Source organism: Geobacillus sp. B4113_201601, assembly GCF_001587475.1.
Taxonomy (GTDB): Bacteria; Bacillota; Bacilli; order Bacillales; family Anoxybacillaceae; genus Geobacillus; species Geobacillus icigianus.
In genome coordinates, this window is the sequence record NZ_LQYX01000121.1 from 139,244 (window position 1) to 196,257 (window position 57,014).

Sequence of the window (57,014 nt, forward strand, 5' to 3'; positions counted from 1 at the left end):
GCAGGCCAAAGACCAGCTGAAGTCAGGTGGTACCGTGTTCGCCACGTTCTGGTGGTGAAACGGTATGGGGCCGTGGTGCTGTTCGCCTGCGTATACAGCATCACGGAATCTCAACAAGACCTCTCTTCCGGCCTGGAGCTTCTTCGGTCTCGGAAAGGGCACAGCATCGTCGAGTTCATCTACGATGCCGCGAAGCAAGAGATTCCCATTGATGTGATCAAAAAACAGCTCCATGTCGCCTAAGGGGTACCCTGTTTGTCTCTTAGGGCATGGAAATTATTGTAATGAAAAATGCTCATCTACAGTATTTAAAATTATCATTTGTGATATCACCATAGATTGGAATGCTCTCTAAAATATTAATACCATACTCTTTCATCTTCTTAATTTTTAGTGGGTTGTTAGTTAATAAACTCACCGGCTTTTTCCTTAGATATTTTAATACAGTAGCGACTTCTTTATAATCTCCTGTAGATGAGCAAATTCGCTAACATAAATTTACAAACAAATAAAAAAGGAGACATGAACCCGATTCCTTGGTTAGAATCGATGTACCACCAACTACCCACAAGGAGGTTCATGCCTCATGGTTACTACGCCCACCGCTGGACGATCGAATGCGTTTTCCGACAGGCCAAAGACCAGCTGAAGCCAGGTGGTACCGTGTTCGCCACGTTCTGGTGGTGAAACGGTATGGGGCCGTGGTGCTGTTCGCCTGCGTATCCAGCATCGCGGAATCTCAACAAGACATCTCTTCCGGACTGGAGCTTCTTCGCTCTCGGAAAGGACACAGCGTCGTATTGCGCTTCAAAAAAAGCAATGGTACGGCGGATGGAAACTGCACCTTCAATTGACCGATCAAGGTTTGCCAATGGGATATGTGGTGACGGAAGCCTCCTGCCGCGATCGAATCGCAGCCGAAAGCGTGATAATCCAAATTCCTCATCCCTATCACCTCGGGGACAAGGGGTTCATTAGACGCGACTGGCAAAAAAGGCTATACGAAGCATACCCAATGGCGCTTTGGACTCCGTCTCGAAAAAACCAGAACCATCACCCGTCCGGGGCATGGGAGAAGTGGATCCAACCAAAACGTAAAAATGATCGGACGGTGTTCTTGGTTCTGGTTGACCAATACCGGATTACAGAGATTCGAGCGAATTCCATGATCGGATTTGACGTAGCGCTCGACGGCATATGGTTAGCCTATTCACTGGCCACACTCGGGCTAGTTGAGTTCTAATGCTCAACAGCACCACGGGTAAAGTGATAATTTACGATTATCCTTTAACAGAATAGAAAGCATATATACCTAAAGCCATCAATACTAAAAATAGTGATATTACTGAAAGGAGTATAACCATCCATTTTTTTTCAACATTACTCCCCCCAAAAATAGGTTCATCACCGCAACACGCACTTGATAAATGATACACTTGTCTGAACAAGTATATGCCAAAATATTAGTTTGTTAGTTTTTGGAAGCATAAGCTTTTGGTAAAGAAGCAAAAAATATTATTTAGTGTAAAAATATCCGCTCTCTACTCCGTTTTTATTCCCAACAACACCAATATATACATTCCCTAACTGCCCAAGACCTATTGAGCCCAAGCCAATTTTATAGTAAAACATAGCATCTCCATAATATTTTTTATTGCTAACATATCCACTTTCCCACACTTTATCAGTAACAACAGCAGGATTATAATTATGACTGACATAAGCCTTTGTATAAATCACTGAAGTTACTCCATCACTATTGTAATAGTATTTACCTTCAATAACATATTCCGTAACAGGAATCCCAAGAACCCACATTGTCCCTGTATTAGTAACAATCCTATATGCACTACTTGAAGACAGAGAAGAAGCGGTTACATTCATCGAATCAGATGATAATTCAATTTCACTAACCGCAGTTTTAGCCACTTTGGTCCACTTTACTATTTTCCCTACTTAACCTTATTATACCTAAAACTCCTTGTTTCTTGTAAACAAAAAATTCAGGTAATTGCAAAAAAATACATAGGCTTGCCTGCTCCATCAATTTATCTTTCAGTCGAGTGGGAAGGGGGCGGGGCGACTGAACGGCAGAAAGCGCGTACCGCAAGCGGGAGCTCTATCCCGTAAATGCGAGAATGTGGGCGTGATGGACCAAATATCCACCAGCGCTGCCGTCAAGCAGCGATTGTCCCCACCCCCCGATTCATACGCGCCGTAAACGGTTTTGTTCGTCGCATTGGCGTGGAAGACGCGAAGAGAAGGCCTTCTTTCTTGTCGATCTGCACGAGGCAAGACGAAAGGGCTTGATGGAGATTCGCCTCATACCGTCGATCCCAATGACGCGCGATGGCATCGTCGTTGAACCAAGACGGCTCCAGCCCTGGCCGAATCCGCTTCGGCCAATCGATGTCATGCGCCCATTGTTCCCCATGAACAAGCGCTTGCCGGGGTCGCTCAAGATATCCAGAATGATTAGTTTGACGATATCGCTGGCTCGAGTTTGGCATTGTGGAGCCACGGGAACGAGATGATCCATCAACTGAGGAAGGTTAAGATCTTTGAACAGGATACTTATTCTAAATGACAACCACCATAAATGGCACGGATTTGAATGCTCATGGTGTAGAAACTTCTTTGCTTTCCTTGGATGTGAAGGATCCATTCGACAATGGAAACAAAAAATCCTCCCAATTTTTGTCGCAAGGGTGCGAAATGTGAGGTTTGAAGTGCCAAAGAGTGCGGAGCAGCTGATCATGGTGATTCGTCATGACTGGCTGCCGGGCTCCATTGTCGTACAGGTGAAATAACGCGCGGGAACGAATAGAGCCCGCCGCTCCCCGTAGCGGCGGGATGGTTTATGCTACGAATCGACGCCGGGGCCCGAACGTTGAAAAAAGTCTCAGCCGAGATGTGGCGGATTTACTCGCGCAACCGCTTCTCGGAATCGTTTCTCAAGTAGAAACATTACCATATCAAGACAATCATGGCTATAGGGACATTCTTTGTTTACGGCTGTTTCGCCGCGTGTTCTTTTTGCCGCTGTTTCATGGCGCGGACGAGCTCTTCGTCCGGTGTGACGTAGAGCGTTTGTTCGTTTTCGTAAATGACAAACCCTGGCTTGGCGCCGCTCGGTTTTTTCACGTAGCGGACGCGCGTGTAATCGACCGGCACGGAGCCGGAGTGGCGGGCTTTGCTGAAGTAGGCGGCCAGGTTCGCCGCTTCCAAGAGCGTCCCGTCAGACGGCTGCTTGCTCCGGATGACGACGTGCGAGCCGGGAATGTTTTTCACATGCAGCCAAACCTCGTCCTTATGGGCGAGTTTGGTCGTGAGATAGTCGTTTTGTTTATTGTTTTTGCCGACCACTATTTCCGTGCCGTCGCTGGCGATGTAGCGGTCCAGCTCGGGCACGGTTGGTTTGCGCTTTTTCGCTCCTTTCGCCGTGCGCGGGCGCAAGTAGCCTTGTTCAATGAGCTCGTCGCGGATTTCCTCGACATCTTTCGGCGAGGCGGTTTCGAGCTGGCTTAAAATCGTGTCGCAATAGGCGATGTCTTCTTTCGTCCGCTCGATTTGTTCTTGCACGACGGCGAGCGAGTTTTTCGCTTTTTGGTATTTTTGGAAGTACTGTTGCGCGTTCTCCGACGGCGATTTTTGCGGGTCGAGCGGAATCGTGACCGTGCCGCCGTTTTCATCATAGTAGTTGGTGACTTCGATTTCCGTCATGCCGCGCTTGATGGCGTACAAATGGGCGGTGAGCAGCTCCCCGTACAGTCGGTAAACGTCGGCTTTTTTGGCTTCTTCGAGCGTCTGTTCGAGCTTGAGGAGCTTTTTTTCGTTTTTCGCTTTTTCGTTCGCCATGAGCCGCTCGATGTCATGCGCTTGCTGCTTGACGCGGTCGCGCTCGGCTTTGCCGAAGTAAAAGCGGTCGAGCAGCTCGCTGGCGCTCGCAAACGGTTGGCCTTCGATTTTTATGTGCGTAAGCGGCAACACGTAAAACCATTCTTTTTCCCCGTTCGTGTACATCATCGGGGCAAAGCGGCGGTGCCGGACGTCATCGATGAGCGCGAGGAAGCTTTTCGGCAGCGTCGCCCGGTTGGCGAGCCCGGCGCGGAAGACGACCTCGTTGGCGAACAGCGGTGAAAGGCCGCTGAAGGCGGAAACGAGCTGATGGGCGAGCTTGCCGGCGTGAAAATCCAGTTTTTTCAGCACCGTTTCTTCCGTCGCCTCAAGCGGGTTCAGCTTGCCGTGCGTCGGCGGGGCGACGTACGGGTGCCCCGGGAGCACCGTCCGGTAGCGGTTGACGGACGGCGGCAAATGTTTCAAGCTGTCGATGATCGTGTTGGTCGATGCCTCAACGAGGATGATGTTGCTATGGCGACCCATCACTTCGATGATGAGCCGCTTTGTTTGCACGTCGCCGAGTTCGTCGCGTCCCTTTGTGTCGATCGTGATGATGCGGTCAAAATCGACTTGGCGGACCGTTTCGATGATGCTTCCTTCCAACTGTTTGCGCAGCCGCATGCAAAACATCGGCGGCTCGGGCGGGTTGTCGTACGTTTCGTTTGTCAAATGGACGCGTGCGTACGTCGGATGCGCCGACAGCATCACTTTATGGTTACGGCCGCGGGCGCGCACGAGCATGACGATCTCATGCGCCGACGGCTGGTGAATTTTTGTGATCCGCCCGCCCGCAAGCGCCTCTTCGAGTTCCCCGACAATAACGTACGTAAACACTCCGTCAAACGACATGGAAAACACCTTTCTATTTGTTTCGTTACTACTTCGATCTTACCATAGATCCGCTCTGTTGAACATTTTTGCGAACATTTCGGGGGATGAAGGGCGATGTTCATCCAAACGGTTATATAAAAAGGAAATGCGCGGCAAAGCGATTTCAGTCGTTTGTTTATGCCGCCCAATCGATCATTTTTTTGGACAGGAGTGAATAAGCATAGAAAAGCGGAAACAGTGCGCTGAAAAGACGGAGAGATGGAGGGGAGACTAATGCAGTGGCATACGCTCGCGGCCAGCGATGTCGCGCACGAAACGAAGACGAACGTCAAGACCGGGCTTACCGCAGCCGAGGCGGAAAAGCGGCTGCGGCAGTTCGGGTACAATGAGCTGGCGGAAGGGAAGAAGGAGTCAGCCATCGTCGTCTTTTTTCGCCAGTTTCAAGATTTTATGGTGTTGGTGCTGCTGTTGGCAACGGTGATTTCGGCGCTTTTGGGCGAGTACGTCGATGCGGTGGCGATTGTCGTCATCGTGATCATGAACGCCATCCTCGGGTTTATTCAAGAGCGGCGGGCGGAAAAGTCGCTCGCTGCTTTAAAACGGTTGTCGGCGCCGCAAGCGGTGGTGCTGCGCGGCGGGGAGTGGGTGAAAGTCCCGGCGCGCGAGCTTGTTGTCGGCGATGTGGTGCGGCTGGCAAGCGGCGACCGGGTCGGGGCCGACGTCCGTTTGATTGAGGCGGCCGGCTTGGAAATTGAGGAGTCGGCGCTGACGGGCGAATCGGTGCCGGTGGCCAAATCGGCTGCCCCTCTGCGCACCGCCCAGGCGTCGTTAGGTGATTTGCACAATATGGCGTTTATGGGGACGCTGGTGACAAGAGGGAATGGGATCGGGATTGTCATCGCCACGGGGATGAAAACGGCGATGGGGCAAATCGCGACGATGCTTGAAGAGGCGGATGCGGGAGCAACCCCGCTTCAGCGCCGGCTCGAGCAGCTTGGGAAAATTTTGCTGGTCGTCGCCTTAGCGCTGACGGCCATGGTGGTGGCCGTCGGGGTCGCTCAAGGACACGACGTATATGAAATGTTTTTGGCCGGCGTATCGCTCGCTGTTGCCGCTATTCCGGAAGGGTTGCCGGCCATTGTGACGGTCGTCTTGGCGCTTGGCGTGCAGCGGATGATCAAACGAAACGCCATCGTCCGCAAGCTTCCGGCGGTGGAAACGCTCGGCTGCGCTTCGGTCATTTGTTCCGACAAAACGGGGACGATGACGGAAAACATGATGACTGTCACGCAAGTATGGGCAGGCGGACGGACATTTGCGGTCAGCGGCGTTGGCTTTGACATGGCCGGCGAGTTTTCCGAACGGGGCCGGGCGGTGGATCCAACCCGCGTTCCCGAGATCGCCCGCCTATTGACGATGGCGGTGCTTTGCAATCGTTCGGAGTTGAAAGAGGAAAACGGGCGGCGCTATGTCGACGGCGATCCGACCGAAGGGGCGCTGCTCGTCGCGGCGGCGAAAGCGGGATTGACGAAAGGGACGGTTTGGCGCGAGTATACGGTCGAGCAGGAGTTTCCGTTTGATTCGGAGCGAAAAATGATGACGGTGATCGTTCGCGACCGAAACGGCCGCCGATTGGTCGTGACAAAAGGGGCGCCCGATGTGCTGCTTGAGCGGGCGGACCGCCTTGAATGGAACGGCCGCGAACAGGTGCTGACGCCGGCTTGGAAAGAGACGATTGAGAAGGCGATTCGGCAGATGGCGTCTTCCGCCTTGCGCACGATTGCCGTCGCGTACCGGCCGCTTGCGGAGACAGAACGGATCGGGTCGGAGAAGGAGGCGGAAACAAAGCTGCGGTTCCTCGGCGTCGCCGGCATGATCGATCCGCCGCGGCCTGAGGTGAAGCAAGCGGTGGCGCGCTGCAAAGAAGCGGGCATGAAAACGGTGATGATCACCGGTGACCACGTGTTGACCGCCACCGCCATCGCCAAACAGCTGGGCGTGCTCCCGCCCGGCGGCCAAGTGATGGACGGGGCGACGCTTTCGAAGTTATCGGTCGATGAGTTGGAACGCGCCGTCGATGACATTTACGTGTTCGCCCGCGTTGCTCCGGAGCATAAGCTGAAAATCGTCAACGCTCTCAAACGGCGCGGCCATATCGTCGCGATGACCGGGGACGGGGTAAACGATGCGCCTGCGCTGAAAGCAGCCGATATTGGCGTCGCCATGGGCCGATCGGGGACAGAAGTGGCGAAAGAGGCGGCGTCGCTCGTTTTGTTGGATGACAACTTTGCGACGATTGAGGCTGCGATTGAAGAAGGGCGCAACATTTACGAAAACATTCGCAAGTTTATCCGTTACTTGCTCGCCTCGAACGTCGGGGAAATTCTTGTCATGTTGTTTGCGATGTTGCTGGCGTTGCCGCTGCCGCTCGTGCCGATTCAAATTTTGTGGGTCAATCTTGTCACCGACGGTTTACCAGCGATGGCGCTCGGGCTCGACCGGCCGGAAGAAAACGTGATGAAGCGGCCGCCGCGCCGCCCCGATGAAGGGGTGTTCGCGCGTGGGCTCGGCTGGAAAATCATAAGCCGCGGCGTTTTGATCGGCGCGGTGACGTTGGCCGCGTTTTTGACGGCCTATGAACGGAGCGGCGAGGATCTCGTTTACGCCCAGACGGCGGCGTTTGCGACGTTGGTGCTGGCGCAGCTCATCCATGTGTTTGACTGCCGCTGCGATCGTTCGATTTTTGACCGCAGTCCATTCGGGAACATGTATCTTGTCGCAGCGGTGGCCGTGTCGCTTGCCTTGCTGTTGGTTGTCATCTACTATCCGCCGCTCGCTGCGGTGTTCCATACGAAGCCGCTCGCCGCGGTCGATTGGCTGCTCATCGTCGGTCTGTCCGCCTTGCCGACATTTTTGTTTGCTGGCTCGTTTCGGGCGAGAAAATAAAACGTGATTATGGTATAATGAAAAAGGTGATAGAGGCAAGCTCTATGACCTTTTCTTTTTCATCATGACAGCAACGGATGTGATGGCATGGTTTACAGCATGACAGGTTTTGGGGCGAGCACGAAAAAAACAGACCGTTTGACGGTGGCGGTGGAAATGAAATCCGTCAACCATCGGTTTTGCGAAATTTCCATCCGCCTCCCTAGACAATGGCTCGTGTTTGAGGATAAAATAAAAAAAGCAATTTCATCGTACGTGCGGCGCGGAAAAGTGGAAGTGTTCGTCACGATCGCCGGCGACGGGCTGGTCAAGCGGCGCATACATATCGATTGGGAGCTGCTTTCGCAGTATCGCGCCGGCTGCGAAGAGGCAGCAAGGCGGTTCGCTCTAGACGGCGGCGTGACGGCAGCCGATCTGTTTCGGTTGGACGGAGTCGTGGAAGTGATGGAAGAGGAAAGCGGCAATGAAGAGGTTGAGCCGCTGCTGTTGGCAGCGGTCGATGAGGCGGCCAAGGCGCTTGCCGCTATGCGCCGGCGCGAAGGGGAGGCGCTCGCTGCCGATTTGCGGGAGCGTTTCCGAGAAATTGAAGCGAGCGTTGTCGCCATTGAGCAGCGCGCGCCGCTTGTCGCTGAACAATATCGCGAGCGGCTTGAGCGCCGCCTGCGCGAATGGGCGCCTGCTCCGATCGATGAAGCGCGCTTGCTCGCCGAAGTGGCGCTGTTTGCCGAAAAGGCGGATATTCATGAGGAGTTGAAACGCATTCGCAGCCATTTGGCGCAAATGGCGGACGCCTTAGAAATGGACGAACCGGTTGGGCGGAAGCTCGATTTTTTGGTGCAGGAGCTGAACCGGGAAGTGAACACGATCGGCGCCAAGGCGAACGACAGCTTCATTGCCGCGCAAGCCGTCGAAATCAAAAGCGCGCTGGAGAAAATGCGCGAGCAAGTGCAGAACATCGAATAACCGTTTAAACGGGCTTGCCGGCGGCAACAATAGGAAAGATGGCAGGTGGGCGTGTCATGGTCAAATTTATTAATATCGGGTATGGAAACATGGTGTCGGCCGCCCGCATCATTACGATTGTCAGCCCCGATTCGGCGCCGATTAAGCGGATCATTCAGGATGCGCGGGAAAACGGCAAGCTCGTTGACGCGACGCATGGGCGGAGGACGCGCGCCGTCATCATCATGGACAGCGATCACGTCATTTTGTCGTCCGTGCAGCCGGAAACGGTGGCGAATCGTTTATACGGAAGCGATGATTTTTCCGAGGAAGGGCAGGGTTTGGGACGTTGAAAAACGAACGGGGACTATTGATCGTCATGTCAGGGCCGTCCGGCGTCGGCAAAGGAACGGTGCGCAAAGCGCTGTTTTCGCGGCCGGACATCAGTCTTCATTATTCGGTGTCGGTCACGACGCGTAAGCCGCGCGAAGGCGAAGTGGAAGGGGTCGACTACTTCTTCCGCACGCGCGAGCAGTTTGAACAAATGATCCGCGAAAACAAGCTGCTCGAGTGGGCGGAATACGTCGGCAACTACTATGGCACGCCGATCGACTACGTGGAGAAAACGCTCGCCGAAGGGAAAGACGTGTTTTTGGAGATCGAAGTGCAAGGGGCGATGAAAGTGCGGCGGGCGTTTCCGGAAGCGCTCTTCATTTTCCTCGCGCCGCCAAGCCTCAAGGAGCTTGAGAAGCGGATCGTCGGGCGCGGCACCGAATCGAAAGAGCTGATTGAAAACCGGCTGCGGGCGGCGAGGGAGGAGCTAGAAATGATGGACGAGTATGACTACGTCGTGGAGAACGATGAAGTGGAGCTCGCCTGCGACCGGATCAAGGCGATCGTCATCGCCGAGCATTGTCGGCGTGAGCGCGTCGCCAAACGCTATAAACGAATGTTGGAGGTGGAATGACGATGTTGTACCCTTCCATCGATTTGCTGATGCAAAAAGTCGATTCAAAGTATAAGCTCGTCACCGTGGTGGCCAAGCGGGCGCGCGAGCTTCAAGACGGCGCGGAGCTGACGGTGAAAAAGCCGGTGTCGAAAAAATTCGTCGGCCAAGCGCTTGAAGAGATCGCCAGCGACAAGGTCGAATTAGTGGAAGAAAAATAACAACCTAGCTGTTAGGTTGTTATTTTTTTAAGATGGAGAGGTGGCCGAGATGATTAGGGGAAAACATATTTTGTTATGCGTCACCGGAGGGGTCGCGGCCTATAAGGCGGCGGTGCTCACCAGCCAGCTCACCCAGCGCGGCGCCGAAGTGAAAGTGATCATGACCGAAGGGGCGTGCCAATTCATTACGCCGCTGACGTTTCAAGCATTGTCGCGTCAAGAAGTGTATGTCGACACGTTCACGGAAAACAATCCGGCCGTTATCGCTCATATCGATTTGGCCGATTGGGCCGACCTCGTTCTCGTCGCTCCGGCGACGGCCAATACGATCGCCAAGCTGGCTGCCGGCCTCGCTGACAATATGGTGACGACGACGATTTTGGCGACGAAAGCGCCCGTCTGGATCGCTCCGGCGATGAACGTCCATATGTACGAGCATCCGGCCGTCCAAGCCAACATCGAGCGGCTCTACCAATTCGGCTACCGGTTTATCGAGCCGTCGGAAGGCTATTTGGCGTGCGGCTATATCGGCAAAGGGCGGCTGGAGGAGCCGGAGAAAATCATCGCCCATATCGAGCGGTTTTTCGCTGATGATCCGCCGCTGTTTCGCGGTCGGCGCATCCTTGTCACCGCTGGGCCGACAAGGGAGCGGCTTGATCCGGTCCGCTATTTTTCCAATTATTCGAGCGGCAAAATGGGCTATGCCATCGCTGAAGCGGCGGCTCGCTTTGGCGCCTCGGTGACGCTTGTTTCAGGTCCGACGGCGCTTTCTGCGCCGGATGGCGTCGAGACGGTGATGGTCGAATCGGCGGAAGAAATGTATGAAGCCGTGTCGTCCCGCTTTGCCGATACGGACATTGTGATCAAAGCGGCGGCGGTCGCCGATTATCGGCCCAAATATGTGGCGGCCTCCAAAATCAAAAAGCAGCCAGGGGACTATGTGGTCGAGATGGAGCGGACCGTGGACATCTTGAAAGCGCTTGGTGAGCGAAAAACAAGCCAGATTTTAGTCGGTTTCGCCGCCGAGACGGACCATCTTGAACAGTACGCGCGAAAAAAGCTGGAAGAAAAGCGGCTTGACTTGGTCGTCGCCAACGATGTCACCGAAGAGGGAGCGGGGTTTGCCGGCGATACGAACATCGTCACCATTTTCCGCCGTGACGGCGCCGTCCGCCGGTTGCCTCTACTGTCCAAGCGTGAGGCGGCGGTGGAAATTTTAAAAGAAATTCATGCCTATATCGAGGGGATTCAATGAAAGTGGCATCGGTCATTGTCGACGTTCCGACACGGCAGACGGACCGTCCGTTTGACTACTTGATTCCTGAACGCTGGCGCGGCGTGATTCAGCCGGGCATGCGGGTGACGGTGCCGTTTGGGGCGCGGCGATTGCAAGGGTTTGTTGTGGACGTAAAAGATCATTCTGAGATCGAGTCATTGAAGGCGATTGAAGAGGTGCTTGATGTCGTGCCGGTGTTAAACGGCGAGCTGCTTGATCTTGGCCGCCATTTGACGGAAACGACGCTTTGTTTTGCCATCTCCGCCTATCAGGCGATGCTGCCGGCGGCGATGCGAGCGAAATATGAGAAGGTGCTCCGTTTGGCAGAAGAGGAGAGACGGGGCGAGCTTCCCGATGAGTTGAAGTCGCTGGTTGCCGGAAGGACGGAAGTGGCGTGGAACGAGGTTGAGGCCGCCGGTTTATGGCGCGCGGCGCAAAAAGCGGTGCAACAAGGCGTGCTCGAAGCCGTTTACAACGTGAAAGACAAAGCGGGGAAGAAAACGGTGAAGTCCGCCGCTCTTGCCGTTTCGGCCGAACAGGCGGAACAGGCGCTTCATTCGCTGCCGGCGCGGCAAAAGGAAGTGGTGTCGTTTTTGCTCAAGCGGGGGGAAGCGGTCCCCATTGCCAAACTGCAAGCAACACTCGGCATTTCCTCTGCCCCGCTGAAGGCGCTTGTGGAGAAAGGATTGGCTGTTGTTCGCGATGTCGAAGTGTATCGCGATCCGTATGCGCATCGCACGTTTCAGCCGAGCGAGCCGCTGGCGCTCACCCCAGCGCAGGCGCAAGCGTTGGTGAAGATCACCGCTTCAGTGCGCGCCGGGGAACATCGCACGTTTTTGCTTTACGGCGTCACCGGCAGCGGAAAGACGGAAGTGTATATGCAGGCGATCGAGGAAGTGTTGCGCCAAGGAAAAGAGGCGATCGTGCTCGTGCCGGAAATTTCGCTGACGCCGCAAATGGTTGAGCGCTTCAAAAGCCGGTTCGGCCCGAAAGTAGCGGTGCTTCACAGCGGCTTGTCGGTCGGCGAAAAATATGACGAATGGCGGAAAATTCATCGCAAAGAGGTGCAGCTTGTCGTCGGCGCGCGCTCGGCGGTGTTCGCCCCGTTTGAAAACTTAGGGATGATCATTATCGATGAGGAGCATGAGACGAGCTACAAGCAAGAGGAGATGCCGCGCTACCATGCCCGCGATGTCGCCATTTACCGCGCTCGCCGCCACGGCTGTCCGGTCGTGCTCGGCAGCGCCACCCCGTCGCTCGAGACGTTCGCTCGCGCCGCCAAAGGAGTGTATGAGCTGCTCGAACTGCCGGAGCGGGTGGCCGACCGCGCTTTGCCGGACGTTCATGTGGTCGATATGCGCGAGGAGCTGCGCAGCGGCAATCGCTCGATGTTTTCGCGCCGGCTGCTTGATGAGTTGCGCCTTCGGCTGGATCGTGGGGAGCAGGCGGTATTGTTTTTAAACCGGCGCGGCTATTCGACGTTTGTCATGTGCCGCAGCTGCGGCTATGTCGTCCGTTGTCCGCATTGCGACATTTCGCTGACGTATCATCGCGCCGGAGAGCGGATGAAATGCCATTATTGCGGCCATGAAGAGCCGCTTGTCCCTCGCTGTCCGTCGTGCGGAGGGGAGCATCTCCGCTTTTTCGGCACCGGCACGCAAAAGGTGGAAGAAGAGTTGGCGAAGTTGTTGCCAAAGGCGCGCGTCATCCGGATGGACGTCGATACGACCGGGCGGAAAGGGGCGCATGAGGAGCTGTTGTCCCGCTTTGCCGCGAAAGAAGCCGATATTTTGCTCGGCACGCAAATGATCGCCAAAGGGCTTGATTTTCCTGACGTGACGCTCGTTGGCGTGCTCGCCGCCGATACGATGCTTCATCTGCCCGATTTCCGGGCTGCGGAGAAAACGTTCCAGCTGCTGACGCAAGTGAGCGGGCGCGCCGGACGGCACGAGCTGCCCGGCCAAGTCGTGATTCAAACGTACACGCCGGATCACTACAGCATTCAATTGGCCGCCCGCCATGACTACCGTTCGTTTTATCGGCGCGAGATGGCGCTGCGCAAAGCCCACGGCTATCCGCCTTATTACTATTTGACGCTCATCACGGCCGCTCATCAAGAAGCGCCGGCCGCGGCCAAAGCGGCGGAGAAAATCGCCGGCTATTTGCGCAAGCAGCTGTCGAACGAAGCGATCATTCTCGGACCGGTCGCTTCGCCGCTCGCCCGCCTTCACGATCGATATCGCTACCAATGCATGATAAAATACAAGCGGGAACCGAATTTGTCAGCTGCGCTCAAAGCGGTGATCGACCGTTATCAGACGGATGCCGCCCATGGCGGCGTCACCATCACCGTCGATATGAACCCTTACATGATGATGTGAACAATGGAGGAATGGCGTTGTCGATTTTGCCGATTGTGACGTATCCGAATCCGATTTTAGAACAGCCGTGCGCGCCGGTGACCGCCTTTGATCGCCAGCTCGGTCGGCTGCTTGACGATATGTATGAGACGATGCTGGCTGCAGACGGGGTTGGCCTAGCCGCCCCGCAAGTCGGCATCGCCAAACGGGTGGCCGTCGTCGATGTCGGCGATGAGCACGGCCGGATTGAGCTCATCAATCCGGTCATTGTCGAGGCGCGCGGCGAACAAGTGGATGTCGAAGGCTGCTTGAGCTTTCCAGGGCTGTTTGGCGAAGTGCCGCGCGCCGAGTACGTGAACGTGCGGGCGCAAAACCGGCGCGGTCGCCTGTTTACTGTCTCCGCGACCGGCTTTTTGGCGCGCGCGCTTCAGCATGAAATCGACCATTTGCACGGCGTGCTGTTTACCTCAAAAGTGATCCGTTACTGCGATCTTGAAGAATTGGAAGGATAGATGCCAATGACGAACATTGTCTTTATGGGAACGCCTGACTTTGCCGTGCCGATTTTGCGGCAGCTGCTTGATGACGGGTATCGGGTGGCAGCTGTTGTCACCCAGCCGGACAAGCCGAAAGGGCGAAAGCGCGAGCTCGTTCCGCCACCGGTCAAGGTAGAAGCAGAGAAGCACGGTATTCCGGTGTTGCAGCCGACGAAAATTCGCGACCCGGAACAATACGAACAAGTGCTGGCGTTCGCGCCTGACTTGATCGTGACGGCGGCGTTTGGGCAAATTTTGCCGAAAGCGCTGCTCGATGCGCCCAAATACGGCTGCATCAACGTTCACGCCTCGCTTCTTCCCGAGCTGCGCGGGGGAGCGCCGATCCATTACGCCATTTGGCAGGGAAAAACGAAAACGGGCGTCACGATCATGTACATGGTCGAGCGGCTCGATGCCGGCGACATGCTGGCGCAAGTGGAGGTGCCGATTGCAGAAACCGATACCGTCGGCACGCTTCATGATAAATTGAGCGCCGCCGGGGCGAAACTATTATCAGAAACGCTTCCGCTTTTGCTCGAAGGTGCCGTCACGCCCGTTCCGCAAGACGAAGAGAAGGCGACTTATGCCCCGAATATCCGGCGCGAACAAGAGCGGATTGACTGGACGCAGCCGGGCGAGGCCATTTACAACCATATCCGCGCCTTCTGCCCGTGGCCGGTCACGTATACGACCTACGGCGGGAACGTCTGGAAAATTTGGTGGGGGGAAAAAGTGCCGGCGCCAAGCCTAGCGCCGCCGGGGACGATGGTGGCGCTGGAGGACGATGGCATCGTCGTTGCGACCGGCAATGAGACGGCCATTAAAATTACTGAATTGCAGCCGGCCGGCAAAAAGCGGATGGCCGCCGGCGAGTTTTTGCGCGGCGCCGGCAGCCGGCTGGCGGTCGGCATGAAGCTAGGAGAGGACAATGAACGTACGTGAACTTGCTTTAGATACGCTGTTAGCTATCGAACAAAACGGAGCTTACAGCCATTTGCAGCTGAATGACGCCATCCGGAAAGGGCGCCTTGACGGGCGCGATGCGGCGCTGCTGACGGAAATCGTCTACGGCACGGTGCAGCGGCGCGACACGCTCGACTATTATTTGACGCCGTTTTTGCGCAAGGCGCGCCGTCTTGAGCCATGGGTGCGGGTGCTTCTTCGCCTGACCTTGTACCAAATGGTCTATTTGGACCGCGTTCCGGATCGCGCCGCCATTTTTGAAGCGGTGGAAATCGCCAAGCGGCGCGGCCATCGCGGCATCGCTTCGCTCGTGAACGGCGTTTTGCGCGCCATCGGCCGCGAGGGGCTGCCGTCGCTTGATGCGATTCACGATCCCGGAAAGCGGCTCGCCGTCGCGACGAGCCATCCGGAGTGGCTCGTCCGGCGCTGGATCGAACAATACGGCTTTGATGAGGCGGCGCGCATGTGCGAGACGAATTTGCGCCCGCCGCAATCGACCGCCCGCGTCAACCGGTTGAAGGCAACGGTAGAGGAGGCGCTTGAGCGGCTTGACAGCGAAGGAGTGAAGGCCGTTCAAGGTCAACTCGCCCCGGAAGCCATTCGCGCGGAAAAAGGGAATTTAGCCCATACGGAGGCGTTTCGCGCCGGCTGGCTGACGATTCAAGATGAAAGCTCGATGCTTGTCGCCCGAGCGCTCGATCCGGCCCCCGGCGAGCGAGTGCTCGACTGCTGCGCGGCGCCGGGCGGGAAAACGACCCATATCGCCGAACGGATGGACGGCCGCGGCGAAGTGGTCGCCGTCGACATTCACGAGCATAAAGTGAAGCTCATTGAGCAGCAGGCGCAACGGCTCGGCCTTGACAATATCACGGCGCTCGCTCTTGACAGCCGTCGGCTCGGCGAGCGGTTCGCTCCCGAGTCGTTTGACCGCATTTTAGTCGATGCGCCGTGCACCGGATTCGGCGTCATCCGCCGCAAGCCGGAAATCAAGTATACGAAAGGGAAAGACGATGTCGCGGCGCTTGTCGACATTCAGCAAGCCATTTTGCGGGCCGCCGCTCCGCTGTTGAAAAAAGGGGGCGCGCTTGTCTACAGCACATGCACGGTCGAGCGCGAGGAAAACGAAGACGCGATCACCCGTTTTTTGGCCGACCATCCGGACTTTTTCCTTGATGCTGGCCTCCTCGAACGGCTGCCCGAACCGGTGCGGCCGCATGGGAAAGGCGGCATGCTTCAGTTGCTGCCGCATCATTTTGATTCTGACGGGTTTTTTATCGCCCGGTTACGAAAGAAGGTGTAAAAAATGGAAATTGTTCATCCAGCTGCCCGCCGGCCCACCGGCGAAGAGCAGTTGCCGCAGCTGCCGTCGATTTATTCACTGACGCTTGACGAACTGAAAGAATGGCTTGTCTCTCACGGCGAAAAGCCGTTTCGTGCCACACAAATTTACGAATGGCTGTACGAAAAGCGCGTCACCGACTTTGCGGAGATGACGAACTTGCCCAAACGGCTGCGCGAACAGCTCGCCGCGTCGTTTTCCATCACCACATTGAAAACGATTGTGAAGCAGACATCAAAAGATGGGACGATCAAATTTTTGTTTGAACTGCATGACGGCTATTCGATCGAGACGGTGCTCATGCGCCATAACTACGGGAATTCCGTGTGCGTGACGACGCAAGTCGGGTGCCGCATCGGCTGTACGTTTTGCGCCTCGACGCTTGGCGGACTGAAACGCCATTTAGAGGCGGGCGAAATCGTCGCCCAAGTCGTGCAAGTGCAAAAGGCGCTCGATGAAACAGGCGAGCGCGTCAGCAGCATCGTCGTGATGGGCATCGGCGAGCCGTTTGACAACTATGACGCGCTGATGACGTTTTTGCGCATTGTCAATCATCCGAAAGGGCTGAACATCGGCGCTCGTCATATTACTGTCTCCACGAGCGGCATCATCCCGAAAATTTACCAATTTGCCGATGAAGGGATGCAAGTGAATTTCGCCGTCTCGCTGCACGCGCCGACGACTGAGCTGCGGACGAAGCTTATGCCGATCAATAAGGCGTATCCGCTGCCGAAGTTGATGGAGGCCATTCGGTATTACATTGAAAAAACCGGCCGGCGCGTGACGTTTGAGTACGGATTGTTCGGCGGGGTGAACGACCAGCTTGAGCATGCGGAGCAGCTGGCTGAGCTGATCAAAGGGCTGAAATGCCATGTGAACTTAATTCCGGTCAACTACGTGCCGGAGCGCAACTATGTGCGCACGCCGCGCAGTCAAATTTTCGCCTTTGAACGGGCGTTGAAAAAACATGGAATTAACGTGACCATTCGTCGCGAACACGGACATGACATCGATGCCGCCTGCGGACAGCTTCGCGCGAAGGAGCGAAAAGAAGAGACGAGGTGAATCGGATGCGAGCCGTTTTCCGAACCGATATCGGGCAAATTCGCGAACATAACGAAGACAGCGGCGGTGTGTTTGTCAATCAAAGCGGCCAATATTTAGCGGTCGTTGCCGACGGGATGGGCGGCCACCGAGCCGGCGATGTGGCCAGCTCGATGGCGGTGGCGTATTTGCAGGCGCAGTGGGAGGAAGCGCCCGGCCTTGCGTCGCCGGCCGAGGCCGAGCAATGGCTCAAGACGCAGATTGAGGCGGCCAACGCCCAGCTGTTTCGGCATGCGCTTTCGCATCCGGAATGTCAAGGCATGGGGACGACGATCGTCGGCGCGATTTGCGCCGACGCGTTTGTCACGATCGCCCATATCGGCGACAGCCGTTGCTATTTGTTGAATCAAAGCGGAATTCAGCAGCTGACGGATGACCATTCCCTTGTCAACGAGCTTGTCAAAAGCGGGCAAATTTCCAAGGAAGACGCCGAGCATCATCCGCGCAAAAACGTGCTCTTGCGGGCGCTTGGCACTGAGCCGATGGTGAAGCTGGACGTCAAAACGATTTCCATCGATGAGGGGGATTTGCTCCTTTTGTGCTCGGACGGTTTGTCCAACAAAGTGACCGAAGCCGACCTACTCCATACGTTGACAAGCGGCCGCACGCTCGAGGAAAAAGCGGAGGCGCTCATCCACCTAGCCAATGAGCGGGGCGGGGAAGACAACATTTCGCTGGCGGTCATCGATTTTTCAGCGGAACGTGAAGGCGGGTGATCATGGTGCTCATTGGAAAACGACTGAATGACCGCTATAAAATTATCAGCCTCATCGGCGGCGGCGGAATGGCTAACGTGTATTTAGCGCGCGACATCATTTTGGAGCGCGATGTCGCCGTCAAAGTGCTCCGGCTTGATTTTGCCAACGATGACCGGTTTATCAAGCGGTTTCGCCGCGAAGCGCAGGCGGCGACGAGCTTGAACCATGAGCATATCGTCTCCATTTATGACGTCGGCGAAGAAGAAGGCGTCTATTATATCGTCATGGAATATGTGCAGGGCTCGACGCTCAAGCAATACATTCAGCAGCACGCTCCGCTTCCGGTCGAACAGGCGCTTAGCATCATGGATCAGCTGACCTCGGCGATCGCCCACGCGCATGAGAACGGCATCATTCACCGCGATATTAAGCCGCAAAACATTTTGCTTGACGAGCACGGCCGTGTGAAAGTGACGGACTTTGGCATCGCTGTGGCCATGAGCGGAACAACGATTACACAGACGAACTCCGTGCTCGGTTCGGTCCATTATTTGTCGCCGGAGCAGGCGCGCGGCGGCATCGCCACGGAAAAGTCGGACATTTATTCGCTCGGGGTCGTCATGTTTGAGCTTCTCACCGGACGGCTCCCGTTTTCCGGCGAATCGGCCGTGTCCATCGTGCTGAAGCACTTGCAGGCAGAAACGCCGTCGCCGCGGGCGTGGAATCCGGAGATTCCCCAAAGCGTCGAGAATATCGTTTTAAAAGCGATGGCCAAAGATCCGTTTTATCGCTATCCATCGGCGCGGGAAATGAATGAAGATATCCGAACGGCGCTCGACCCAAGCCGGCGCAATGAGGCGAAATTTACGATTCCCGACGACGGCGAGGAAGCGACCAAAGCCGTTCCGATTATTAAGGATAAAGAGAGCGCCGCGTCCGCGCAGGAGACGTTTGCTGCTGAGAAAACCGCGCCGGAATCGGCCCAACAAGACGAGCAGCCAAAGCCGAACAGAAAACGGAAGTGGAAGTGGGCCGCTTGGCTGGCGGCGATTCTTTTGTTGCTTGGCGCCGCTGCTGTGAGCGCGCTCACGTGGATTCCAGACCTCGTTTTTCCAAAAGAAGTGACGATGCCGAACGTCGTCAACAAAGATTATGATGAAGCGGTTGAGCGGCTGTCGGCGCTCGGCCTCGAGATCAAAGATACGATTGATGTCGAAAGCGACACGATCGAAGAAGGGAAAGTGGTGCGCACGAGCCCGGAGGCCGGTATGACCGTCAAACAAGGGGCGGGTGTCACCATTTATAAAAGCTCCGGAAAAAAGAAAATCGAATTTCCGAGTTTTATTGGGGATGACATCGCTGCGGCCGAGGCCGAGCTGCGCGCCGAAGGGTTCTCTCGCATCACGCGCAACGGCCGCTACAGCGACAAGCCGGAAGGAACGATTTTGGATCAATACCCGTACGCCGGGGACAAAGTCGTACCGGATGAAACCGAAGTGATGTTTACCGTCAGCCTCGGACCGGAAAAAGTGGCGCTCAAAGATTTGACCGGCTATACGGAAAAGAGTGTGCGCGATTACGGCCAAGACCAAGGGCTGCGCATCGAAATCAAGTATGAGCATTCCGATGAGGTGCCCGAGGGGCTCGTTATATCGCAAACCCCAGCGGCGGGAGAGCGGTTGGAAAAAGGCGACACCGTCACGGTCGTCATTTCCCGCGGCCCGGAACCAAAACCGACGAAAACGGTGATCAAAGAGCTTACCATCCCGTACGAACCGACAGCAGAAGGGCAAACGGTGGAAGCGCAACTCTACATTCAAGATGCCAACCATAATATGACAACGCCATACAAAACGTACCGATTGACCAAACCGGTGACGGAGACGGTGGAGTTTCACATTCCTTATGGCGAGGCGGCTTACTATCGCGTGATTGTCAATCAGGTGGTGAAGGAGGAAGGATCGATTCCTTATCCAGAAGGCGATGAGAAAAAGAGGTGAGGCTATGGCGGAAGGACAAATCATGAAAGCATTAAGCGGATTTTACTACGTTTTGTCTGAAGGCCGCGTCTTTCAATGTCGGGGGCGCGGCGTGTTTCGCAAACAAAAGGTGACGCCGCTTGTCGGCGACCGCGTCATCTTTCAGGCAACGAGTGAAACGGAAGGCTATATTTTGGAGATTGCCGAGCGGCAAAATGAGCTTGTGCGGCCGCCGATCGCCAACGTCGAGCAAGCGATTTTGGTCTTTTCTGCTGTTCAACCGGATTTCAGCGCGAAGCTGCTCGACCGCTTTCTCGTCCTCGTTGAATCAAAGAACATTACGCCGATCATTGTCATTAGCAAAACGGACTTGCTCGATGGCGAGACGAAAGAGACGATCGCCCGTTACGTGCGCGACTATCGCTGCATTGGCTATGAGGTGATCGAAACGTCGGCGGTGACCAAGGGCGGTCTCGATGAACTGGCGGCGCGCCTTCGCGGCCGCGTCTCGGTCGTCGCCGGGCAGTCTGGCGTCGGCAAGTCATCGCTGCTGAACGCGCTTCGTCCGGATTTGCGTTTAAAAACCGGCGATATCTCGTCCCATTTGGGGCGCGGACGGCATACGACCCGCCATGTCGAGCTGCTTGAGGTGGCCGGCGGGCTTGTCGCTGACACGCCAGGGTTTAGCGCCTTGGAATTTGATCATCTGACGCTCGATGAGTTGCCGCACTATTTTCCGGAATTTCGGGTGTACGGTGCGGACTGCAAGTTCCGCGGCTGCCTCCATGTCGCCGAGCCGAAGTGCGCGGTGCGCGAGGCGGCGGCAGCCGGCGACATCGCCCCGTACCGCTATGACCATTATTTAAGTTTTATTTCAGAAATGAAAGAACGAAAGCCGAGGTATTGAACGATGATCCGAATTGCCCCATCGATTTTGTCGGCCGATTTTGCCCGCTTGGCGGAAGAAATCCGCTCCGTGGAGGAAGGCGGGGCCGACTGGATTCATGTTGACGTGATGGACGGACACTTTGTGCCGAACTTGACGATCGGTCCGCCGGTTGTGGCCGCCATTCGCCCCGTGACGAAGCTTCCGCTCGATGTCCATTTGATGATTGCCGAACCGGATCGCTATATTCCGGCGTTCGCCGACGCCGGCGCCGATCTCATTTCCGTCCATGTGGAGGCATGCCCGCATTTGCATCGGACGATTCAATTGATCAAAGAGCAAGGGGTCAAAGCCGGAGTGGTGATCAATCCGCATACGCCGGTCGAAATGATCCGCCATGTGATCGCTGAGGTCGACCTCGTCTTGTTGATGACCGTCAATCCGGGCTTTGGCGGACAGGCGTTTCTTCCAACGGTCGTGTCGAAAATTCGCGATGTTGCGCGCATGGCTCGGGAACAAAACAAGGCAGTGGATATCGAAGTGGACGGCGGCATTCGCGCGGAAACAGCGCCGCTTTGCGTTGAGGCGGGAGCCAATGTGCTCGTCGCCGGGTCGGCCATCTTCAACGCTTCCGATCGGGCGGCCGCCATTGGCGCGATTCGCGCCGCCTGTGCAAAATGAAACATGGCGCCGTGAAGCGACGTGTTCTTTTCCATCACCGTTGGTCCGATCGTTTTGATTTGGCGACCATCACCGTTTTTCCCGGCCCTCTTGGCGATGGCTGGCCAAGGGGCTAGGGATTGACTCGCGCAGCCGCTTCTCGGAATCGTTTCGCAAATAGAAAATTTGTTGCATCAGTCTCTATGCTCGCGCCTTCAATCGGTGATCAAGGCCAACAGCCGCTTTTCACCAGCCTTCAACAATTCGTTTTCCATGACGGTCGATCCGATTTTGTTCGCCATTAGCGTTTTTCACCAACCTTCAAGAATTCGTTTGGCTCAGGGAGGGGAGAATGATGCCGATTCATATTGTCGGCGGCGGCCCGCGCGAACTTCTTCCCGATTTGCGCGCTTATGATGGCAAGGAGGTGCAATGGGTCAGCGTCGACCGTGGCGCAGAAACGCTGCTCGAGCACGGATTGCGAATGGTGCGCGCGTTTGGCGATTTTGATTCGCTGTCGTCCGAAGCGCTCGTGCGGTTGCGCGAGATGCTGCCGGAACTGGACATTTGGCCGGCGGAGAAAGACAAAACCGATATGGAGATCGCCCTCGATTGGGCGGTCGAGCAAACCGCCGGGCCCATTCGGCTGTTCGGGGCGACCGGCGGGCGGCTTGATCATTTGTTCGGCAATGTCGAGCTGCTCGTCAAATACGCTGGCCGGCCGATTGAGCTAATCGACCGGCAAAACGTCATCACCGTTCACCGTCCCGGTGCGCATACCGTGCTGAAGGACGAGCGGCATCGTTACGTCTCGTACATCCCGGTTTCCGAGACGGTGGCCGGCCTTACGCTCGCCGGATTTAAATATCCGTTAACCAACAGTCATATTTCCCGCGGTTCGACATTATGCATTAGTAATGAACTTATCCAATCTTCCGGTACTTTTTCATTTTCTGAAGGCATATTAATGATGATAAGGAGCAGCGATTTTTCCGGCTGCCTGTAGTTGCGATTGGGTGGGCAGAGAATATACTGGATAAGGGAATGGCGGGAAGTTCGTGATGATTTGTGAGGAGGGAATCGGGATGAAGTTTTATACGATCAAGCTGCCAAAGTTTTTGGGCGGAATTGTGCGGGCGGTGTTGAACGCGTTTAAAAAAGGATAAGAAAAAAGCACCATTTTTTGGTGCTTTTTTTGTTGGAGTTAAACGCGTTTCACTTTTCCGGATTTCAAGGCGCGCGCCGAAACCCAAACGCGTTTCGGTTTGCCGTCAACGAGAATGCGCACTTTTTGCAGGTTGGCTTTCCACGTGCGGCGGCTGGCGTTCATGGCGTGCGAACGCGTGTTGCCGAACGACTTTTTCTTGCCGGTGACAAAGCATTTCGCCATTGGTTGTTCCCTCCTTGCTTTTGCATCGCTCTAAAGACACTTTTATAATGTACCACACAATGGCTGACATTGCAATAGACGAGGCCGTACTCTTTCAAGAAAATGTCCTTGACATGACATTTCGTTTTCGGCTAAATAATACTAGTGGGCGGCCGGGAAGCGCTTTGAAAACAGAGGGCGTTATAGTACAATAAAGGTAGCTGTGCGAGATACGCAAAGGGGGAACGAGCATGTCGATCGAATGGCAAACGAAATACGGGCGCATCGAAGTCGCCAATGAAGTGGTGGCGATGATCGCGGGGGGGGCAGCCGTCGATTGCTATGGCATTGTAGGAATGGCGTCGAAACATCAAATCCGCGATGGGCTTTCGGACATATTGCGCCGCGAAAACTTCGCCAAAGGCGTCATCGTTCGCGAAGAAAACGGCGAAGTGCATATCGATATGCACATCATCGTCAGCTACGGAACGAAAATTTCTGAAGTCGCCCACAACGTGCAATCGAAAGTCAAGTACACGCTTGATCAAACGCTTGGCTTGGCCGTTCAGTCGATCAATATTTATGTTCAAGGGGTTCGAGTGGCGAATCCATAGTTATCAGTAATAAGGAGGAATTAGCCGGTGACATTGAAGACGCTTGACGGAAGACGGTTTGCCGATATGGTAGAGCAAGGAGCCGCCCATTTGGCGAACAACGCCAAAGCGGTCGATGCGCTGAACGTCTTTCCGGTTCCAGATGGCGATACAGGAACAAACATGAACTTGTCGATGACGTCCGGAGCGAAGGAAGTAAAGGCGAACGTCTCCAACCATATCGGCAACGTCGCCGCAGCGCTGGCAAAAGGGCTATTGATGGGGGCGCGCGGCAATTCCGGCGTCATTTTGTCGCAGCTGTTCCGCGGGTTTGCCAAGGCGGTTGAAGGCAAGCAGCAAGTGAACAGCTTCGAATTTGCCGCCGCTTTGCAAGCCGGAGTGGACACGGCCTACAAGGCGGTGATGAAGCCGGTTGAGGGGACGATCCTCACCGTTGCCAAAGAAGCCGCCCGCAAAGCGGTCGATGTGGCGAAAAAAGAGCGCGACGTCGCCGCGGTGATGGAAGCGGCGCTCGCCGAGGCGAAAGCGGCGTTGAAACGCACGCCGGAGCTGCTGCCGATTTTGAAGGAAGTCGGCGTCGTCGACAGCGGCGGCCAAGGGCTGGTGTACATTTATGAAGGGTTTCTCGCCGCCTTGAAGGGGGAAACCATCCGGGCGGCGCGCGCCGAAGCGTCGATGGACGATTTGGTGAAAATCGCGCATCATCAAAGCGCACAAAGCCATATTCACACTGATGAGATCGAGTTCGGCTATTGCACGGAATTCATGATTCGGCTAGAACAGGACAAGCTGGCGCGGCAGCCGTTCTCGGAAGAAACGTTTCGCCGCGAGCTGAGCCGGTTTGGCGACTCGCTGCTCGTTGTCGCTGACGATGAGCTTGTCAAAGTGCACATCCATTCGGAGACGCCAGGCGAGGTGTTAACGTACGGTCAGCGCTACGGGAGCTTGATTCGCATTAAGATTGAAAACATGCGCGAGCAGCACGCCGACATCGTCGGCCGGGAGGCGAAAGCGCTCTCCGGCCCAGCAAAGGAGGCGAAGCCGTATGGCATCGTGGCCGTGGCGATGGGAGAAGGAGTGGCCGAGCTGTTTCAGAGCATCGGCGCACATGAAGTGATTGAAGGCGGCCAGACGATGAATCCGAGCACGGAAGAAATCGCCGAAGCCATCCGGCGCGCGAACGCCGAAACGGTGTTTGTGCTGCCGAACAACAAAAACATCGTGATGGCGGCAAGACAGGCCGCTGAGCTGTCTGAGCACCGGGTGATCGTCATCCCGGCGAAAACCGTTCCCCAAGGAATAGCGGCGCTGCTCGCGTTTCATCCCGAACAATCAGCCGAGCAAAACGAGCGGGCGATGACCGCTGCGCTCGCGAAGGTGAAAACCGGGCAAGTCACGTTTTCCGTCCGCGATACGACGATAGACGGCATACAGATTAAAAAAGGCGACTACATGGGGCTGTGGGATGACCGCATCATCGCCGCCGACAAAGACAAATTGGCCGTGACCGAGCGCCTCTTAGACGCGCTCATCGATGAGGAAAGCGAAATCGTCACGATTTTGTACGGCGAAGATGCGACCGAAGTGGAAGTGGAGACCGTCATCGCTTATTTGGAAAACGAACACGATGGGGTTGAGGTGGAAGTGCATAACGGAAAGCAGCCGCTGTATCCGTTTATCATTTCCGTTGAATAATATGTTAGAATGATAGAAGGGAGCTTTTTTCCCTTCTATTTTTTCGGTTTCATGGGGGAATGGCAGAGATGAAATATAAAAGCGTCTTTGACATCATTGGCCCGGTGATGGTCGGGCCGTCGAGTTCACATACGGCCGGCGCGGTGCGCATCGGCTTGGTCGCTTATAAGCTATTCGGCCGCAAACCGTCTTGGGCGCGCGTTTCGTTTTACGGATCGTTTGCCGAAACGTACCGCGGGCATGGCACTGATGTTGCCATTGTCGCCGGCTTGCTCGGGTTTGACACGTTCGATGAACGGCTGCCGGCGGCGCTGGACATCGCGCGCGCCGAGGGCTTGGACGTCTCGTTTTCGGCCGAAGAGGCGATTCCGCACCATCCGAATACGGCGCGCCTCTGTATCGGCGATGACCGCGGAGAGCTTGAATTGGTCGGCATTTCGATTGGCGGCGGAAAAATCGAGATCGTCGAGCTGAACGGGTTTGCCTTGAAACTATCCGGCCATCATCCGGCGCTTTTGATTATGCACAATGACCGGTATGGGACGATCGGCGCAGTCGCTTCCGTGCTCGCGAAGCATGCCATTAACATCGGGCATATGGAAGTGTCGCGCAAAGAAAAAGGAAAGGAAGCGCTCATGGCCATCGAAGTCGATCAGCCGCTGACCGATGATCTCATTCAAGAGCTGGAGCAGCTGCCGAACATTTTGCAGGTGGCAAAGCTGGCCGATTGAAGCGCACTCCATTTCACGCTGATGCTTGAAGCTCGCTTGGGGCGAACATCGGCAACGAATGAAAACGAAACCGATTTCATATCGACAGGGAAGCCAAACGGCAACAGAGATTAGCTGCGAAAGGGCAGGTGGGAATCCATGTTTCGCAATGTCGCTGAATTGGTGGCGCTGGCGGAAAATGAGCAGACGAAAATCGCTGAGGTAATGATCCGCCACGAAATCGAGGTGAGCGGGCGGAGCCGGGAAGACGTGATCGCGCAAATGGACCATCATTTGTCCGTTATGGAGCGCGCCGTGGAAAGAGGTTTGCAGGGGGTGTCGTCCCGCTCCGGATTGACTGGTTTTGATGCGGTGCGAATGCAACGCTATATTGAAGCCGGGCGGTTTTTGTCTGGAGAAACGATTTTGGACGCCGTCAGCAAAGCCATGGCAACGAACGAAGTGAACGCGGCGATGGGCGTCATTTGCGCCACGCCGACGGCGGGAGCGGCCGGCGTCGTCCCGGGAACGCTGTTTGCTGTGAAAGAAAAACTGCGGCCGACGCGCAAAGAAATGATCGAGTTTCTGTTTACGGCCGGAGCGTTCGGCTATGTTGTCGCCAATAACGCTTCGATTTCCGGCGCGGCGGGCGGCTGTCAGGCGGAGGTGGGCTCAGCGGCGGGCATGGCCGCTGCAGCGCTCGTTGAGCTGGCTGGTGGAACGCCGAGCCAAGCGGCGGAAGCGATGGCGATCGCGCTGAAAAACATGCTCGGCTTGGTTTGCGATCCGGTCGCCGGCCTTGTCGAGGTGCCGTGTGTAAAGCGGAACGCGATGGGGGCGGCGAATGCCATGATCGCCGCCGATATGGCGCTAGCCGGCATCAAAAGCCGCATTCCGTGCGATGAAGTGATCGAAGCGATGTATCGGATTGGCGCGGCCATGCCGGTGGCGCTCAAAGAGACAGCGCAAGGGGGGTTGGCCGCCACGCCGACCGGCCGTGCGATCGCGGCCCGTATTTTCGGCGCTTCCGCGGCGACAAAGTGAGCGAAGCAATGCAACAGCCGGTGACGGCGGTCAAAGGCATTGGCGAGGAAACGGCAGCGGCGCTCGCCGACATCGGCATTCGCACCGTCGGCGAGCTGCTCGCTTATGCCCCGTATCGATATGACGATTACGAGCAAAAAGATTTGGCCGCCGTCCGGCACGAGGAAAAGGTGACGGTAGAAGGAAAAGTGCATAGCGCGCCTGTGTTGACGTATTACGGGAAGAAGAAATCGCGCCTTTCCTTTCGGCTGCTGGCCGACCGCTATTTGATCACCGTCGTTTGCTTCAACCGCCCGTATTTGAAGGAAAAAATCACCCTCAACGAAACGGTGACCGTGATCGGAAAATGGGATCGGCACCGGCAGACGATCAATGCGTACGAACTCCGGTTCGGACCGGCGCCCGAGACGACGGGCATCGAGCCGGTTTATTCCGTGCGCAGTCCGCTGACGGTTAAAATGATGCGCCGGCTGATGAAAGCGGCGTTTGACCAATTCGGTTCGCACATTCCTGAACTGCTGCCGCCCGCGCTGCGCCGCGCCTACCGTCTCGTTGACAAGCAGGAAGCTCTTCGCGCCCTTCATTTTCCCCGTTCGCGCGAAGAGCTGCACCAGGCGCGGCGGCGGCTTGCCTACGAGGAGTTTTTGCTGTACCAGTTGAAAATGCAGGCGCTAAGGAAAATCATGCGCGACGAACGGCGCGGCGTCGCCCATTCGTATTCGGAAGAACAGCTCGCCTCGTTTCTTGCCGGATTGCCGTTTTCCCTTACGAACGCCCAGCGGCGGGTCATCGATGAAATTTTGGTCGATATGCGGGCGCCGCGGCAAATGAATCGGCTTTTGCAGGGCGATGTCGGGTCAGGCAAGACGGTCGTCGCCGCCGTTGCCTTGTATGCGGCTGCCTTATCGCGGTTTCAAGGAGCGCTGATGGTGCCGACGGAAATTTTGGCCGAACAGCATGCCCGTTCGCTCGCGGAGCTGTTTGCCGGCACCGATGTCACCTTGGCGCTGTTGACCAGCTCTGTGAAAGGAAAACGGCGCAAGGAAGTGCTAGCTGAACTCGAGGAAGGGACGATTGACATTGTCGTGGGCACGCACGCCTTAATCCAAGAAGGGGTGCAGTTTCACCGCCTCGGCCTTGTCATTACCGATGAGCAGCACCGTTTTGGTGTCGAACAGCGCCGCATTTTGCGCGAAAAAGGACATGCGCCGGACGTATTGATGATGACGGCAACGCCGATCCCGCGCACGCTCGCGATGACAGTATTTGGCGATATGGACGTATCGGTGCTGGACGAAATGCCGGCCGGGCGCAAAAAAGTCGAGACGTATTGGGTGAAGCATCATCAGTTCGCGCGCGTGCTCGATTTTATCGAAAAAGAATTGCGCCGCGGCCATCAGGCGTATGTCATTTGCCCGCTCATCGAAGAATCAGAAAAACTCGATGTGCAAAACGCCATCGACGTTCACAGCCAGCTCGTCCATTACTATCGCGGAAAATACGAAGTCGGGCTCATGCACGGCCGGCTGTCTCCGGAAGAAAAAGAGGCGGTCATGCGCGCGTTCAGCGAAAACCGCATTCATGTGCTCGTTTCCACGACGGTGGTGGAAGTCGGAGTCAATGTGCCAAACGCGACGGTGATGGTCATTTATGACGCCGAACGGTTCGGATTGGCCCAGCTTCACCAGCTGCGCGGCCGGGTCGGCCGCGGCGACGCGCAGTCGTACTGCATTTTAATCGCCGATCCGAAGTCCGAAATCGGCAAAGAACGGATGCGGATCATGACGGAAACGACGGACGGGTTTGTGCTCGCGGAAAAAGATTTGGAGCTGCGCGGGCCGGGCGATGTGTTCGGCACGAAGCAAAGCGGTCTGCCGGAATTCCGCTATGGCGACCCGGTGCACGATTATCGCATTTTCGAAGTCGCTCACCGCGATGCCGCCAAACTGATCGCCTCGCCGGCGTTTTGGCGCGGCGAGGCGTATGCGGGGTTGCGAGCGGAATTGGAGGCGTCCGGCGCGCTCGGCGGGGAAAAATGGGACTGAGGCGACGGAGCGGGAGCTGCCGGTGTCGTCGCGGTCCACTTTTTTTGCTTGCATTCCGGTTGTTGATATTATATATTACTTTTAGTACCTAGTCATAAATCCGGGCGGTGTAACGAGCGATGAGAAAAAGCAAACGCGAACGGCAACGGCTGCTGCAGGAGACGATCCGCGAAAATCCGTTTGTGACCGATGAGGAGCTGGCGGAGAAGTTTTCTGTCAGCGTGCAGACGATCCGCCTTGACCGGCTTGAGCTCTCGATTCCCGAGCTGCGCGAGCGGATTAAACACGTCGCCCGCCAGTCGTTCGCTGATAAAGTGCGGGCGCTGCCGCTTGAGGAAGTGATCGGCGACATCATTGACATCGAACCGGATGCGAGCGCGATTTCCATTTTTGATGTCAAAGAGGAGCACGTGTTTCGGCGCACCCGCATCGCCCGCGGCCACCATTTGTTCGCTCAAGCGAATTCGCTCGCGGTTGCCGTCATCCACGATGAATTGGCGCTGACGGCAAAAGCGACGATCCGCTTTGTGCGGCAAGTGAAAGAAGGCGAGCGGGTCGTAGCGAAGGCGAAAGTGACCGGAAAAACGGAAAGCGGGCGCACGGTCGTTGACGTAAACAGCTATGTCGGCCAAGAGCTCGTGTTTTCCGGAACGTTCGAAATGTATCGTTCAAACATGGAAAAAAAGGATGGCGACAGCAATGAACATCGCGATTGATGCTATGGGGGGAGATCACGCCCCGCATGAAATCGTGCTTGGCGCGGCAAGGGCCGCCGCGCACTTTCCCGACATTCGCATCACGTTGATCGGCGATGAAGCGAAAATTCGCCCGCATTTGCCGAGCGAGGAGCGCATCGCGGTCATTCACACCGATGAAGTGATCGAGGCGGCCGATGAGCCGGTGCGGGCGGTGCGGCGCAAAAAACGTTCGTCGCTTGTGCGCATGGCCGAGGAAGTGAAAGAAGGGCGCGCGGACGCCGGCATTTCCGCCGGCAACACCGGGGCGCTCATGGCCGCCGGGTTGTTTGTCGTTGGGCGAGCGGCCGGCATCGACCGACCGGCGCTCGCGCCGACGCTGCCGACGGTGGACGGAAAAGGGTTTGTCTTTTTAGATGTCGGCGCCAACGTGGACGCCCGCCCGGAACATTTGCAGCAATATGCGCTGATGGGGCATGTGTACGCCAAGCAAGTGCGGGGGATCGCGAACCCGCGCATCGGTTTGCTCAATGTCGGCACCGAAGACCAAAAAGGGAATGAAACGATGAAGCGGGCGTTTGCTTTGCTGAAAGAAACCGATCTTCACTTTATCGGCAACGTCGAAGCGCGCGATTTGCTGCAAGGGGCGGCTGATGTCGTTGTCGCTGACGGTTTTTCCGGCAATGTCGCTTTAAAAACGATCGAAGGAACAGCGATGGCGCTGTTTTCCTTGCTCAAGCAGGCGCTGACAAGCAGCGTGGCGGCCAAGCTCGCCGCTGCCGCCCTCAAACCGAAGCTTGCTGGGCTGAAAAAGATGATGGACTACTCCGAATACGGCGGGGCAGCGCTGTTTGGCCTGAACGCCCCTCTCATTAAAGCGCACGGTTCGTCCGATGCGAACGCTATTTTCCACGCGGTCCGCCAAGCGCGTGACATGGTGGCCCATGATGTGATCGGCACCATCAAAGCGGAGCTGGAGCGGGCTGCATTGATCAAGGAGGGATAACGATGGGGAAGATCGCCTTTTTGTTTCCTGGACAAGGGTCACAGGTCGTCGGCATGGCCAAAGATGCCGCCGACCATGACGCCCGCGCCCGCGCGGTCATTGAAGCGGCCGACGAGCGGCTCGGGTTTCCGCTTTCCGCGCTCATGTTCAACGGGCCGCAAGAGGAGTTGACGCTCACGTACAACGCCCAGCCGGCGCTTTTGACCGCGAGCATCGCCTTGCTCGAACTCGTCAAAGCGGCCGGGCTGAGCGCCGATTATGTCGTCGGACATAGCTTGGGCGAATATACGGCGCTCGTTGCCGCCGCGGCGATGTCATTCGCCGATGCGGTCTATGCCGTTCGCCGCCGCGGCGAATTGATGAATGAGGCGGTGCCGGCCGGCGAAGGGACGATGGCGGCCGTTTTGGGAATGGATGCCGCGGCGCTCGAGGCGGTGACGAGCGAAATCACCGCCCAAGGCGATCCGGTCGCGCCGGCGAACTTCAATTGCCCGGGGCAAATCGTCATCTCCGGTTCGAAAGCCGGGGTGGAAAAAGCGGGGCAGCTGGCAAAAGAGCGCGGCGCCAAGCGCGTCATTCCGCTTGAGGTGAGCGGGCCGTTCCATTCTGTGCTCATGAAGCCGGCGGCCGAACAGCTGAACGCCGTCTTGGCGGGCTTAACCATTCGCGACGCTGCCATTCCGGTCATTGCCAACGTGACGGCCGAGCCGGTGACGAAGAAAGAAGACATCGCCGATCTGCTCGTGCGCCAACTCTATTCACCGGTGCGCTGGGAGCAGTCGGTGCGCACGCTGTTGGCGCTTGGGGTCGACACGTTTGTGGAAATCGGCCCAGGGAACGTGTTGTCCGGCCTCGTGAAAAAAATCGACCGCAACGTCCGCGTTTATGCGGTGAACGATCTCGCTTCCCTAGAAGCGGCTGTTGCGGCGCTGAAAGGAGAATAACGATGCTCGAAGGAAAAATCGCCCTCGTCACCGGAGCGTCGCGCGGCATCGGTCGAGCTGTCGCGCTGGAGCTCGCCCGCCAAGGGGCGAACGTCATCGTCAACTATGCCGGCAGTGAAGCAAAGGCGAACGAAGTGGTCGAAACGATTCGCTCACTTGGCCGCGAGGCGTTCGCCGTGCAGGCGGACGTCGCTTCGGCCGCCGATGTGGAACGCATGGTCAAAGCGGCGCTCGACTCATTCGGCCGCCTCGACATTTTGGTGAACAACGCCGGCATTACGCGCGACAACTTATTGATGCGGATGAAGGAAGAAGAATGGGATGCCGTGATTAACACGAACTTAAAAGGGGTATTTCTTTGTACGAAGGCGGTCGCGCGGCCGATGATGAAGCAGCGCTACGGACGGATCGTCAACATCGCGTCGGTCGTCGGCGTGATCGGCAACCCGGGGCAGGCGAATTACGTTGCCGCCAAAGCCGGCGTCATCGGGCTGACGAAGACGGCGGCGCGCGAACTCGCCAGCCGCCACATTACGGTCAACGCCGTTGCGCCGGGGTTCATCACGACCGATATGACGGAAGCGCTCAGCGCGGAGCAAAAAGAAACCATGCGAAACCAAATTCCGCTCGCCCGCTTTGGCGAGCCGGATGACGTCGCCCGCGTTGTCGCGTTTCTCGCCTCGGATGCGGCCGGCTATATGACCGGCCAGACGCTTCACGTCGATGGCGGCATGGTCATGCCGTAATCGGCACGGACCGGAAAACGCCGGTGGAAAACGCGGGCCGTCCGCTCGGGAACGAACGGCCACAGCGGGCCCGCGTTCGGGCATGGATGGGGGAAGGCGCGCTTGGCTGCCGCATTCCGCCATCAGCCCTCTAGTATTTTTACGGCCAATCGACTATAATCATGAAGGGAGGTGAAGGCGAATGGCAGACGTACTCGAACGGGTAACGAAAATTATTGTCGACCGCTTGGGCGTGGACGAATCGCAAGTGACGCTTGAGGCATCGTTCAAAGATGACTTGGGCGCCGACTCGCTGGATATCGTCGAATTGGTCATGGAGCTGGAAGACGAGTTCAACATGGAAATTTCCGATGAGGAAGCGGAAAAAATCGTCACAGTCGGAGATGCTGTGAACTACATAAAAAGCCGTTTGTAATGCTGCTTTTTGCAAAGTCCCGTTGCTCCGAACGGGGCTTTCTCTGCTTTTTCGGGAACATCGGGCGGGCGGCCCGCTCGCGTAGCAGGCCGGTGAACGGATATAATAAAAGGGAGATACGGCCAGTTTTGGTTGGAACGAAGTCGGAGGGCAGTTGTATGTCAAAACAAAAAGAGCGCATCCATGAAAAAAGGCGGGCGAAGTTTCAAGAGCTGCAACAAAAAATCGGCATCACGTTTCAAAACGAAAAACTGCTGATTCAAGCGTTCACCCATTCATCGTATGTGAATGAGCATCGGCGGCGGTTCCATGAGGACAACGAACGGCTCGAGTTTTTGGGCGATGCGGTGCTCGAATTGACCGTTTCGCAATATTTGTTTCAAAAGTTTCCCCATATGAGTGAAGGGCAGCTAACGAAACTGAGGGCCGCCGTTGTGTGCGAGCCGTCGTTAGTCAAATTCGCCAATGCTTTGTCGTTCGGCGAGCTCGTTTTGCTTGGCAAAGGGGAAGAGCTGACCGGCGGGCGGACGCGTCCGGCGCTGCTCGCTGACGTGTTTGAGGCGTTTATCGGCGCTCTGTATTTGGACCAAGGAATGGACGCCGTCATTCGCTTTTTGGAACAAACGATGTTCCCGAAAATCGATGAAGGTGCTTTTTCTCATGTGATGGATTTTAAAAGCCAGCTGCAAGAACTCGTGCAGCGCGATGGCAGCGGAACGCTTGAATACGCTATTTTGGAAGAAAAGGGGCCGGCTCACAATCGAGAGTTTGTCGCTAGGGTCGCGTTAAACGGCCAAGAGCTCGGGGTTGGCGTCGGCCGCTCGAAAAAAGAAGCCGAGCAGCATGCGGCGCAAATGGCGCTTGAGGCGCTGCGGGCCGCCGACAGGCAGTGAAAGGCTGGCGATGTTCCGTCAGTCTTTTTTTCAGCCGGCGTTTTTTCTGTTGCGATATGGTATATTGATAACGAGGATGAAAGAATCGAACATCCCGGTTCGCCACTGTGAACGTGGCGGACGATATGATAAGCGGAAAGATGGTGAGGCATCAGACCATGTTCCTCAAACGATTGGATGTAATCGGCTTTAAATCGTTCGCCGACCGCGTATCGATCGAATTCGTCCCCGGCGTGACGGCGGTCGTCGGTCCGAACGGGAGCGGCAAAAGCAACATTACCGATGCCATTCGTTGGGTGCTCGGCGAACAGTCGGCGAAATCGCTGCGCGGCGCCAAGATGGAGGACGTCATTTTTGCCGGCAGCGAATCGCGCAAGCCGCTGAACGTCGCTGAAGTCACGATCACCCTTGACAATGAAGACGGCTTTTTGCCGCTCGAGTATCAGGAAGTGAGCGTGACCCGGCGCGTCTATCGCTCCGGGGAAAGCGAGTTTTTCATCAATCGCCAGCCGTGCCGGCTGAAGGATATCGTCGATTTGTTTCTCGATTCGGGGCTCGGCAAGGAGGCGTTTTCGATCATCGGCCAAGGCCGGGTCGAAGAAATCTTAAGCAGCAAGCCGGAGGAACGGCGCACGATTTTTGAAGAAGCAGCCGGGGTGTTGAAATATAAATGGCGCAAAAAAAAGGCCGAAACGAAGCTGGCGGAAACGCAAGACAATTTGCATCGCGTCAACGACATTTTGCATGAGCTGACGCAACAGCTTGAACCGCTTCGCATGCAAGCTTCGGTCGCCAAAGAATATTTGGAAAAACGGGATGAGCTTGAACGCTTTGAAGTGGCGCTCATGGTGCATGACATCGAGCAGCTGCATCGGCAATGGAGCGAGTGGAACGAGGCGCTCAGCGAGCATCAACAGGAAGAGGGGAGAGTGGCGGCAGAGCTACAAAAAATGGAGGCTCACATGGAGCAGCTGCGCGATCAAATAGCCGCCATTGACGAGTCGGTTGACGGTCTTCAACAAGTCTTGCTGTTGGCGAGCGAAGAGCTCGAAAAGCTCGAGGGGCGGAAGGAAGTGCTGAAAGAGCGGAAAAAACATGCGGCACAGCGCATCGGCCAGCTCGAGGAAACATCGGCCGCTTTGACGGCCAAGCGGCGCCGTTTGACGGAGCAACTCCGGGAGGAAAAAGCCGCCCTTGCCCAGCTCGAATCGTCCGCTGCCGCGCTCGAGAAGGAGTTAGGCGAACAGCAGGCGGCCCTAGCTGCCCAAGACATGGACATCGAAGAAGAGATGGAGCGGCGCAAGAGCGATTACATCGATCTCGTCCATGAACAGGCGGCATTGAAAAACGAGCGTCTGCATGTCGAGCAAGCTCTCGAGAAGCTCCGCGCGAAGCGATCGGCAGCAGAGGAAGGGAACCGCCACTACGTCAAGGAGCGCGATGAGCTCGAGCGGCAGCGAGCGGCGGTAATGGCTGAGCAATCCCGCCTCCAGCAAGCGATGGCCGCGGCAAGCAGCAGACTTCTTGCCCTTGAGGCGGCTCTCAAGGAACGGCGGGCGGAGATCGAACAGAAAAACGCCTCGCTTCAACAGGCGCGCCAATACCGGCAGCAGACGAAAGCGCGCCGGCAGTGGCTGGAGGAAATGCAGCAAGAGTACGCCGGCTTTCTTCAAGGAGTGAAAGAAGTGCTCAAGGCGCGCGGGCGGCTTTCGGGCGTCCGCGGGGCGGTCGTGGAACTCATCCGCGTTCCCGACCGCTATGAAACGGCGATCGAAACGGCGCTCGGCGGCGCGATGCAGCACATCGTTGTCGAGAATGAACAAGCGGCGCGGCAAGCCATTCAATTTTTGAAAACAAACGGTTATGGACGGGCGACGTTTTTGCCGCTCGATGTCATCCAACCGCGCTCCCTTTCTGAACGGGAGCGGGCAGCGATCAGCGGCCATCCGGCGTTTGTCGGCGTCGCCAGCGAGCTCATTTCGTACGATCGCGCCTTTGAGGCAGCGATCGCCCATTTGCTCGGTCATGTGATCGTGACGGCCGATTTAAAAGGGGCGAACGAATTGGCGCGACTGCTTCACTACCGGTACCGGCTCGTGACGCTCGACGGTGATGTCGTCAGCCCGGGCGGGGCGATGACCGGCGGCGGGACGGGAAAAAAAGCCGCCTCGTTGCTCGGGCGAAATCGCGAGCTGGAGGCGCTTGCCGCCAAGCTGCGGGAAATGGACGATGTCATCGCCCGCTTGGAGCGCGACGTGACCGCAAAGCAGCGCGAATGCGAACAATGGGAAGGCGAAGCGGCGGCGCTCAAAGCGGAGCTCGCTGCGCTCGAACAGGCGCTGCAACAAGAAAAAGAGAAGCAGCGCGAGCTCGAATGGCAGAAAAAGCGAATCGATGAGCAGCTCGCTTTTTATGATCAAGAAAAGGCCGGCGATGAACAAGAAATGGCGGCGCTCACTGCCCGCTTGGCCGGCTTAGACCGCGAGCTTGAGCAGCTGACCGGGAAGTTGCGGGCGATCGAGGAAGAAATCGAGCGGTTGCAGGCGCAGAAACAGACCGAGCAAACGACGAAAGAAGCGCTTCAGGCGGCGATCACCGAGAAAAAAATCGCGCTGGCGGAAACGAAAGAGCGCGTCAAGCACGCGCGCCGGAAAGCGGAAGAGATCGAGGCGGAGCTTGTGGAAACCGAGCGCGGACTGCAGCAGGCGGAGCGCGAACGCGCTTCTTTGCGCGCCGACATGGAAGCGCCGGAATGGAACGAGGAAGAACTGGAGCAGCTGCGGCGGCAAAAGCTCGAGGACAAGCAAAAAACGGTCGAGCTGATCGCCAGCCGCCGTGAACAGCGGCTTGACTGCCAACGGCGGCTTGAGCATTTGGAACGAGAATGGAAAGAAGCGAAGCGGCGCCATAAGCAGCTCATCGAAGTCGTCAAAGATGAGGAAGTGAAGCTGAATCGGCTTGACGTGGAGCTGGCCAATTTGCTCGCCCGCCTCGGCGAAGAGTACGGGCTGTCACTGGAAGCCGCTCGCTCTCGGCATACGCTTGAGATCAGCGCCGATGAAGCGCGCAAGCGGGTGAAGCTCATCAAACGCGCCATCGAAGAGCTCGGTACCGTCAACTTGGGAGCGATCGACGAGTATGAGCGCGTTTCCGAGCGCCATCGCTTTTTGAGCGAGCAAAAAGCGGACCTCGAGGAAGCGAAGGCGACGCTTCACCAAGTCATCGAAGAAATGGACGAGGAAATGAAAAAACGATTTTTCTCAACGTTTGAACAAATCCGCGCCCATTTTGGCGAGGTGTTTCGCGAACTGTTCGGCGGCGGGCGCGCTGATTTGCGTCTGACCGATCCGAGCGATCTGCTCGAGACGGGAGTCGACATCGTCGCCCAGCCGCCCGGGAAAAAGCTGCAGCATTTGAGCTTGCTCTCGGGCGGGGAGCGGGCGCTGACGGCGATCGCGCTTTTGTTTTCGATTTTAAAGGTGCGGCCGGTGCCGTTTTGCGTCCTTGATGAAGTGGAGGCGGCGCTCGATGAGGCGAACGTGCAGCGCTATGCCCAGTATTTGAAGCGATTCAGCCGCGATACGCAATTTATTGTCATCACCCACCGGAAAGGAACGATGGAAGAGGCTGACGTACTGTATGGGGTCACCATGCAGGAATCGGGCGTCTCGAAGCTCGTTTCCGTCCGCCTTGAAGATTCGAAGCAGCTCGTGCAGTCGTAACGGAAGGGAGGAGCCTCCATGGGCTTTTTTCAAAAGTTGAAGGAAAAATGGACGAAACAAGCGGATACGGTCACCGAAAAATTCAAAGAAGGGCTGTCGAAAACGAGAACGTCGTTTGCCGGGAAGGTGAACGATCTCATCGCCCGCTACCGGAAAGTGGATGAAGAATTTTTTGAGGAGCTCGAGGAAATTTTGATCGCTGCCGATGTCGGCGTGGCGACCGTCATGGAACTGGTCGACGAATTGAAAATGGAAGTGAAGCGCCGCAACATTCAAGATCCAGCGCAAATGCGCGATGTCATCGCCGAGAAGCTCATCGACATTTACCGCGCCGGCGCGGATGACAAAGAACTTTCCGCTTTGAATATACAAGAAGGCGGGCTGACGGTCATCTTGTTTGTCGGTGTCAACGGCGTCGGGAAAACGACGACGATCGGCAAACTTGCCCATAAGCTGAAAGCGGAAGGGAAATCGGTGCTCTTGGCCGCGGGCGATACGTTCCGCGCCGGGGCGATCGAGCAGCTTGAGGTGTGGGGAGAGCGCGTCGGCGTCGACGTCATTAAGCAAGCGGCCGGCTCCGACCCGGCGGCGGTCATGTATGACGCGATTCAAGCGGCGAAAGCGCGCGGGGTCGACGTCTTGCTGTGCGACACGGCCGGCCGGCTGCAAAACAAAGTGAATTTAATGAAAGAACTTGAAAAAGTGAAGCGCGTCATCAGCCGCGAAATTCCGGGCGCGCCGCATGAAGTGCTGCTCGTGCTCGATGCGACGACCGGCCAAAACGCCATGAGCCAGGCGAAGCTGTTTAAAGAAGCGACCGATGTGACCGGCATTGTGCTGACGAAGCTCGACGGCACGGCCAAAGGCGGCATCGTTTTGGCCATCCGCAATGAACTGAACATTCCGGTGAAGCTCGTCGGGCTCGGCGAGAAAATGGACGATTTGCAAGTGTTCGATCCCGAACAATACGTGTATGGACTGTTTGCCGATTGGCTCGACTCGTAAACGGACGCAACGACGTTCACGGACACGGCCCCGCTCTGAAAACTAGATAACCGGAAAAGCGAAGGCGGGCGCTTTCCTGCGCTTGACACGCGGAGAAAAAAACAGTACACTACATGGTTGTAAAGGTATTTTACTTAACAATGAGGGAGGGAGAGTCCGGTGCTGGAAAAAACGATGCGCATGAACTATTTATACGATTTTTACCAAGCGCTGCTGACGCCGAAACAGCGCAATTATATGGCGCTGTACTACTTGGACGACTACTCCCTCGGAGAAATTGCTGAGCAGTATCAAGTGAGCCGCCAGGCGGTGTACGACAACATCCGGCGCACGGAAGCGATGCTGGAACAGTATGAAGAAAAGCTCGGGTTGCTGCGAAAATATGAACGGCGGCGGCAGATCATCGAGCGGCTGAAAGACTACATCAGCCGGCACTACGGTGCTGACGCCGAATTGGCGGCGCTAGTCCGCGAGCTTGACGAACTTGATTAAAAAAGGGGGTGGCCGCCATGGCGTTTGAAGGACTGTCTGAACGTTTGCAGCAGGTGATGAGCCGCATCCGCGGCAAAGGAAAAGTCACCGAAGCCGATGTGAAAGAAATGATGCGCGAAGTGCGCCTCGCGCTTTTGGAAGCCGATGTCAACTTTAAAGTGGTGAAAGATTTCATCAAACAAGTGAGCGAGCGGGCGGTCGGGCAGGAAGTAATGAAAAGTTTGACGCCGGGCCAGCAAGTCATCAAAATTGTCAAGGAAGAATTGACGGCGTTAATGGGCGGCGAACAAAGCCAAATCGCTGTCGCCAAAAAGCCTCCGACGGTTGTCATGATGGTCGGATTGCAAGGGGCGGGGAAAACGACGACGACCGGGAAGCTCGCCAACTGGCTGCGCAAGCGACATAACCGCAAGCCGCTTTTGGTAGCTGCCGACGTCTACCGGCCGGCGGCGATCAAGCAGCTCGAGACGCTTGGCAAACAGCTCAGTGTGCCTGTCTTTTCGTTAGGCGAGCACGAAAACCCGGTTGAGATCGCCAAGCGGGCGCTTGAGCAGGCGAAGGCGGAGCATTGCGATTATGTGCTCATTGACACCGCCGGACGCCTTCACATTGATGAAGGGCTGATGGATGAGCTCAGACAAATGAAAGAGGCCGTCAAGCCGGATGAAATTTTCCTCGTCGTCGACGCCATGACCGGGCAAGACGCCGTCAACGTCGCGCAAAGCTTTCACGAACAGCTCGGTATCACCGGCGTGATTTTGACGAAGCTCGATGGCGATACGCGCGGAGGAGCCGCGCTGTCGATCCGCGCCGTCACCGGGGCGCCGATCAAGTTTGCCGGGATGGGCGAAAAGCTCGACGCGTTGGAGCCGTTCCATCCGGAGCGAATGGCGTCGCGCATTTTAGGCATGGGCGATGTGTTGACGCTGATTGAAAAGGCGCAGGCCGCCGTTGATGAGGAGAAGGCGAAAGAGCTCGAGCAAAAAATGCGCACCGCCACGTTCACCCTTGACGACTTTTTGGACCAGCTTGGCCAAGTGCGCAAACTCGGACCGCTTGACGAGCTGATTAAAATGTTGCCGGGCGCCAACAAAATCAAAGGGCTCGCCAACATCCAAGTCGATGAAAAGCAAATCGCCCGCGTTGAGGCGATCATTCGCTCGATGACCAAGGAAGAGAAAATGCATCCGGAAATCATCAACGGCAGCCGAAAAAAGCGGATCGCCAAAGGGAGCGGCACGACGGTGCAAGAAGTGAATCGGCTGCTCAAGCAGTTTGACGAGATGAAAAAAATGATGAAAATGATGACGAACGTCCCGAAAGGAAAAAAGAAAGGTTTCCGTTTTCCGTTTATGTAAATCCAGATCTGTTAAGCGAAAAACCTTTACAAACGGAAGAAGAATTGTTAATATACTATCTTGTGTGAACACTATACGGAGGTGCGTACAAACTATGGCAGTAAAAATTCGTTTAAAACGCATGGGTGCAAAGAAAAAACCGTTTTACCGCATCGTGGTAGCGGACTCGCGTTCACCGCGCGACGGCCGTTTCATTGAAACGATCGGCACGTACGACCCGGTCGCCGAGCCGGCGCAAATCAACATCGACGAAGAACTGGCGCTCAAATGGCTGCAAAACGGCGCCAAACCGTCGGACACGGTGCGCAGCTTGCTGTCGAAGCAAGGCATTTTGGAGAAGTTCCATCACTTAAAATACGGGAAATAAGCGGGATGGATATGAAACCGCTCATTGAAACGATCGTCAAGGCGCTTGTCGATCATCCGGAAGCCGTGGCGGTTGAGTGCCGCGAAGGCGAGGCGGCGTTGCTTTGTGAACTGTCGGTGCATGACGATGACATCGGCAAAGTGATCGGCAAACACGGGCGGACGATCCAAGCGATCCGTACCGTGGTCGCCGCCGCTGCCGCCGGGGCGTCCAAGCGGGTGATCGTGCAGGTGAAGGACAAAGGGTGAGGAAGTTCCTCTCCCTTTTTTGATATCGTCAGGCCAAAGCTGGATGCGGTCGGCGAAGGCATGGTTTGATGCCGAAAAGGAGGGGGACGATGAAGCTCATTCAAACGGTCGAAGTGCGACAAGTGGTCACCGAGCGCAGCAAACAGACGCTTGCCGCCTCGTTTCTTCAGCGCAAGCAACAGCTTGAACGCGAATGCGACCAGCTTCGCTTTGAACAAAAACGGGTGGAAAAAAGCGGGAAGCACCCGCCCGCTTTAGTCAAGCACTATTTCGCCAAGGAAATCGATGAGCGCATCGAGAAAATCAAGCTGCTTGAGTTCCAATTGGAGCAATTGCGCATCCTACCGTTAGGGAGCGAGTTAAAAGAGCGGGACGTCGAGGCGCTCATCGAGGTGAACGTCGGCGACCGATGGGAAGAGGTGACGAAGGCGCGCGCCATCATCATTGAAGACGGCGTCGTCAAAGAGATTCGCTAGGAAAGGATGAAGGGGATGGAACGGTGGTTTAACGTCGGCAAAATCGTCAACACGCACGGCATCCGCGGCGAAGTGCGCGTCATTTCGCGCACCGATTTTCCGGAGAAGCGATACAAGAAAGGAAACAAGCTGTATATTTTCCGCGAACGAGACAACGAGCCGATAGAAGTGACGGTGAAAAGCCATCGCGTCCACAAATCGTTTGACCTCTTGTCGTTTGAAGGCTATGACAGCATTAACGAGGTCGAACCGTTCAAAGGCGCGATGCTGAAAGTGCCAGAAAGCCAGCTGGGCGAGCTCGATGAGGGCGAGTATTATTTTCATGAGATCATCGGATGCACCGTCGTGACAGAAGGCGGAGAGACGATCGGTGCCGTCACGGAAATTTTGACGCCGGGGGCGAACGACGTGTGGGTCGTCCGCCGTGAGGACGGTTCAGACGTGCTCATTCCGTATATTGAAGAGGTGGTCATCCATGTCGATCCGGAGCAAAAAACGATCGTCATTCGGCCGATGGAAGGGCTGCTTGCGTGATGCGGATCGACATTTTGACGCTGTTTCCTGGCATGTTTTCCGGCGTGCTGAATGAATCCATTCTCAAGAAAGCGCAAGAAAAAGGAGCCGTCGCCATTCACCTCGTTGATTTCCGCGAATTTGCCGACAACAAGCACAAAACGGTCGATGATTATCCATATGGCGGCGGCGCCGGCATGGTGCTCAAGCCGCAGCCGATTTTTGATGCCGTCGAGCACGTCACCGCCGGATCGCCCGGCGCCCGCATCATTTTGCTTTGTCCGCAAGGAGAGCGCTACACGCAAAAAAAAGCCGAGGAGTTGGCGAAAGCAGAGCATTTGGTGCTTATTTGCGGCCATTACGAAGGGTATGATGAACGCATCCGTCAATATTTGGCCACCGATGAAATTTCGATCGGCGACTACATTTTGACCGGCGGGGAGCTTGGCGCGATGGTGATTGTCGACAGCGTGGTCCGCCTCCTTCCAGGCGTGCTTGGCAACGAGGCATCGCCCGTCGATGACTCGTTCAGCTCCGGGCTGCTCGAGTACCCGCAATACACGAGGCCGGCCGATTTTCGCGGCCTGAAAGTCCCGGATGTGCTCCTGTCCGGAAACCATCAGCGGATCGCCGAATGGCGCGAGAAGGAATCGCTGCGCCGGACATTTTTGCGCCGCCCGGACTTGCTTGCCGATTACCCGCTTACCGACAAGCAAAAACAATGGCTGAAAGAGTGGGAAGAGGAACGTCAATAGCTATTGCCTGCGTTCGCGATTTGTGCTATTATGTTCCTTGTGTGGCCTTAGGCGGTTGGCTTGAGGACGGAAAACGATGTTCCGCTGCAATGACGATTTTTCATTGGCATGAACATCTGTGGAAGGAGTGGAACGAGATGCATCATTTGATCCAAGAAATTACGAAAGAGCAGTTGCGGACCGATTTGCCGGATTTCCGCCCGGGCGACACGGTGCGCGTCCATGTAAAAGTCGTGGAAGGCAACCGTGAGCGCATCCAAGTGTTCGAAGGCGTCGTCATTAAACGGCGCGGGGCGGGCATCAGCGAAACGTTCACCGTCCGCAAAGTGTCCTACGGCGTCGGCGTTGAGCGCACGTTCCCGGTGCATACGCCGAAAATCGCCAAGCTGGAAGTCGTCCGCCGCGGGAAAGTCCGCCGCGCGAAACTGTACTACTTGCGTGAGCTTCGCGGCAAAGCGGCGCGCATTAAGGAAAAAACGGCTCAATAACGGACATCGTTGGGACGTAGCGGAAAAGGAGCTTGCTTTCAAGCTCCTTTTTTCGCTATCGCAAATTTGAACGTAGGTGGGATGATGATGGAACAGAAAAAAAGCGAATGGCGCGAATGGATGAAAGCCATTGTTGTCGCTGTCTTGCTCGCTGGGGGCATTCGCTATTTCATTTTCGCCCCGATCATTGTCGACGGCTATTCGATGATGCCGACGTTACATAATCATGAACGGATGATCGTCAATAAGCTCGCCTATAAAATAGGCGCCCCGCATCGTTTCGACATCATCGTGTTTCACGCCGAAGCGGGGAGAGACTATATTAAGCGGATCATCGGCTTGCCGGGCGACCGAATTGAATACAAAAATGATACGCTCTATATCAATGGCAAGCCGTATGAAGAGCCGTATTTGGACGAGAATAAAAAGCAGTTGTCCGACGGCGGTCCACTGACGGAATCGTTCACTTTGGAGGAACTGACCGGGCGAAGCACGGTGCCGCCGGGGCATTTGTTTGTCATGGGCGACTATCGCCGTTACAGCAAAGACAGCCGCCATATCGGCTTCATTCCGATGTCCAAAGTCGTTGGCAAGGCGAATCTTGTGTATTGGCCGCTTTCTGACGCCCGGATTGTGAAATAAACGAGGCAGGTGATGCCAATGACAGTGATTCAATGGTTCCCCGGCCATATGGCGAAGGCCAAGCGGGAAGTGCAAGAAAAATTAAAGTTGATCGACGTAGCGTTTGAGCTGCTTGACGCCCGTGTGCCGATGTCCTCGCGCAACCCGATGATCGACGAGATTCTCGGACAAAAGCCGCGCCTCATTTTGCTCAATAAGGCTGATATGGCCGATGAGGCGGTGACCGAACAGTGGATCCGCTATTTCCACGATCAAGGGCGGCTGGCTTTGCCCATCGATGCTCAAAGCGGAACAGGAGTCCGGCAAATCGCGGCAGCAGCGAAAGAGATGGTGAAAGACAAATTCGAGAAAATGCGGGCGAAAGGGATTAAAAACCCGCGCCCGGTTCGGGCGCTCATCGTCGGCATCCCGAACGTCGGCAAGTCGACGCTGATCAACCGGCTCGCCGGCCGCCATATCGCGAAAACCGGCGACAAGCCGGGGGTGACAAAAGCGCAGCAATGGATCAAAGTGGGCAAAGAAATGGAGCTGCTTGATACCCCAGGCATCCTATGGCCGAAATTTGAGGATGAGGACGTGGGCTACAAGTTGGCGGTGACCGGCGCCATTAAGGACGAAATTTTAAACTTGCAGGATGTCGCCGTCTATGCGCTCCGCTTTTTGTCGACTCACTATCCCAACCGGCTTGCGGAGCGCTACGGCCTTGATGACATTCCTGATGACATCGTCGCCTTGTTTGACGCCATCGGAAGGCGGCGCGGCTGCTTGACGTCAGGCGGCGCTGTTGACTACGATAAAGTGGCTGACATCGTTTTGTATGACATCCGCACGGAAAAATTAGGCCGCTTAAGCTTTGAAACGCCCGCTTCACGGACGTAGCGCGTCCGGCGGGCGTTTTTTGCCGGCGGTGCTTTACGGTCGGCCAAACAGAGCCGATAGTAATAAGTAGAAGAGGGAGAGGAGCATGAAGCGGTATACGGTGAAAGACATTGAAGCGCTGCTTCCGAAGCTTGGCGAGGACGACCCGCGCTGGGAGATGCTGCGGCAGGATGAGCGAAAAAGCGTGCAGGCGCTTCTTGCCCGTTTTGAAAGGCAGAAAGCGCGCCGGCACGCCATCGAGCAGCGGTGGGAAGAACTAATGCGTTATGAGAGGGAACTATACGCCGCTGGCGTTAGACGGATCGCCGGCATTGATGAGGCCGGGCGCGGCCCGCTGGCCGGCCCGGTCGTCGCCGCCGCGGTCATCTTGCCGAAAGACGCCTATTTGCCGGGGCTTGACGACTCGAAGCGGCTGACGCCGGAAAAGCGCGAGGCATTGTTTGCGCAAATTGAAGCGTGCGCCGTCGCCATCGGCATCGGCATCGTCAGCGCGGCGGAGATCGATGAAAGGAATATTTACGAAGCGACAAGGCAAGCGATGGCGAAAGCGGTGAACGCCCTTTCCCCGCCGCCTGAACATTTGCTTGTTGATGCGATGGCGGTGCCGTGCCCACTGCCGCAACAGCGCCTCATAAAAGGAGACGCCAACAGCGCTTCAATCGCCGCTGCGTCGGTCATCGCCAAAGTGACGCGCGACCGGTGGATGAAAGAACTGGATCGCCGCTATCCACAATACGGGTTCGCGCGCCATATGGGCTACGGAACGCCGGAACATTTCGAGGCGATCCGCCGCTACGGCGTTACGCCTGAGCACCGTCGTTCGTTCGCACCGGTGAGGGAGGTGCTCGAGGCGAGCGAGCAGCTCTAGAAGAAGGGATGGGACGAAATGGTCGAGCGCATGGAGCGGACAATGCCAACGACCGCTGTCCGCGACGCGACATCCAGCCGGCGGTTTCAGCCGGGGCAGGCCGTCGTCGGCCGAGTGGAGCGGGTCGAGGAGATGGAAACCGGGGAGCGGGCGGCGCTCGTCCGCGCTGGCGGACAGCTTGTGCGCGCCCGTTTGGAGGCGCCGCTTGCCGTCGGACGTTTGTATTTGTTTGAAATTCACGAACGACAAGGAACAATTTATTGGAAAGCCATTCCCCTTTCCGAACCGGCGTCTGCTCCGTCAGGTGAAGAGGCGGTGCGCCGGTGGCAAAAAGCGTGGAAACTGCCGGATGCGGCGCTGCCGGTGCTCCGCCAAGCGCTGAAAGCTGGCGCGGCTGCAACGAAAGAGGAAATTGCCGCACTGACTGAAGCGGTGAAAGAGACCGGCCAGCCGGACGCGGCCGAAGACGTGCTCGCCCATTTGTTTCGCCGCCGGCTGCCGTTCTCTTCAGCCGTGTTTCGCGCGCTATGGGCAGCCAAAACCGGGGTGCCGCTCGCTGAGGGGTTGGGGAAACTGAAAGCGGCCATTGCCTCCCTTTCCGCCCATCCGGCGGCGCTTGAGCTCAGCCGGGCGATGGAGAAGTTTCTTTCACCGCCGCTGTCCGCTTACGAGGCGGCCGTGCGTTTGTTGCTGTCAGGGGAGGAAGAGGCCGAAACGGCCCGCGCGCTTCTTGCCCGCCTTGGGCTCGCCCCGTTGCCGGAGGACCGCCGCTTGGCGCTTCGGGAGGCGGTGCAATGCCGCCGGTTTGCCGATATCATTCGGCAGCTCGGCTTGACGGACGAGGAGGCGTTTTTGGAACGGTGGGCCGCTCTCGATGCTGCCTATCAAAGCGGAGCGCTGCCCGCCGCGGAAGCGAAGTTGTGGGCGGCCGCTCGAGCGACGAGAGATCCGGCGCTGTCGCTGTTTTGCTGGCTGAGGCGAGCGGCCGTGCGGCTTGGGCTTGAGGACGAGGCGGCGCTCGTCCGTGTTGGGAAAATCGAGGATTTGCCTTCCGCCCCGTCGTTGAAACGGCTGCTTCTTCGCTTTCTTCATGAATCGGGGAGCGAAGGGGCCAAGAGGGCGGCCGAAGCGATTCTCGACCAGCTCGATGGCATGGCCATCGCTGCTGGCGGCGATGGGCTCATTGAGCACGTATGGATTTCGTTTCCATTGCCGCTTGGCGGCCGCAGCAGCGATTTTGCTGTGTGCTGGCAAGGAAGGAGGAAACAAGGCGGGCCGCTTGATGCCGATTACAACCGCATTGTTTGTTGCCTGACGCTTGAAGAGCTGGGAGAGGTGATCGTTGATATGCGCGTGCAACGACGGATCGTCCACATCTCCATTTTTCACGATGATCCGCGGTTGGCGGTTGCTGCCGCTCGGATGGCTCCGCTTGTCAAAGAGCGGTTTCAGGCGCACGGCTATGCGCTTTCAGGCATTGATGTAAAGACAACGCGTTCCGCCCCTCCTCCGCCTTCCGTTTTTCTGTTTGCCGACAGTTGCAGCGAGGTGGATTGCCAAGCATGAACGAGGAGCGGAAAAAAGCAGTCGCCTTGTCTTACGATGCGGCACTTGACGCAGCTCCGATCGTCAAGGCGAAAGGGGTTGGCAAGGTCGCCGAAGCGATCATCGCCGCCGCCCGCGAGCACGGCGTGCCGATTCGCCAAGATCCGACGCTTGTTGAGCTGCTGGGGAAAGTGGAGATCAACGAAATGATCCCGGAGGAGCTGTACGCCTTAGTGGCTGAATTGTTCGTGTTTTTGTATCAGCTTGATCAGGAAGCGAAAGGAGAAAGAGCGGGGAAGGGATAATTTTCCTATTCCCCGCTTTCTTAATTTTGCGGCGAAACGGTGGACAAGCGCGAAATGTTAGGTATAAAATGAAAGCGCTAAGACTTTTTTGATTTTATACATAGGAGGTTGGCGCATGAACATTCATGAATACCAAGCAAAAGAAATTTTGCGAAGCTATGGTGTGAGCGTGCCGAACGGCCGCGTCGCGTTCACGGTGGATGAAGCGGTCGAAGCGGCGAAAGAGCTCGGCGCGCCGGTGTGTGTCGTCAAAGCGCAAATTCATGCCGGCGGGCGCGGCAAAGCGGGCGGGGTGAAAGTGGCAAAAAGCCTCGAGGAAGTCCGTACATACGCCAGCGAATTGCTCGGCAAAGTGCTCGTCACCCATCAAACCGGCCCGGAAGGAAAAGAAGTGAAACGGCTGTTGATTGAAGAAGGGTGCGACATCCAAAAAGAATACTACATCGGCCTTGTCGTCGACCGCGCCACCTCGCGCGTCGTGTTAATGGGGTCGGAAGAAGGCGGAACGGAAATCGAAGAAGTGGCGGCGAAAACGCCGGAGAAAATTTTTAAAGAATACATCGATCCAGCCGTCGGGCTCCAAGCGTTCCAAGCGCGCCGATTGGCTTTCAACATCAACATTCCGAAGCATCTCGTCAACCAAGCGGTCAAATTTATGATGGGCTTGTACCAAGTGTTTGTCGATAAAGACTGCTCGATCGCCGAAATCAACCCGCTTGTCGTCACCGGCGACGGCAAAGTGATGGCGCTTGATGCGAAGCTGAATTTCGATTCAAACGCCTTATACCGCCATCCGGACATCCTTGAATACCGCGACTTGGATGAAGAAGACCCGAAAGAAGTCGAAGCGTCGAAATACGACTTGAACTACATCGCTCTTGACGGCAACATCGGCTGCATGGTCAACGGCGCCGGCTTGGCGATGGCGACGATGGACATCATCAAATATTACGGCGGCGAGCCGGCCAACTTCCTCGATGTCGGCGGCGGCGCCAGCGAGGAAAAAGTGACGGAAGCGTTCAAAATCATTTTGTCCGACCCGAACGTGAAAGGCATTTTCGTCAACATTTTCGGCGGCATTATGAAATGTGACGTCATCGCGAGCGGCATCGTCGCGGCGACGAAGCAAGTCGGCTTGACGCTTCCGCTCGTCGTTCGCCTCGAAGGAACGAACGTCGAGCTTGGGAAAACGATTTTAGAAGAGTCGGGCTTGAACATTACGGCGGCGGAATCGATGGCGGACGGCGCGCAAAAAATCGTCGAGCTAGTACGTTAAGAAAGCGAGGGAGACACGTGAGCGTTTTTGTCAATAAAGACACGAAAGTGATCGTGCAAGGGATTACCGGTTCGCAAGGGCTGTTTCATACAAAACAGATGATTGAATACGGAACGAACATTGTCGGCGGGGTCACGCCGGGCAAAGGCGGCACGGAAGTCGAAGGCGTGCCGGTGTTTGACACCGTTTCGGAAGCGGTCGAAAAAACGGGCGCGAACGCTTCGGTCATTTACGTTCCGCCGGCGTTTGCCGCCGATGCGATCATGGAGGCGGTCGACGCCGGGCTCGATCTCGTCGTCTGCATCACCGAAGGCATTCCGGTGCTTGATATGGTGAAAGTGAAACGGTACATGGAAGGGAAAAAGACGCGCCTCATCGGCCCGAACTGCCCGGGCGTCATTACGCCGGAAGAGTGCAAAATCGGCATTATGCCGGGCTACATCCATAAAAAAGGGCATGTCGGCATCGTCTCGCGCTCCGGCACGCTGACGTACGAGGCGGTTCACCAACTGACGCAAGCCGGCATCGGCCAATCAACGGCAGTCGGTATCGGCGGTGACCCGGTCAACGGCACGAACTTCATCGATGTGCTGAAGGCGTTTAACGAGGATGAAGAGACATACGCCGTCATTATGATCGGCGAAATCGGCGGCACGGCCGAAGAAGAAGCGGCTGAATGGGTGAAAGCGAATATGACGAAACCGGTCGTCGGCTTCATCGGCGGGCAGACGGCGCCTCCGGGCAAACGGATGGGCCATGCCGGCGCGATCATTTCCGGCGGCAAAGGCACGGCTGCGGAAAAAATTAAAAAAATGACCGAATGCGGCATCAAAGTGGCGGAAACGCCGGCCGTCATCGGCGAAACGCTCATTTCCGTCTTAAAAGAGCGCGGCTTGTACGAAAAATGCAAAACGCATTAATGTTCCTGCCCCGCACCCTTGCGTGCGGGGTGCTATTTATCCTGTTGCGAGAAAGGGGAATACGATGTACGATACGGTTCGCGACCGGCTCATCCATCTCCACCATTGCCGCGGGGCGGGATGGAAGACGATTCAGGCGCTGTTGGCCGCTGATGCTACGCTTTCTGCCCCATTTTCGCTCTCTCCCTCTGCCCTCCGCTCCCTTGTCCCGCTCTCCGATGCGCAATGGAACGCCTTTTTCCACGACTTGCATGCCATCGATATGCAGCGGCTGCTGCAAGCATACCACAGCCGGGGCATTCACCTCATCACGTTATGGGACGCTGACTATCCGCCGCTGCTAAAGCATATCCACGCGCCGCCATGGGTGCTGTACGCGAAAGGGAACCTCGCTTTGCTTCAACAAGTGAAGCTGATCAGCATCGTCGGAACGCGACATCCGACGAAAGAAGGAATCGCCGCGTTGGAAAAACTGGTGCCGCCGCTCGTTTCCGCCGGTTTTACGATCGTGAGCGGACTGGCCTTTGGCATTGATGTTTGCGCCCATCAACTGGCCGTCCGGCACGGCGGCACGACGATCGCGGTCATCGCCGGCGGGCTTGACCACGTTTATCCAAAGGCCCACCGTTCCTTTGCTCGGCAACTCATGGAAGAACATCTCGTGATCGCTGAACATCCGCCGGCAACAAGACCGCAGCCGTGGCAGTTTCCGGCTCGCAACCGCATCATCAGCGGATTGTCGCTCGGCACGATCGTCGTACAAGCCCGGGTGAAAAGCGGCTCGCTCATCACCGCCGCGTATGCGCTCGAGCAAGGGCGCGAAGTGTTCGCCGTCCCCGGTCCGATCGGTTTGGCCGAATCCGCTGGACCGAATACGCTCATTCAACACGGGGCCAAACTAGTGCAACAAGCGGACGATGTGATCGCTGAATTCCCGTACTTGTAGCGATCATGTTTGACAAATGTGGCCATAATCATTAATAATAATGAAGATTTCAATTTACCTCCTAGGGGTGGAAGATCGATGTCAGACTACTTAGTTATCGTCGAGTCGCCAACGAAAGCGAAGACGATCGAACGATACTTAGGAAAAAAATATACGGTCAAAGCTTCGATGGGCCACGTCCGCGACTTGCCAAAAAGCCAAATGGGCGTTGATATAAACCGCGGCTATGAGCCGAAGTACATTACGATCCGCGGCAAAGGCCAGGTGATTAAAGAGCTGAAAACGGCGGCGAAAAAAGCGAAGAAAGTGTTCCTCGCCGCCGACCCGGACCGCGAAGGGGAGGCGATTGCTTGGCATTTGGCCAACATGCTCGATCTCGACATCCATTCGGATTGCCGCGTCGTGTTCCACGAAATTACAAAAGACGCCATTCAACAATCGTTTCAACAGCCGCGCGCCATCAATATGAACCTAGTGGACGCCCAGCAGGCGCGGCGCGTGCTCGACCGACTCGTCGGTTACAATATCAGCCCGCTCCTATGGAAGAAGGTGAAAAAAGGGTTGAGCGCCGGCCGCGTACAGTCGGTCGCCCTGCGCCTGATCATCGAGAGGGAAAAAGAAATTCGCGAATTCCGTCCGGAAGAATATTGGACGATTCAAGCGGTGCTGCAAAAAGGCACGGAAACGTTCCCCGCCTCCTTTTACGGCATCGATGGGCAAAAGCGCGACATAAAGACGGAAGAAGACGTGAAAGCCGTGCTTTCCCGCTTGCAAGGGAATTCGTTCACCGTCAAAACGGTCGCCAAGCGCGAGCGCAAGCGCAGTCCGGTGCCGCCATTTACCACGTCGTCACTGCAGCAGGAAGCGGCGCGCAAGCTCAATTTCCGCACGAAAAAAACGATGATGGTCGCCCAGCAGCTGTATGAAGGAATCGACCTCGGCGGCGAGGGGACCGTCGGTTTGATTACATACATGCGCACCGATTCGACGCGCATCGCCGAAACGGCGCAGCGGGAAGCGGCGGCATACATCGAGGCGGCGTTTGGCGCTTCGTACGTCAACCAAGAAAAACGGAAGGAAAAGAAAAGCACCAATGCCCAAGATGCCCATGAAGCGATTCGTCCGACATCAGCCTTTCGCGATCCGGAAAAAGTAAAGCCGTATTTGACGCGCGATCAATTCCGGCTCTATAAATTGATTTGGGAGCGATTCATCGCCAGCCAAATGGCAGCGGCCGTCCTTGACACGATGAGTGTGGAGCTGGAAAACAACGGCGTCCTGTTCCGCGCCAACGGGTCAAAGGTCAAGTTTCCGGGCTTTATGAAAGTATACATCGAAGGATCGGACGATCAGACGGAGGAACAAGACCGGCTGCTACCGAACTTGGAAGAGGGAGAAACCGTCCAGAGCGAAGCGATTGAACCGAAGCAGCATTTCACCCAACCGCCGCCGCGCTACACAGAGGCGCGCCTTGTGAAAACGCTGGAAGAGCTCGGCATCGGCCGTCCGTCGACGTATGCGCCGACGCTTGATACGATTCAAAAGCGCAACTACGTCGTCTTGGAAAACAAGCGGTTCATTCCAACGGAGCTTGGCGAAATCGTTGTTGAGCTGATGCTCGAGTTTTTTCCGGAAATTATCGATGTCGAGTTTACGGCGAAAATGGAAAAAGAATTGGATGAAATCGAAGAAGGAAAAGTGGGCTGGATCGAAGTCGTCGACGAGTTTTACCGCGAATTTGAGAAGCGGTTGAAAGTAGCGGAAAAAGAGATGCGCGAAGTGGATTTGAAAGACGAGCCGGCCGGCATCGATTGCGACGTGTGCGGCAGTCCGATGGTGTACAAAATGGGCCGCTTCGGCAAGTTTATCGCCTGTTCGAATTTTCCAGAATGCCGCCATACGAAGCCGATTGTGAAGTCCATCGGCGTCAAGTGCCCGAAATGCCGTGAAGGCGAAATCGTGGAGCGCAGCAGCAAGCGGAAGCGAGTGTTTTATGGCTGCGATCGCTTTCCGGACTGTGACTTTGTTTCCTGGGACCAGCCGCTCGCTCGTCCTTGCCCGAAATGCGGCGGGCTGCTCATTGAGAAAAAATTGAAAAAGGGCGCGCAAGTGCAATGCACAGCGTGCGATTACGAAGAACGGCCGGACGTCTAAACAGGCGCCGGCCACAATTCAGAATTTTATAAAAAATAGTTGCGCTTTTATGCCATCGTATGGTACGATGGAGGAGCCGCTGCGAGGTGAGGCAATGGAAAATTCGAAACTTGTATTACAATTGTTCCTGGAATATTTACAAATCGAGAAAAATTATTCACAATATACTATTGTGTGCTACCGGCGCGACATTGAGCAGTTTTTGCAGTTTATGAGCGCCGAGGGGATCGGGCGGCTTGAGGACGTGGCCTATAGCGATGTCCGCTTGTATTTGACGAAGCTGTACGGGCAAAAGCTATCGAGCCGTTCGATCGCCCGCAAAATTTCGAGTTTGCGCAGCTTTTACAAGTTTTTGCTGCGCGAGGGGCGGGCGGCTGAAAATCCGTTTGCGTTTGCGGCGCTGCCGAAAAAAGAGCAAACCATTCCGAATTTTTTATATCCGCAGGAATTAGAAGCGCTCTTTCTTGTCAATGATGAGAATACCGCTCTTGGCCAGCGCAACGCGGCGCTGCTTGAGCTGTTGTACGCGACAGGTGCCAGGATTAGTGAATGTTGTCACATTCAACTGTCCGACATCGATTTCCAAGCGCAGACCGTATTCATTCACGGCAAAGGAAACAAGCAGCGCTACGTCCCGTTCGGGCGCGCGGCTTGTGAGGCGCTCAAACGGTATATCCACGGCGGGCGGCGCGAGCTTACGAAAACGTTGGCGGCAGACCACCGCTATTTGTTTGTTAACGCTCGTGGCAATCCGCTCACGCCTCGAGGGGCGCGGTACGTTTTCGAGCGGATCGTGGAAGCGGCGGCGCTGACGCAACAGATCAGCCCCCACGTGCTGAGGCACACGTTTGCGACCCATTTGCTCAACAACGGAGCCGACCTTCGCTCCGTGCAGGAGCTGCTCGGCCACACGCATTTGTCATCGACCCAAGTGTATACGCATGTGACGAAAGACCGGCTTCGGCACATTTATTTGCAGGCGCATCCGCGGGCGTAGGCCCGCCGGCAGGGAGGGGACAATGATGGGAACTTTTCATGCGACGACGATTTTTGCCATCCGCCATAACGGGGCAGCGGCGATGGCGGGCGACGGCCAAGTGACGTTCGGCAATGCGGTCGTCATGAAACAGACGGCCAAAAAAGTGCGGCGGCTGTTTCAAGGAAACGTGCTTGCCGGGTTTGCTGGCTCGGTCGCTGATGCGTTTACGCTGTTTGAGATGTTCGAAGGCAAGCTCGAGCAGTTCAATGGCAACTTGCCGCGCGCGGCGGTGGAATTGGCGAAAGAATGGCGGAGCGACAAAGTGCTGCGCCGCCTTGAGGCGATGTTGATCGTGATGGACAAAGACCATCTGTTGCTTGTCTCCGGCACCGGCGAAGTGATCGAGCCGGACGATGGCATGCTGGCGATCGGTTCGGGCGGCCACTATGCGCTCGCTGCTGGACGCGCGTTAAAGAAGTATGCCGGCGGCTCGCTGACCGCCAAAGACATCGCCAAGGCAGCGCTCGAGATTGCCGCTGACATTTGCGTCTATACGAACGGCCATATCATAGTGGAAGAGCTGTAAAAAGGAGGAGGCCGATGATGGCGGAAACATTGACCCCAAGGCAAATTGTCGAGAAGCTCGATCAGTTTATCGTTGGGCAAAAAGAGGCGAAAAAAGCGGTGGCGATCGCCCTCCGTAACCGGTACCGCCGCAGCTTGCTCGATGAAAAATTGCGCGATGAAGTGATGCCGAAAAACATTTTAATGATCGGGCCGACCGGGGTCGGAAAGACCGAGATCGCCCGCCGGCTCGCGAAACTCGTCGGCGCCCCGTTTATCAAAGTCGAGGCGACGAAATTTACCGAAGTCGGCTATGTCGGACGCGATGTCGAATCGATGGTGCGCGATTTGGTGGAAACATCGGTCCGGCTCGTCAAAGAGCGGAAAATGAACGAGGTGAAAGACCGGGCCGAGCAGCAGGCGAACAAACGGCTCGTTGAATTGCTTGTCCCCGGCAAACCGAAACAGACGATCAAAAACCCGCTTGAGCTGCTGTTCGGGGGACAGACGACCCAGCAAGACAGCAGCTACAGCCATGAGGACGAGCAAGTCGAGCGAAAACGGCGCCAAGTCGCTTGGCAACTCGAAAACGGCCAGCTCGAAAACGAAATGGTGACGATTGAAATCGAGGAGCAGCCGCCGATGTTGTTTGACTTTTTGCAAGGGGCGGGCATCGAGCAGATGGGCGTCAATATGCAAGATGCGTTAAGCAGCCTCATGCCGAAGCGGCGCAAAAAGCGGCGCCTCAAAGTGAGCGAAGCGCGAAAAGTGCTCATCAACGAAGAGGCGCAAAAGCTGATCGACATGGATGAAGTGACGCAAGAAGCGATTCGCCTTGCCGAGCAGTCCGGCATCATTTTTATCGATGAAATCGACAAAATCGCCCGCAGCGGGGCGGTGTCCGGTTCGGCCGATGTCTCGCGCGAAGGGGTGCAGCGCGACATTTTGCCGATTGTCGAAGGTTCGACCGTTATGACGAAATACGGGCCGGTCAAAACGGACCACATCTTATTCATCGCCGCCGGGGCGTTCCATATGGCGAAGCCGTCTGATTTGATCCCTGAGCTGCAAGGCCGTTTCCCGATTCGCGTCGAACTGGCGAAACTTTCCGTCGATGATTTCGTAAGAATATTAGTCGAGCCGGACAACGCCCTCATCAAACAGTATCAAGCTCTTTTGGCCACGGAAGGTATAAATCTTGAATTTTCTGACGATGCTATTCGTAAGATTGCCGAAGTGGCGTTTGAAGTGAATCAGACGACCGATAACATCGGCGCGCGCCGGCTGCATACCATCTTGGAAAAACTGCTTGAAGAATTGCTGTTTGAAGCGCCGGACATCGGCATCGACAAAGTCGTCATCACGCCGCAGTATGTCGAGCAAAAGCTCGGCGACATCGTCAAAAACAAAGATTTACGCGAATTTATTTTGTGAGGAGGAGATGAAAACGATGAATTTATTAGAAAAAACGCGAAAAATTAACGCGATGCTGCAAAAAGCAGCCGGGCGGCCGGTCAATTTCAAAGAAATGGCCGAAACGCTTTGCGAAGTGATTGAAGCCAATGTGTTTGTCGTTAGCCGCCGCGGCAAGCTGCTCGGTTTCGCCATTAAGCAATCGATTGAAAACGAGCGGATGAAACGGATGCTCGAGGAGCGGCAGTTTCCGGAAGAATATACGAAAAACTTGTTCAACATTACGGAAACGTCTCCTAACATTGATATTAACAGCGAATATACAGCGTTTCCAGTGGAAAATCGTGACTTGTTCAAAACCGGCTTGACGACGATCGTCCCGATCAACGGCGGCGGGGAACGGCTCGGCACCCTCATTTTGTCGCGTCTTGACCGCGAGTTTGATAACGACGATCTCATTTTGGCCGAATACGGAGCGACGGTCGTCGGCATGGAAATTTTGCGGGAAAAGGCGGAAGAGATCGAGGAAGAAGCGCGCAGCAAAGCGGTTGTGCAAATGGCGATCAGCTCGCTGTCTTACAGCGAACTTGAAGCGATTGAGCATATTTTTGAAGAGCTTGACGGAACGGAAGGGCTGCTTGTCGCGAGCAAAATCGCCGACCGCGTCGGCATCACCCGTTCGGTTATCGTCAACGCCTTGCGCAAGCTTGAGAGCGCCGGGGTCATTGAATCGCGTTCGCTCGGCATGAAAGGAACGTACATTAAAGTATTGAACGATAAATTTTTAAGCGAACTGGAAAAATTGAAGTCAAGCTAAACGGCGTGGCCGTCTCAACCCGCTAGGGATTTTTGCCTAGCGGGTTTTGTTTCCAGAGACCGTGATTCAATCGTGCATACCGCTTCCTGCCATCGTTTCTCAAATCGAAAAACATTGCAGCACTGCACACTTTTCCTCATCGATCAGGAAACCAATCGTTTTCACCAGCCTTCGAACAACGACGAGGGGAGAAAAATAGTACCAAGTTCCGGCTATACATTGGGTTTTCTTTCCCGTAAAATGAAATCTAGCAGAAATTGTCGAAAAATAGGATAAAAGAGGGGATTCCATTGTCGTTGTTCTCACCGACGATCCACTGGCTCGAGCAAGGACTCCGTTACGCTTCGCTCCGCCAGCAGGCGATTGCTGACAACATCGCCAACGCCGATACGCCGGGCTATAAGGCGAAAGACGTGCGATTTCAGGCGGAACTTGAGCGGGCGCTTCAGTTTGAGGCAAAACGGACGAACCCGAAGCATTTTTCGTTTTCGAGTGAACAAAGCGGAAAAATCATCGTGA

General features: G+C 56.1%; 56 protein-coding genes and 4 pseudogenes (1 of these 60 cut by a window edge). 55 read left to right on the forward strand and 5 right to left on the reverse strand.

Annotated elements, in window-relative coordinates; all coding sequences use genetic code 11:
• Window positions 1-243 (forward strand): annotated as a pseudogene (locus B4113_RS17180) (IS701 family transposase); the annotation flags it as partial.
• A gap of 52 nt (window positions 244-295) precedes the next feature.
• Here the strand turns inward: B4113_RS17180 and B4113_RS21315 are convergent.
• The gene (locus tag B4113_RS21315; protein WP_081897194.1) at window positions 296-484 is read right to left on the reverse strand and encodes a hypothetical protein; all 189 of its coding nucleotides are present in this window, start codon (window positions 482-484) and stop codon (window positions 296-298) included.
• A gap of 107 nt (window positions 485-591) precedes the next feature.
• Between B4113_RS21315 and B4113_RS20865 the strand changes: the two are divergent.
• Window positions 592-800 (forward strand): annotated as a pseudogene (locus B4113_RS20865) (IS701 family transposase); the annotation flags it as partial.
• Window positions 799-1,243: pseudogene (locus B4113_RS17185) on the forward strand (transposase); the annotation flags it as partial. The pseudogenes B4113_RS20865 and B4113_RS17185, both read left to right, overlap by 2 nt.
• 272 nt (window positions 1,244-1,515) lie before the next feature.
• On the opposite strand, the gene B4113_RS19760 reads toward B4113_RS17185, so the two are convergent.
• The 3 genes and pseudogenes from B4113_RS19760 to B4113_RS17200 form a co-directional block, all read right to left on the reverse strand.
• On the reverse strand, window positions 1,516-1,929 hold the full coding sequence (locus B4113_RS19760) for a hypothetical protein (protein ID WP_153017178.1): 414 nt from the start codon (window positions 1,927-1,929) through the stop codon (window positions 1,516-1,518).
• A gap of 273 nt (window positions 1,930-2,202) precedes the next feature.
• Window positions 2,203-2,539 (reverse strand): annotated as a pseudogene (locus tag B4113_RS19235) (DUF4277 domain-containing protein); the annotation flags it as partial.
• Between the two features lie 470 nt (window positions 2,540-3,009).
• Window positions 3,010-4,749 carry an NFACT RNA binding domain-containing protein gene (locus B4113_RS17200; RefSeq protein WP_061912698.1) on the reverse strand — a complete coding sequence of 580 codons (1,740 nt, stop codon included), beginning with the start codon at window positions 4,747-4,749 and terminating at the stop codon, window positions 3,010-3,012.
• Between the two features lie 255 nt (window positions 4,750-5,004).
• Here B4113_RS17200 and B4113_RS17205 point away from each other — a divergent pair, with 255 nt between their 5' ends.
• From B4113_RS17205 to spoVM, 17 genes are all read left to right on the forward strand, one after another.
• Window positions 5,005-7,677: a calcium-translocating P-type ATPase, SERCA-type gene (locus B4113_RS17205; RefSeq protein ID WP_061912699.1), complete on the forward strand. Its 2,673-nt coding sequence runs from the start codon at window positions 5,005-5,007 to the stop codon at window positions 7,675-7,677.
• 87 nt (window positions 7,678-7,764) lie between these two features.
• A complete protein-coding gene (locus B4113_RS17210) occupies window positions 7,765-8,640 on the forward strand; it encodes a YicC/YloC family endoribonuclease (RefSeq protein ID WP_061912700.1) in 876 nt (291 codons plus the stop codon).
• 38 nt (window positions 8,641-8,678) lie between these two features.
• Window positions 8,679-8,972, forward strand: a complete 294-nt coding sequence (remA, locus tag B4113_RS17215) for an extracellular matrix/biofilm regulator RemA (RefSeq protein WP_033017959.1) — start codon at window positions 8,679-8,681, stop codon at window positions 8,970-8,972.
• Window positions 8,969-9,586, forward strand: a complete 618-nt coding sequence (gmk, locus tag B4113_RS17220) for a guanylate kinase (RefSeq protein WP_061912701.1) — start codon at window positions 8,969-8,971, stop codon at window positions 9,584-9,586. The genes remA and gmk overlap by 4 nt, the downstream gene beginning before the upstream one ends.
• Window positions 9,587-9,588: 2 nt before the next feature.
• Window positions 9,589-9,786, forward strand: a complete 198-nt coding sequence (rpoZ, locus tag B4113_RS17225) for a DNA-directed RNA polymerase subunit omega (RefSeq protein WP_033017962.1) — start codon at window positions 9,589-9,591, stop codon at window positions 9,784-9,786.
• A 49-nt stretch (window positions 9,787-9,835) separates the two neighbouring features.
• A complete protein-coding gene (gene coaBC, locus B4113_RS17230) occupies window positions 9,836-11,041 on the forward strand; it encodes a bifunctional phosphopantothenoylcysteine decarboxylase/phosphopantothenate--cysteine ligase CoaBC (RefSeq protein ID WP_061912702.1) in 1,206 nt (401 codons plus the stop codon).
• Complete coding sequence (gene priA, locus B4113_RS17235; RefSeq protein WP_061912703.1) at window positions 11,038-13,443, forward strand: primosomal protein N'; 2,406 nt, start codon at window positions 11,038-11,040, stop codon at window positions 13,441-13,443. Before coaBC ends, priA begins: the two co-directional genes overlap by 4 nt.
• A gap of 17 nt (window positions 13,444-13,460) precedes the next feature.
• Window positions 13,461-13,934, forward strand: coding sequence for a peptide deformylase (gene def, locus B4113_RS17240; RefSeq protein WP_061912746.1), 474 nt, complete (start codon window positions 13,461-13,463; stop codon window positions 13,932-13,934).
• Between the two features lie 6 nt (window positions 13,935-13,940).
• Complete coding sequence (gene fmt, locus B4113_RS17245; protein WP_061912704.1) at window positions 13,941-14,900, forward strand: methionyl-tRNA formyltransferase; 960 nt, start codon at window positions 13,941-13,943, stop codon at window positions 14,898-14,900.
• Window positions 14,887-16,221 carry a 16S rRNA (cytosine(967)-C(5))-methyltransferase RsmB gene (gene rsmB, locus B4113_RS17250; protein WP_061912705.1) on the forward strand — a complete coding sequence of 445 codons (1,335 nt, stop codon included), beginning with the start codon at window positions 14,887-14,889 and terminating at the stop codon, window positions 16,219-16,221. The genes fmt and rsmB overlap by 14 nt, the downstream gene beginning before the upstream one ends.
• 3 nt (window positions 16,222-16,224) lie before the next feature.
• Entirely contained in the window at window positions 16,225-17,325 is a 1,101-nt protein-coding gene (gene rlmN / locus B4113_RS17255) for a 23S rRNA (adenine(2503)-C(2))-methyltransferase RlmN (RefSeq protein ID WP_033022904.1), read from the forward strand.
• 5 nt (window positions 17,326-17,330) lie between these two features.
• Window positions 17,331-18,080 (forward strand): Stp1/IreP family PP2C-type Ser/Thr phosphatase, encoded by a 750-nt coding sequence (locus tag B4113_RS17260; RefSeq protein ID WP_061912706.1) that lies wholly within the window; start codon window positions 17,331-17,333, stop codon window positions 18,078-18,080.
• A 5-nt stretch (window positions 18,081-18,085) separates the two neighbouring features.
• Complete coding sequence (pknB, locus tag B4113_RS17265) at window positions 18,086-20,062, forward strand: Stk1 family PASTA domain-containing Ser/Thr kinase (protein WP_033023249.1); 1,977 nt, start codon at window positions 18,086-18,088, stop codon at window positions 20,060-20,062.
• 4 nt (window positions 20,063-20,066) lie between these two features.
• On the forward strand, window positions 20,067-20,948 hold the full coding sequence (gene rsgA / locus B4113_RS17270; protein WP_033022911.1) for a ribosome small subunit-dependent GTPase A: 882 nt from the start codon (window positions 20,067-20,069) through the stop codon (window positions 20,946-20,948).
• Window positions 20,949-20,951: 3 nt separating this feature from the next.
• Window positions 20,952-21,608, forward strand: coding sequence for a ribulose-phosphate 3-epimerase (gene rpe, locus B4113_RS17275; protein ID WP_033022912.1), 657 nt, complete (start codon window positions 20,952-20,954; stop codon window positions 21,606-21,608).
• Window positions 21,609-21,942: 334 nt separating this feature from the next.
• Entirely contained in the window at window positions 21,943-22,593 is a 651-nt protein-coding gene (locus B4113_RS17280; protein WP_033022913.1) for a thiamine diphosphokinase, read from the forward strand.
• Between the two features lie 79 nt (window positions 22,594-22,672).
• Window positions 22,673-22,753, forward strand: coding sequence for a stage V sporulation protein SpoVM (spoVM, locus tag B4113_RS17285; RefSeq protein ID WP_033011182.1), 81 nt, complete (start codon window positions 22,673-22,675; stop codon window positions 22,751-22,753).
• A gap of 38 nt (window positions 22,754-22,791) precedes the next feature.
• Here spoVM and rpmB read toward each other — a convergent pair whose 3' ends face one another.
• Window positions 22,792-22,977: a 50S ribosomal protein L28 gene (rpmB, locus tag B4113_RS17290; RefSeq protein WP_033022914.1), complete on the reverse strand. Its 186-nt coding sequence runs from the start codon at window positions 22,975-22,977 to the stop codon at window positions 22,792-22,794.
• A gap of 230 nt (window positions 22,978-23,207) precedes the next feature.
• Here rpmB and B4113_RS17295 point away from each other — a divergent pair, with 230 nt between their 5' ends.
• The 35 genes from B4113_RS17295 to flgB all read left to right on the forward strand — a co-directional run.
• Window positions 23,208-23,570: an Asp23/Gls24 family envelope stress response protein gene (locus B4113_RS17295; RefSeq protein WP_033022916.1), complete on the forward strand. Its 363-nt coding sequence runs from the start codon at window positions 23,208-23,210 to the stop codon at window positions 23,568-23,570.
• A 27-nt stretch (window positions 23,571-23,597) separates the two neighbouring features.
• Window positions 23,598-25,265: a DAK2 domain-containing protein gene (locus tag B4113_RS17300; RefSeq protein WP_033022923.1), complete on the forward strand. Its 1,668-nt coding sequence runs from the start codon at window positions 23,598-23,600 to the stop codon at window positions 25,263-25,265.
• A 68-nt stretch (window positions 25,266-25,333) separates the two neighbouring features.
• Window positions 25,334-25,996, forward strand: a complete 663-nt coding sequence (gene sdaAB / locus B4113_RS17305) for an L-serine ammonia-lyase, iron-sulfur-dependent subunit beta (RefSeq protein WP_033022925.1) — start codon at window positions 25,334-25,336, stop codon at window positions 25,994-25,996.
• Between the two features lie 138 nt (window positions 25,997-26,134).
• Window positions 26,135-27,019: an L-serine ammonia-lyase, iron-sulfur-dependent, subunit alpha gene (sdaAA, locus tag B4113_RS17310; RefSeq protein WP_033022926.1), complete on the forward strand. Its 885-nt coding sequence runs from the start codon at window positions 26,135-26,137 to the stop codon at window positions 27,017-27,019.
• The gene (gene recG / locus B4113_RS17315) at window positions 27,016-29,064 is read left to right on the forward strand and encodes an ATP-dependent DNA helicase RecG (protein WP_033022929.1); all 2,049 of its coding nucleotides are present in this window, start codon (window positions 27,016-27,018) and stop codon (window positions 29,062-29,064) included. The genes sdaAA and recG overlap by 4 nt, the downstream gene beginning before the upstream one ends.
• A gap of 119 nt (window positions 29,065-29,183) precedes the next feature.
• A complete protein-coding gene (fapR, locus tag B4113_RS17320; protein WP_033022932.1) occupies window positions 29,184-29,780 on the forward strand; it encodes a transcription factor FapR in 597 nt (198 codons plus the stop codon).
• A complete protein-coding gene (gene plsX / locus B4113_RS17325) occupies window positions 29,764-30,765 on the forward strand; it encodes a phosphate acyltransferase PlsX (RefSeq protein ID WP_033022933.1) in 1,002 nt (333 codons plus the stop codon). Before fapR ends, plsX begins: the two co-directional genes overlap by 17 nt.
• A 2-nt stretch (window positions 30,766-30,767) precedes the next feature.
• Window positions 30,768-31,709: an ACP S-malonyltransferase gene (fabD, locus tag B4113_RS17330; protein WP_061912707.1), complete on the forward strand. Its 942-nt coding sequence runs from the start codon at window positions 30,768-30,770 to the stop codon at window positions 31,707-31,709.
• 2 nt (window positions 31,710-31,711) lie between these two features.
• The gene (gene fabG / locus B4113_RS17335; protein WP_033022939.1) at window positions 31,712-32,455 is read left to right on the forward strand and encodes a 3-oxoacyl-[acyl-carrier-protein] reductase; all 744 of its coding nucleotides are present in this window, start codon (window positions 31,712-31,714) and stop codon (window positions 32,453-32,455) included.
• A 181-nt stretch (window positions 32,456-32,636) separates the two neighbouring features.
• Window positions 32,637-32,870 (forward strand): acyl carrier protein, encoded by a 234-nt coding sequence (locus tag B4113_RS17340; RefSeq protein WP_011230691.1) that lies wholly within the window; start codon window positions 32,637-32,639, stop codon window positions 32,868-32,870.
• A gap of 158 nt (window positions 32,871-33,028) precedes the next feature.
• A complete protein-coding gene (gene rnc / locus B4113_RS17345) occupies window positions 33,029-33,763 on the forward strand; it encodes a ribonuclease III (RefSeq protein ID WP_033022942.1) in 735 nt (244 codons plus the stop codon).
• 158 nt (window positions 33,764-33,921) lie between these two features.
• Complete coding sequence (gene smc, locus B4113_RS17350) at window positions 33,922-37,485, forward strand: chromosome segregation protein SMC (protein WP_061912708.1); 3,564 nt, start codon at window positions 33,922-33,924, stop codon at window positions 37,483-37,485.
• A gap of 18 nt (window positions 37,486-37,503) precedes the next feature.
• A complete protein-coding gene (gene ftsY, locus B4113_RS17355; RefSeq protein WP_061912709.1) occupies window positions 37,504-38,490 on the forward strand; it encodes a signal recognition particle-docking protein FtsY in 987 nt (328 codons plus the stop codon).
• 159 nt (window positions 38,491-38,649) lie between these two features.
• Window positions 38,650-38,982, forward strand: a complete 333-nt coding sequence (locus tag B4113_RS17360) for a putative DNA-binding protein (RefSeq protein WP_061912710.1) — start codon at window positions 38,650-38,652, stop codon at window positions 38,980-38,982.
• 17 nt (window positions 38,983-38,999) lie between these two features.
• On the forward strand, window positions 39,000-40,340 hold the full coding sequence (gene ffh / locus B4113_RS17365; protein WP_033022952.1) for a signal recognition particle protein: 1,341 nt from the start codon (window positions 39,000-39,002) through the stop codon (window positions 40,338-40,340).
• 94 nt (window positions 40,341-40,434) lie between these two features.
• A complete protein-coding gene (gene rpsP, locus B4113_RS17370) occupies window positions 40,435-40,707 on the forward strand; it encodes a 30S ribosomal protein S16 (protein ID WP_033022953.1) in 273 nt (90 codons plus the stop codon).
• Window positions 40,708-40,718: 11 nt separating this feature from the next.
• Window positions 40,719-40,955, forward strand: a complete 237-nt coding sequence (locus tag B4113_RS17375; RefSeq protein ID WP_033023251.1) for a KH domain-containing protein — start codon at window positions 40,719-40,721, stop codon at window positions 40,953-40,955.
• 89 nt (window positions 40,956-41,044) lie between these two features.
• Window positions 41,045-41,431, forward strand: a complete 387-nt coding sequence (locus tag B4113_RS17380) for a YlqD family protein (RefSeq protein WP_033022954.1) — start codon at window positions 41,045-41,047, stop codon at window positions 41,429-41,431.
• A gap of 15 nt (window positions 41,432-41,446) precedes the next feature.
• Entirely contained in the window at window positions 41,447-41,965 is a 519-nt protein-coding gene (gene rimM / locus B4113_RS17385; RefSeq protein WP_033022955.1) for a ribosome maturation factor RimM, read from the forward strand.
• The gene (trmD, locus tag B4113_RS17390; protein ID WP_033022956.1) at window positions 41,965-42,699 is read left to right on the forward strand and encodes a tRNA (guanosine(37)-N1)-methyltransferase TrmD; all 735 of its coding nucleotides are present in this window, start codon (window positions 41,965-41,967) and stop codon (window positions 42,697-42,699) included. The genes rimM and trmD overlap by 1 nt, the downstream gene beginning before the upstream one ends.
• A 137-nt stretch (window positions 42,700-42,836) precedes the next feature.
• Complete coding sequence (gene rplS, locus B4113_RS17395) at window positions 42,837-43,187, forward strand: 50S ribosomal protein L19 (protein ID WP_033022957.1); 351 nt, start codon at window positions 42,837-42,839, stop codon at window positions 43,185-43,187.
• An 87-nt stretch (window positions 43,188-43,274) separates the two neighbouring features.
• Window positions 43,275-43,829, forward strand: coding sequence for a signal peptidase I (gene lepB, locus B4113_RS17400; RefSeq protein WP_061912711.1), 555 nt, complete (start codon window positions 43,275-43,277; stop codon window positions 43,827-43,829).
• A gap of 12 nt (window positions 43,830-43,841) precedes the next feature.
• Window positions 43,842-44,708: a ribosome biogenesis GTPase YlqF gene (ylqF, locus tag B4113_RS17405; RefSeq protein WP_013145770.1), complete on the forward strand. Its 867-nt coding sequence runs from the start codon at window positions 43,842-43,844 to the stop codon at window positions 44,706-44,708.
• Window positions 44,709-44,793: 85 nt separating this feature from the next.
• Window positions 44,794-45,576 (forward strand): ribonuclease HII, encoded by a 783-nt coding sequence (locus tag B4113_RS17410; protein ID WP_013523388.1) that lies wholly within the window; start codon window positions 44,794-44,796, stop codon window positions 45,574-45,576.
• An 18-nt stretch (window positions 45,577-45,594) separates the two neighbouring features.
• Window positions 45,595-47,142, forward strand: coding sequence for a flagellar hook-length control protein FliK (locus B4113_RS17415; RefSeq protein WP_061912712.1), 1,548 nt, complete (start codon window positions 45,595-45,597; stop codon window positions 47,140-47,142).
• The gene (locus B4113_RS17420) at window positions 47,139-47,426 is read left to right on the forward strand and encodes an EscU/YscU/HrcU family type III secretion system export apparatus switch protein (RefSeq protein ID WP_061912713.1); all 288 of its coding nucleotides are present in this window, start codon (window positions 47,139-47,141) and stop codon (window positions 47,424-47,426) included. Before B4113_RS17415 ends, B4113_RS17420 begins: the two co-directional genes overlap by 4 nt.
• A gap of 115 nt (window positions 47,427-47,541) precedes the next feature.
• Window positions 47,542-48,702, forward strand: coding sequence for an ADP-forming succinate--CoA ligase subunit beta (gene sucC, locus B4113_RS17425; RefSeq protein WP_061912714.1), 1,161 nt, complete (start codon window positions 47,542-47,544; stop codon window positions 48,700-48,702).
• Between the two features lie 17 nt (window positions 48,703-48,719).
• Window positions 48,720-49,622 (forward strand): succinate--CoA ligase subunit alpha, encoded by a 903-nt coding sequence (sucD, locus tag B4113_RS17430; RefSeq protein ID WP_015374401.1) that lies wholly within the window; start codon window positions 48,720-48,722, stop codon window positions 49,620-49,622.
• Between the two features lie 64 nt (window positions 49,623-49,686).
• On the forward strand, window positions 49,687-50,568 hold the full coding sequence (gene dprA / locus B4113_RS17435; protein ID WP_033022988.1) for a DNA-processing protein DprA: 882 nt from the start codon (window positions 49,687-49,689) through the stop codon (window positions 50,566-50,568).
• A gap of 78 nt (window positions 50,569-50,646) precedes the next feature.
• The gene (gene topA, locus B4113_RS17440; protein ID WP_033022990.1) at window positions 50,647-52,722 is read left to right on the forward strand and encodes a type I DNA topoisomerase; all 2,076 of its coding nucleotides are present in this window, start codon (window positions 50,647-50,649) and stop codon (window positions 52,720-52,722) included.
• 94 nt (window positions 52,723-52,816) lie between these two features.
• A complete protein-coding gene (gene xerC / locus B4113_RS17445; protein WP_033022993.1) occupies window positions 52,817-53,719 on the forward strand; it encodes a tyrosine recombinase XerC in 903 nt (300 codons plus the stop codon).
• A 25-nt stretch (window positions 53,720-53,744) separates the two neighbouring features.
• Entirely contained in the window at window positions 53,745-54,287 is a 543-nt protein-coding gene (hslV, locus tag B4113_RS17450; RefSeq protein WP_033022994.1) for an ATP-dependent protease subunit HslV, read from the forward strand.
• Window positions 54,288-54,304: 17 nt separating this feature from the next.
• Complete coding sequence (gene hslU, locus B4113_RS17455; protein ID WP_033023255.1) at window positions 54,305-55,699, forward strand: HslU--HslV peptidase ATPase subunit; 1,395 nt, start codon at window positions 54,305-54,307, stop codon at window positions 55,697-55,699.
• Between the two features lie 16 nt (window positions 55,700-55,715).
• Window positions 55,716-56,495, forward strand: a complete 780-nt coding sequence (codY, locus tag B4113_RS17460; RefSeq protein WP_011230715.1) for a GTP-sensing pleiotropic transcriptional regulator CodY — start codon at window positions 55,716-55,718, stop codon at window positions 56,493-56,495.
• A 290-nt stretch (window positions 56,496-56,785) separates the two neighbouring features.
• Window positions 56,786-57,014: the 5' portion of a flagellar basal body rod protein FlgB gene (gene flgB, locus B4113_RS17465; RefSeq protein ID WP_033022997.1), read on the forward strand. 161 nt of this gene lie beyond the right edge of the window; the window shows 229 of its 390 coding nt (coding positions 1-229); its start codon is at window positions 56,786-56,788; the stop codon falls past the right edge of the window.

Excerpts from the sequence above, each read along its gene's own strand:
- B4113_RS17200 (WP_061912698.1), bottom strand. The coding sequence starts at position 4,749 with ATGTCGTTTGACGGAGTGTTTACGTACGTTATTGTCGGGGAACTCGAA.
- B4113_RS17205 (WP_061912699.1), top strand. The coding sequence starts at position 5,005 with ATGCAGTGGCATACGCTCGCGGCCAGCGATGTCGCGCACGAAACGAAG.
- B4113_RS17210 (WP_061912700.1), top strand. The coding sequence starts at position 7,765 with ATGGTTTACAGCATGACAGGTTTTGGGGCGAGCACGAAAAAAACAGAC.
- remA (WP_033017959.1), top strand. The coding sequence starts at position 8,679 with ATGGCAGGTGGGCGTGTCATGGTCAAATTTATTAATATCGGGTATGGA.
- rpoZ (WP_033017962.1), top strand. The coding sequence starts at position 9,589 with ATGTTGTACCCTTCCATCGATTTGCTGATGCAAAAAGTCGATTCAAAG.
- coaBC (WP_061912702.1), top strand. The coding sequence starts at position 9,836 with ATGATTAGGGGAAAACATATTTTGTTATGCGTCACCGGAGGGGTCGCG.
- priA (WP_061912703.1), top strand. The coding sequence starts at position 11,038 with ATGAAAGTGGCATCGGTCATTGTCGACGTTCCGACACGGCAGACGGAC.
- fmt (WP_061912704.1), top strand. The coding sequence starts at position 13,941 with ATGACGAACATTGTCTTTATGGGAACGCCTGACTTTGCCGTGCCGATT.
- rsmB (WP_061912705.1), top strand. The coding sequence starts at position 14,887 with ATGAACGTACGTGAACTTGCTTTAGATACGCTGTTAGCTATCGAACAA.
- rlmN (WP_033022904.1), top strand. The coding sequence starts at position 16,225 with ATGGAAATTGTTCATCCAGCTGCCCGCCGGCCCACCGGCGAAGAGCAG.
- B4113_RS17260 (WP_061912706.1), top strand. The coding sequence starts at position 17,331 with ATGCGAGCCGTTTTCCGAACCGATATCGGGCAAATTCGCGAACATAAC.
- rsgA (WP_033022911.1), top strand. The coding sequence starts at position 20,067 with ATGGCGGAAGGACAAATCATGAAAGCATTAAGCGGATTTTACTACGTT.
- rpe (WP_033022912.1), top strand. The coding sequence starts at position 20,952 with ATGATCCGAATTGCCCCATCGATTTTGTCGGCCGATTTTGCCCGCTTG.
- B4113_RS17280 (WP_033022913.1), top strand. The coding sequence starts at position 21,943 with ATGCCGATTCATATTGTCGGCGGCGGCCCGCGCGAACTTCTTCCCGAT.
- spoVM (WP_033011182.1), top strand. The coding sequence starts at position 22,673 with ATGAAGTTTTATACGATCAAGCTGCCAAAGTTTTTGGGCGGAATTGTG.
- rpmB (WP_033022914.1), bottom strand. The coding sequence starts at position 22,977 with ATGGCGAAATGCTTTGTCACCGGCAAGAAAAAGTCGTTCGGCAACACG.
- B4113_RS17295 (WP_033022916.1), top strand. The coding sequence starts at position 23,208 with ATGTCGATCGAATGGCAAACGAAATACGGGCGCATCGAAGTCGCCAAT.
- sdaAB (WP_033022925.1), top strand. The coding sequence starts at position 25,334 with ATGAAATATAAAAGCGTCTTTGACATCATTGGCCCGGTGATGGTCGGG.
- sdaAA (WP_033022926.1), top strand. The coding sequence starts at position 26,135 with ATGTTTCGCAATGTCGCTGAATTGGTGGCGCTGGCGGAAAATGAGCAG.
- fapR (WP_033022932.1), top strand. The coding sequence starts at position 29,184 with ATGAGAAAAAGCAAACGCGAACGGCAACGGCTGCTGCAGGAGACGATC.
- plsX (WP_033022933.1), top strand. The coding sequence starts at position 29,764 with ATGAACATCGCGATTGATGCTATGGGGGGAGATCACGCCCCGCATGAA.
- fabD (WP_061912707.1), top strand. The coding sequence starts at position 30,768 with ATGGGGAAGATCGCCTTTTTGTTTCCTGGACAAGGGTCACAGGTCGTC.
- fabG (WP_033022939.1), top strand. The coding sequence starts at position 31,712 with ATGCTCGAAGGAAAAATCGCCCTCGTCACCGGAGCGTCGCGCGGCATC.
- B4113_RS17340 (WP_011230691.1), top strand. The coding sequence starts at position 32,637 with ATGGCAGACGTACTCGAACGGGTAACGAAAATTATTGTCGACCGCTTG.
- rnc (WP_033022942.1), top strand. The coding sequence starts at position 33,029 with ATGTCAAAACAAAAAGAGCGCATCCATGAAAAAAGGCGGGCGAAGTTT.
- smc (WP_061912708.1), top strand. The coding sequence starts at position 33,922 with ATGTTCCTCAAACGATTGGATGTAATCGGCTTTAAATCGTTCGCCGAC.
- ftsY (WP_061912709.1), top strand. The coding sequence starts at position 37,504 with ATGGGCTTTTTTCAAAAGTTGAAGGAAAAATGGACGAAACAAGCGGAT.
- ffh (WP_033022952.1), top strand. The coding sequence starts at position 39,000 with ATGGCGTTTGAAGGACTGTCTGAACGTTTGCAGCAGGTGATGAGCCGC.
- rpsP (WP_033022953.1), top strand. The coding sequence starts at position 40,435 with ATGGCAGTAAAAATTCGTTTAAAACGCATGGGTGCAAAGAAAAAACCG.
- B4113_RS17375 (WP_033023251.1), top strand. The coding sequence starts at position 40,719 with ATGAAACCGCTCATTGAAACGATCGTCAAGGCGCTTGTCGATCATCCG.
- B4113_RS17380 (WP_033022954.1), top strand. The coding sequence starts at position 41,045 with ATGAAGCTCATTCAAACGGTCGAAGTGCGACAAGTGGTCACCGAGCGC.
- rimM (WP_033022955.1), top strand. The coding sequence starts at position 41,447 with ATGGAACGGTGGTTTAACGTCGGCAAAATCGTCAACACGCACGGCATC.
- trmD (WP_033022956.1), top strand. The coding sequence starts at position 41,965 with ATGCGGATCGACATTTTGACGCTGTTTCCTGGCATGTTTTCCGGCGTG.
- rplS (WP_033022957.1), top strand. The coding sequence starts at position 42,837 with ATGCATCATTTGATCCAAGAAATTACGAAAGAGCAGTTGCGGACCGAT.
- lepB (WP_061912711.1), top strand. The coding sequence starts at position 43,275 with ATGGAACAGAAAAAAAGCGAATGGCGCGAATGGATGAAAGCCATTGTT.
- ylqF (WP_013145770.1), top strand. The coding sequence starts at position 43,842 with ATGCCAATGACAGTGATTCAATGGTTCCCCGGCCATATGGCGAAGGCC.
- B4113_RS17410 (WP_013523388.1), top strand. The coding sequence starts at position 44,794 with ATGAAGCGGTATACGGTGAAAGACATTGAAGCGCTGCTTCCGAAGCTT.
- B4113_RS17415 (WP_061912712.1), top strand. The coding sequence starts at position 45,595 with ATGGTCGAGCGCATGGAGCGGACAATGCCAACGACCGCTGTCCGCGAC.
- B4113_RS17420 (WP_061912713.1), top strand. The coding sequence starts at position 47,139 with ATGAACGAGGAGCGGAAAAAAGCAGTCGCCTTGTCTTACGATGCGGCA.
- sucC (WP_061912714.1), top strand. The coding sequence starts at position 47,542 with ATGAACATTCATGAATACCAAGCAAAAGAAATTTTGCGAAGCTATGGT.
- dprA (WP_033022988.1), top strand. The coding sequence starts at position 49,687 with ATGTACGATACGGTTCGCGACCGGCTCATCCATCTCCACCATTGCCGC.
- topA (WP_033022990.1), top strand. The coding sequence starts at position 50,647 with ATGTCAGACTACTTAGTTATCGTCGAGTCGCCAACGAAAGCGAAGACG.
- xerC (WP_033022993.1), top strand. The coding sequence starts at position 52,817 with ATGGAAAATTCGAAACTTGTATTACAATTGTTCCTGGAATATTTACAA.
- hslV (WP_033022994.1), top strand. The coding sequence starts at position 53,745 with ATGGGAACTTTTCATGCGACGACGATTTTTGCCATCCGCCATAACGGG.
- hslU (WP_033023255.1), top strand. The coding sequence starts at position 54,305 with ATGGCGGAAACATTGACCCCAAGGCAAATTGTCGAGAAGCTCGATCAG.
- codY (WP_011230715.1), top strand. The coding sequence starts at position 55,716 with ATGAATTTATTAGAAAAAACGCGAAAAATTAACGCGATGCTGCAAAAA.